This window comes from Cobetia sp. 29-18-1 (assembly GCF_029846405.1).
In the GTDB taxonomy this organism is placed as follows: Bacteria; Pseudomonadota; Gammaproteobacteria; order Pseudomonadales; family Halomonadaceae; genus Cobetia; species Cobetia amphilecti.
This window is the reverse complement of record NZ_JARWKS010000017.1, coordinates 57,672-100,416: the sequence shown is the minus strand read 5'-3', so window position 1 is coordinate 100,416 and position 42,745 is coordinate 57,672. Positions and strand designations below refer to the sequence as shown.

38 protein-coding genes (1 of these 38 running past the window's edge) are annotated in these 42,745 nt (G+C 62.1%); 26 read left to right on the top strand and 12 right to left on the bottom strand.

What is annotated here, in order from left to right:
• Positions 1–113 precede the first annotated feature (113 nt).
• Complete coding sequence (locus QD208_RS13635) at positions 114–287, bottom strand: DUF2970 domain-containing protein (RefSeq protein ID WP_082388754.1); 174 nt, start codon at positions 285–287, stop codon at positions 114–116.
• Positions 288–542: 255 nt separating this feature from the next.
• Here QD208_RS13635 and QD208_RS13630 point away from each other — a divergent pair, with 255 nt between their 5' ends.
• Positions 543–902 carry a hypothetical protein gene (locus QD208_RS13630; protein ID WP_043337261.1) on the top strand — a complete coding sequence of 120 codons (360 nt, stop codon included), beginning with the start codon at positions 543–545 and terminating at the stop codon, positions 900–902.
• Positions 903–1,253: 351 nt separating this feature from the next.
• Here QD208_RS13630 and QD208_RS13625 read toward each other — a convergent pair whose 3' ends face one another.
• Positions 1,254–1,553 carry a hypothetical protein gene (locus QD208_RS13625; protein WP_043337259.1) on the bottom strand — a complete coding sequence of 100 codons (300 nt, stop codon included), beginning with the start codon at positions 1,551–1,553 and terminating at the stop codon, positions 1,254–1,256.
• 461 nt (positions 1,554–2,014) lie between these two features.
• On the opposite strand from QD208_RS13625, the gene QD208_RS13620 reads away from it, so the two are divergent.
• The 10 genes from QD208_RS13620 (at position 2,015) to QD208_RS13575 (ending at position 16,761) form a co-directional block, all read left to right on the top strand.
• Positions 2,015–4,477, top strand: coding sequence for a cache domain-containing protein (locus QD208_RS13620; protein WP_156961954.1), 2,463 nt, complete (start codon positions 2,015–2,017; stop codon positions 4,475–4,477).
• Between the two features lie 350 nt (positions 4,478–4,827).
• The gene (locus tag QD208_RS13615) at positions 4,828–5,625 is read left to right on the top strand and encodes a FadR/GntR family transcriptional regulator (RefSeq protein ID WP_279837126.1); all 798 of its coding nucleotides are present in this window, start codon (positions 4,828–4,830) and stop codon (positions 5,623–5,625) included.
• 97 nt (positions 5,626–5,722) lie between these two features.
• Positions 5,723–6,871, top strand: a complete 1,149-nt coding sequence (gene dgoD, locus QD208_RS13610) for a galactonate dehydratase (RefSeq protein WP_054556643.1) — start codon at positions 5,723–5,725, stop codon at positions 6,869–6,871.
• A gap of 96 nt (positions 6,872–6,967) precedes the next feature.
• A complete protein-coding gene (locus tag QD208_RS13605) occupies positions 6,968–7,765 on the top strand; it encodes an SDR family oxidoreductase (protein ID WP_176677133.1) in 798 nt (265 codons plus the stop codon).
• Positions 7,762–8,781, top strand: a complete 1,020-nt coding sequence (locus QD208_RS13600; protein ID WP_279837125.1) for a 2-dehydro-3-deoxygalactonokinase — start codon at positions 7,762–7,764, stop codon at positions 8,779–8,781. Before QD208_RS13605 ends, QD208_RS13600 begins: the two co-directional genes overlap by 4 nt.
• Positions 8,782–8,866: 85 nt before the next feature.
• Entirely contained in the window at positions 8,867–9,481 is a 615-nt protein-coding gene (locus tag QD208_RS13595) for a 2-dehydro-3-deoxy-6-phosphogalactonate aldolase (RefSeq protein WP_279837124.1), read from the top strand.
• A 104-nt stretch (positions 9,482–9,585) separates the two neighbouring features.
• Positions 9,586–10,527, top strand: a complete 942-nt coding sequence (locus QD208_RS13590; RefSeq protein ID WP_279837123.1) for an SMP-30/gluconolactonase/LRE family protein — start codon at positions 9,586–9,588, stop codon at positions 10,525–10,527.
• A gap of 45 nt (positions 10,528–10,572) precedes the next feature.
• Entirely contained in the window at positions 10,573–12,795 is a 2,223-nt protein-coding gene (locus tag QD208_RS13585; RefSeq protein WP_279837122.1) for an alpha-galactosidase, read from the top strand.
• A gap of 70 nt (positions 12,796–12,865) precedes the next feature.
• Positions 12,866–14,854: a beta-galactosidase gene (locus QD208_RS13580; RefSeq protein WP_279837121.1), complete on the top strand. Its 1,989-nt coding sequence runs from the start codon at positions 12,866–12,868 to the stop codon at positions 14,852–14,854.
• 518 nt (positions 14,855–15,372) lie between these two features.
• Positions 15,373–16,761: a GntP family permease gene (locus QD208_RS13575; RefSeq protein ID WP_279837120.1), complete on the top strand. Its 1,389-nt coding sequence runs from the start codon at positions 15,373–15,375 to the stop codon at positions 16,759–16,761.
• A 132-nt stretch (positions 16,762–16,893) separates the two neighbouring features.
• Here QD208_RS13575 and QD208_RS13570 read toward each other — a convergent pair whose 3' ends face one another.
• The 7 genes from QD208_RS13570 to QD208_RS13540 form a co-directional block, all read right to left on the bottom strand.
• Positions 16,894–17,217 carry a hypothetical protein gene (locus tag QD208_RS13570; protein ID WP_279837119.1) on the bottom strand — a complete coding sequence of 108 codons (324 nt, stop codon included), beginning with the start codon at positions 17,215–17,217 and terminating at the stop codon, positions 16,894–16,896.
• Positions 17,218–17,356: 139 nt separating this feature from the next.
• The gene (locus QD208_RS13565; RefSeq protein ID WP_279837118.1) at positions 17,357–19,567 is read right to left on the bottom strand and encodes an FUSC family protein; all 2,211 of its coding nucleotides are present in this window, start codon (positions 19,565–19,567) and stop codon (positions 17,357–17,359) included.
• Positions 19,568–19,570: 3 nt separating this feature from the next.
• A complete protein-coding gene (locus tag QD208_RS13560) occupies positions 19,571–20,536 on the bottom strand; it encodes an efflux RND transporter periplasmic adaptor subunit (RefSeq protein WP_279837117.1) in 966 nt (321 codons plus the stop codon).
• A 114-nt stretch (positions 20,537–20,650) separates the two neighbouring features.
• Positions 20,651–20,893, bottom strand: a complete 243-nt coding sequence (locus QD208_RS13555) for a DUF1656 domain-containing protein (protein WP_279837116.1) — start codon at positions 20,891–20,893, stop codon at positions 20,651–20,653.
• Positions 20,894–21,293: 400 nt separating this feature from the next.
• A complete protein-coding gene (locus tag QD208_RS13550) occupies positions 21,294–22,589 on the bottom strand; it encodes a TRAP transporter large permease (RefSeq protein WP_131432069.1) in 1,296 nt (431 codons plus the stop codon).
• Positions 22,579–23,085 (bottom strand): TRAP transporter small permease, encoded by a 507-nt coding sequence (locus QD208_RS13545; protein ID WP_279837115.1) that lies wholly within the window; start codon positions 23,083–23,085, stop codon positions 22,579–22,581. The genes QD208_RS13550 and QD208_RS13545 overlap by 11 nt, the downstream gene beginning before the upstream one ends.
• 232 nt (positions 23,086–23,317) lie before the next feature.
• A complete protein-coding gene (locus QD208_RS13540; protein ID WP_107336536.1) occupies positions 23,318–24,307 on the bottom strand; it encodes a DctP family TRAP transporter solute-binding subunit in 990 nt (329 codons plus the stop codon).
• 763 nt (positions 24,308–25,070) lie between these two features.
• Between QD208_RS13540 and QD208_RS13535 the strand changes: the two genes are divergently transcribed.
• A complete protein-coding gene (locus QD208_RS13535) occupies positions 25,071–26,672 on the top strand; it encodes an MFS transporter (RefSeq protein ID WP_279837114.1) in 1,602 nt (533 codons plus the stop codon).
• 173 nt (positions 26,673–26,845) lie between these two features.
• Here the strand turns inward: QD208_RS13535 and QD208_RS13530 are convergent, their stop codons facing one another.
• On the bottom strand, positions 26,846–27,604 hold the full coding sequence (locus QD208_RS13530; RefSeq protein WP_192838825.1) for an RNA polymerase sigma factor FliA: 759 nt from the start codon (positions 27,602–27,604) through the stop codon (positions 26,846–26,848).
• A gap of 459 nt (positions 27,605–28,063) precedes the next feature.
• Between QD208_RS13530 and QD208_RS13525 the strand changes: the two genes are divergently transcribed.
• Positions 28,064–29,221 (top strand): FliC/FljB family flagellin, encoded by a 1,158-nt coding sequence (locus tag QD208_RS13525; RefSeq protein ID WP_279837113.1) that lies wholly within the window; start codon positions 28,064–28,066, stop codon positions 29,219–29,221.
• Positions 29,222–29,431: 210 nt separating this feature from the next.
• Here QD208_RS13525 and fliE read toward each other — a convergent pair whose 3' ends face one another.
• Entirely contained in the window at positions 29,432–29,794 is a 363-nt protein-coding gene (gene fliE / locus QD208_RS13520) for a flagellar hook-basal body complex protein FliE (RefSeq protein WP_279837112.1), read from the bottom strand.
• A gap of 269 nt (positions 29,795–30,063) precedes the next feature.
• On the opposite strand from fliE, the gene fliF reads away from it, so the two are divergent.
• The 13 genes from fliF (at position 30,064) to fliR (ending at position 41,910) form a co-directional block, all read left to right on the top strand.
• Positions 30,064–31,842: a flagellar basal-body MS-ring/collar protein FliF gene (fliF, locus tag QD208_RS13515; protein WP_279837110.1), complete on the top strand. Its 1,779-nt coding sequence runs from the start codon at positions 30,064–30,066 to the stop codon at positions 31,840–31,842.
• On the top strand, positions 31,835–32,833 hold the full coding sequence (fliG, locus tag QD208_RS13510; protein ID WP_279837109.1) for a flagellar motor switch protein FliG: 999 nt from the start codon (positions 31,835–31,837) through the stop codon (positions 32,831–32,833). Before fliF ends, fliG begins: the two co-directional genes overlap by 8 nt.
• A gap of 8 nt (positions 32,834–32,841) precedes the next feature.
• Positions 32,842–33,747 (top strand): FliH/SctL family protein, encoded by a 906-nt coding sequence (locus tag QD208_RS13505; RefSeq protein ID WP_279837107.1) that lies wholly within the window; start codon positions 32,842–32,844, stop codon positions 33,745–33,747.
• Positions 33,748–33,757: 10 nt separating this feature from the next.
• The gene (gene fliI, locus QD208_RS13500; RefSeq protein ID WP_107334754.1) at positions 33,758–35,116 is read left to right on the top strand and encodes a flagellar protein export ATPase FliI; all 1,359 of its coding nucleotides are present in this window, start codon (positions 33,758–33,760) and stop codon (positions 35,114–35,116) included.
• 40 nt (positions 35,117–35,156) lie between these two features.
• A complete protein-coding gene (fliJ, locus tag QD208_RS13495) occupies positions 35,157–35,606 on the top strand; it encodes a flagellar export protein FliJ (RefSeq protein WP_153635812.1) in 450 nt (149 codons plus the stop codon).
• 26 nt (positions 35,607–35,632) lie between these two features.
• The gene (locus QD208_RS13490; protein ID WP_279837106.1) at positions 35,633–37,081 is read left to right on the top strand and encodes a flagellar hook-length control protein FliK; all 1,449 of its coding nucleotides are present in this window, start codon (positions 35,633–35,635) and stop codon (positions 37,079–37,081) included.
• Between the two features lie 178 nt (positions 37,082–37,259).
• Entirely contained in the window at positions 37,260–37,748 is a 489-nt protein-coding gene (gene fliL / locus QD208_RS13485) for a flagellar basal body-associated protein FliL (protein WP_279837105.1), read from the top strand.
• Positions 37,749–37,754: 6 nt separating this feature from the next.
• The gene (fliM, locus tag QD208_RS13480) at positions 37,755–38,771 is read left to right on the top strand and encodes a flagellar motor switch protein FliM (RefSeq protein WP_279837104.1); all 1,017 of its coding nucleotides are present in this window, start codon (positions 37,755–37,757) and stop codon (positions 38,769–38,771) included.
• Positions 38,764–39,234: a flagellar motor switch protein FliN gene (gene fliN, locus QD208_RS13475; RefSeq protein ID WP_107334750.1), complete on the top strand. Its 471-nt coding sequence runs from the start codon at positions 38,764–38,766 to the stop codon at positions 39,232–39,234. The genes fliM and fliN overlap by 8 nt, the downstream gene beginning before the upstream one ends.
• A 13-nt stretch (positions 39,235–39,247) precedes the next feature.
• Positions 39,248–39,871, top strand: coding sequence for a flagellar biosynthetic protein FliO (gene fliO / locus QD208_RS13470; RefSeq protein ID WP_279837103.1), 624 nt, complete (start codon positions 39,248–39,250; stop codon positions 39,869–39,871).
• Positions 39,868–40,665 (top strand): flagellar type III secretion system pore protein FliP, encoded by a 798-nt coding sequence (gene fliP, locus QD208_RS13465; RefSeq protein ID WP_279837102.1) that lies wholly within the window; start codon positions 39,868–39,870, stop codon positions 40,663–40,665. The genes fliO and fliP overlap by 4 nt, the downstream gene beginning before the upstream one ends.
• A gap of 117 nt (positions 40,666–40,782) precedes the next feature.
• Positions 40,783–41,052, top strand: a complete 270-nt coding sequence (gene fliQ, locus QD208_RS13460; RefSeq protein WP_054556620.1) for a flagellar biosynthesis protein FliQ — start codon at positions 40,783–40,785, stop codon at positions 41,050–41,052.
• A 60-nt stretch (positions 41,053–41,112) separates the two neighbouring features.
• Entirely contained in the window at positions 41,113–41,910 is a 798-nt protein-coding gene (fliR, locus tag QD208_RS13455; protein ID WP_279837101.1) for a flagellar biosynthetic protein FliR, read from the top strand.
• Between the two features lie 120 nt (positions 41,911–42,030).
• Here the strand turns inward: fliR and flgL are convergent, their stop codons facing one another.
• Positions 42,031–42,745, bottom strand: partial view of a flagellar hook-associated protein FlgL gene (flgL, locus tag QD208_RS13450; protein ID WP_279837100.1) — the 3' portion only. 545 nt of this gene lie beyond the right edge of the window; 715 of the gene's 1,260 nt are visible here — the last part of the coding sequence; its start codon lies beyond the right edge, outside the window; the stop codon is at positions 42,031–42,033.

The window sequence follows — 42,745 nt, the reverse complement described above, 5'->3', positions numbered from 1 at the left end:
TGCATCGAGCGTTTTGAGTTCCCAAAGTGTCAACCTATTTCAGGACTAGACACTGATGTTTCGTATCTGAAGAATCTTGTCTAACGTTTTGTCTCTGCCGCCTGAGCGGCTCATCAGCCGGCGACAACCGTGGACAGCAGCGCCATCCCTCCTACCAGCAGTGCGGCCATCACCAATCCCACCACCAGAAAGTCCAGCGCATGGCCGTGCTCGAAATCACGCTTGCGATTGGCCTCCTTCTGGACACCAAAGAATGCTGCCAGTACGGATTTGACTTCATTGATCATGATCGCCTCCTCGTCGGTGACCTCACGCAATTCATCATCTGGGCACAGGGTTGTCTGAGGACAGCACAGGATGCTCGCGCGCATTCCAGCAGAGGGAGCTATGCTCAACTCAGCTCAGGCTGCGAAGCCTGTGCTACTAGACACCAGCCACTATCACTATTGGTCACAATAACGCCAAACACCAGCTACCCCGCAGGTATTTCCCCCAAGGTGTGCACTCATCAGCTATCAGATACCATGAGACAGGAGTCCAGAATGCCAGTCGCCAATCAACCGATGCAGCCTTTCGCTGCCATGTTCAGCACCCCACTGCCCTGGATGAATCGACCAGACGACCTCGTGCATCCCCTCGCCCCCTTGATACGTTGTCAGCAGGTATGGTGGACCCTGAGCCTCAAGGCATATGAGCAGGAAATCGAGTTTATTCGCATGTGGCAGACCAAGAGCATGGAAATGGGCCAGTGCCTGCTATCGACCGGGTTCGTTGACCCTCTCGAGTCGAAGGAGTGCCTGACGGAGATCGTCAGTGATGTGCAGGAACATACCGTCAAGCGCCTGCAACGCCTGCAAGGCCTGACAGATGAATTGAAGGAAGCCATCTGGGAGGAGATCTAAGTCCAAACCCGAGGCCGAGGGCCGGTGGGAGCGTTGTCGAATGGCGCTTGGCATCAAACAGGCAAGCGTTTTCGTCGCTAAGCCGGTAAGCCGGTAAGCCAATAAAAAGACGTCAGAAAATCTATTGGTCTAGATAATCCATTAGTTCCAAATGAGCCAAGCGAGAAACGCACAACGCCCAGCCTTCAGGAAGAAGTGCTGGGCGTTGTTCTTGCAGGCTTACACGCTTGCAGGCCTGATCAGACCATCGCGACACGCAGAGTTATATCTGCATAGCTCAGGTCATAGCTCAAGTGATAGTTCAGGGCTTGCTCAAGGCGGAGTGCAAGAGACGTCAGCCAAGACTAAGGCTTACGCTGAATCCTCTGACTCCGCGTCTCCCTTGAAGGCCTCAAGCTCACGCAGCCATGTCTGGGCGGCCTCGCGATCGAGATCGAATTCCGCGATCAGGCTCTCGAGCCGCGCCACGAACTCCGCTTCACGCTGCTGGGCGCGCGCGTCGTCGGCGCCGTGGTTCGACTCAGCGGCGGGCGCAGGCTGAGAAGTGCGATCCAGCGCATTCAGCTCTTCCGCCAACGCCTTTTCGAGCTCATCAAAGAGAGCACGCTGCTTGCGAGCACTGGCAATGATCTTTTCATCATGTCGGTTCATGCACGATTTTCCACTTTTGATCTTGTCGACAACAAGAAGACAACGCTATGAGTTCACTGCAGGACGATGAGCGACAATTTGACTTGCAGCTTATGCACGACACCTTCAACACTCGACCGGCGCGCCTCAAATCAAGATGTTAGCGAGCCTCTTCTGGACAGCCATAGACAAATGACAGATATCTTCTTGAAAGCCATACAGAAAACTAGCTTCATCATGCCCCTTTCAACGCCTGCTCGCAAGACATCGCGCGATACGCAAAGCGCGCAAGTGCCCTGAACTGGGGCTTCGCGGAGTGTTGAGCGCCTTCGCTTGGCATTTGGACGGCAACACCGTAGCGTTGGCTGAATTAGATCGAGGCTTGAAACGACATCTACAGGGCCTTGCGCTAGCCGCTATGCTCGAAACAGTGCCATCATCGCTCTTACCAGCACCACCGCATCACTCATGGATGACGTGACTTGATAATCAAGGATAGTGATCTCTCTCGACATGGGCCAGATACCGGCCCGCCCGATCTTCGCTCCCCGGACAGACAGCGTCCGTTCGGCAAACCCTTGCGCCTGTGGCTGGGGTTGGCCGCACTCTCCTTCATCTCGCTGGGCGGCCTGCTGGCATTTCAGGAATCGCAGAGTCGCGAGCAGAACATTCTGCAGGCCCAGGCCACACAGATGCTGGTCGCCAAGGAGCGGCGTCATCAGGCAAGTCTGATGGTAGAGCAGACACTGGGCATGATCGCCTCTCGACATCGCGATTACGAGCATCGCTTGCAACGCCTTCTCATCACCACCATGCGATCCCCGTCGCTGGGCATTAGCCATCTGAGTGGGCGCGATCGCTCCTTTGTCAGCACCGAACTGTTGCGCCAGTTCCCGGACCTGCGCATCAACCCGGACTGGATCGAGATCGCGCAGCTACCCACCACACTACCCCCTGACTGGTGGAATCAGGAGCTGAATCAGCGCCTCAACGCGGGCATGCGCAAGGCACAATTCCTTCGCGGTAGGGATGCAGGACTGGTGTTTGCCGTGCCTCTGGGGCAAGAGGAAGACAGCCCCGGCGCCGTGCGCCTTGATCGTCGACAGCAGCCGGCCCCTTGGGCGCTGGTGCATATTGACCCAAAGATGGTGGCCTTTCTGGTCGCCAATGAGCTGAGACAGTCTCTGCACGCGAGTATAGAGCGCGAGGAAAGCCGCTATGTCTGGATCAATGAGATATTGGATCCGGCCGGCGGTGAGGGTTATGCACGCCGCTTGATCCATCCTCTGCTGCCCGACACCGAAGGCAAATTGCTGTCGACCGAGTACCAGGACAGCAGTGGCCGCTTCCCGTATCGCACTGAGCTCGAGGGTGTCTTGAAAGGTAGTGGCATCTACTTCGATTACCGCTTCCCCAAGCGCCCCGGCGCCGAGCAGGTCGACAAGACCGCCTACGCCGCCCTGTATCCCCCCTTCCAATGGATCATCGCCAGTGGTGTCTATCTCGATGACATCAGTGAAGCCGCCTTCGAGGCGCACGAAGACTTGATGCAGAAGAAGCACGCGCTGGAGCGTTGGCACTTCCTGATCACGCTGGTGGTGACCTTGATGCTCTGCCTGGCCTTTGGCTATGCCTTCCTACGCCAGTATCGCGAGCGACAGCTCCAGATGCGTCAGCGCATGAATCAACTGGAGCATGAGCTTGAGCAGCGCGGCGAAGACAGGCTCGGGTCGGTAATGCGAATGATCCGCGAGGAACGCTGCCCCGAGCGCTCAGGAGAAGACTTGCTGGCCGCCAACCTTGTCAGCGCCATCGCGACCCGACTCGGGATGGACCGCCAGGAAATCGCCACGCTGGAACGCGTTGCCATGTTGCATGATATCGGCAAGCTGGCACTGCCCGACTCACTGCTGCGGCCACGCGATGAACTCCATTTCGATCAGTATCACTTGCTGCGACGCCATGTCGAGATCGGTGCACGCATGATGGAAGATGCCCTGATGGCGCCCGCCGAAGCTGACCTGTTACGTGCTAGCCAGCAGCACATGGTGAATGCCTCACGCAGGAGGGCGCCTTTGAACACCACCGCTGATACGTCTACTCAACCTTCTCAATTCTCACAACCCTCTTCGAGTTTCCCGTCTTCGGGAAGCACAAAAGACGAGCAAGCCTCGGCTGATGTTGCAGTAACGTCGCTTGCCGAGACGAGCCTCGCTGCCAGCACTCTGGCGCTGGTCGTGCAGATCATCGAGCTGGTGCGTCACACTAGTGTCAGTGAGGCCCAGGCGCTGTGCGATATCGAACATCGTCATGGTCATATACCGCCAGAATTGCTGCAGGTGGCGCGTGAAGTGCTGACGGAGCAACCGATACCGCCGGCGCCCACCCTGCATCGACTCTGCCCGCAGCAGGTAGAACGTGACCCGAATCGGTGGCGCGACAGCCAAAGTGGCTGCTTCACCCGCGCACTACTGGATGCCGCTCTCGAAGCGCTGGCCCGTGAGTGTCAGGATGCCATGGGGCAGCACATCACGCTGTGTCATCTTCGCCTGAGCCGGAAGGGAGGAGCGCGACGCGATCCTGGCGACAGGCAACTTGCGCCACTCGATGCCCAGCTTGGCCCGCACCTGAATGCCTGCTTCTATCCGTTACGTGTCTTCCACGTCAGCGAGGGCAACTTCATCGTGATGGGGCACCAATGTCGGGATATCTCGCCTGCGCAGAAAGTGACTCGCCGCCCTGAAGGCAATCAGCCACTGTTCGAGGCGCCAGCCAATGGCACTGCCTCACCGCCCACCGCCGATTCCCTGGCATCGCTGCTGTCATCGCTGGAGGACACCGCGACGCTCGAGGTCACGCTGCTCGATCTCTCGTGTGCCCAGACACTCAAGGAATGGCAATTGACCCTCAATGGCCACCTGGCTCGCTACCCGCCATCGGCTTGATCCGGTCATGGCGCCAGACTTCTCTTTATGCCCCACTTCCCTATGACCCGCTTTGCATGTGACCCGACTTCCCAGCGTGACAGGGGCCAGACACCGCGTCTGGCCCCGCTCGTTGTGGGCGCACTGCTTGTGATACCCGCCTTCTTGTCACCTCAAGCCTTGTTAGCTACGTCGAGCGATCTTGCGCGCGACCAAAGTTGAAGTGTTTGCGCCTTGTTGAAATGTCGGACATTTATTAATGTGTGTTCAGACATTTATCCTGATGCTCGGAACCTCATGCATCAGCGCCACGCTCGAAGACGGTGCGATGCAGTGACTCTCTTGACCATCCCCTCATGACAGGCATCTCAATGACCGACTCTCTGGCGTCAGCCTCGTTCGCCACTGACAGCGCCTCAGCTGACGACGCGATCCCACGCAGCATGGAGGCCATCGCCACCTGCATGGCGCGGGAAATTCTCGCGGGTAGCTTCGACCCCGGTGACAGTTTTCCGCGTGAGCTCGATATCTGCCAGCGCTTCGACGCCAGCCGCAACCGTGTTCGCAATGCCTTGGCACAGTTAGTGAGTGCCGGGCTGCTGGAGCGCACCGCCGGGCGTGGCACCATCGTGCGCGAGATGAGCGAATGGCAGCTGCTGGACCCACTGATGAGCCATTGGGTCAGTGGTCTCGACGGCATCAATCCGGACCTGATGCGTGAGATCTACGCCTTTCGCCTGTCCGTCGAGCCCTATGTCAGTGCGCTGGCCGCGATGAAGGCCAATGCCCAGGACCTTGCGCGCCTGGAGCGCGCCTTCGAAGGCATGGTCAATACCGCCAATGACAGCTCGCGCGAGGCGCATGCCGAGCACGATGTCGCTTTCCACGAAGCCATCTACCACGCCACGCACAATCTGGTGTGGACACAGCTTGGCAGTTTGCTGCGCCCTTCCATCAGCCAACTGATCCACAGTACCCAGCAGTCCGCGCAGCAGCATGATCACAGCCATCATCGCGCCAGCCTCGATCGTCACCGTGCGGTGATGGAGGCCATTCGCCTGCGCCAGCCCGAGATGGCACGCACCTGTGCCGAGCGGGTACTGGAGACCGCAGCCCGCGATCTCGGCTTCTCACCGGCCCACCCGCAGCTGGGGCACCGCCGCTTCTGATCCTGATCGGGCGTCAGCTGATGACGACCGATTCCACGACTCGCTTCGCCTGGCGCTGACCCTCATTCAACCTCCCATTCTCAACAAGGATGCATCCGTGAAAATCACCCGACTCAAGACCTGGCAAGTTCCGCCGCGCTGGCTGTTCCTCAAGATCGAGACCGATGAAGGCTGCTATGGCTGGGGCGAGCCGGTCATCGAGGGCCGCGCCGCGACGGTCGAGGCCGCCGTGCACGAGCTGTCCGATTATCTGGTCGGTCAGGACCCGCGCAATATCGAGCACCTGTGGAACGTGATGTACCGCGCGGGCTTCTACCGTGGCGGCCCGATCCTGATGTCTGCCATCGCCGGCATCGATCAGGCGCTGTGGGACCTGAAGGGCCGTGATCTGGGAGTGCCCGTGCACCAGCTGCTCGGCGGCCCGGTGCGCGACAAGATGCGCATGTACGCCTGGACCGGCGGCGACCGCCCGTCAGATGTCGGCGCAGGCGCCAAGGCACTGGTCGATCAGGGCTTCACCGCCTTCAAGATGAATGGCACGCCGGAGATGCAGATCGTCGATTCGCACAAGAAGATCGATGACGCCGTGGCACGTGTCGCCGAGGCTCGTGATGCGGTCGGTCCGGATGTCGGCATCGGCATCGACTTCCATGGTCGCGTGCATCGCCCGATGGCCAAGGCGTTGCTGCGTGAGCTGGAGCAGTTCCACCCGATGTTCATCGAGGAGCCGGTCGCGCCTGAGCACCTGCCGTCCCTCAAGCACATCGCCGAAGGCATCGCGACGCCCATCGCCACCGGCGAGCGCCTGCACACCCGCTTCCAGTTCCGCGATCTGCTGGCGGACGGCATGGTCGACATCATCCAGCCGGATCTCTCCCACTGTGGCGGCATCAGCGAAGGCTTGAAGATCGCCACCCTGGCCTCGGCCTACGATGTGGCGCTGGCCCCGCACTGCCCGCTCGGCCCGCTGACGCTGGCGGCCTCGCTGCAACTGGACGCGGTGTGTCACAACGCCTTCATCCAGGAACAGAGCATGGGAATCCACTACAACAAGGACAACGACGTACTGGATTACCTGGTCGACAAGGATGCGCTGGCGATCAAGGACGGCTTCTGCGCCATTCCGCAGGGCCCTGGGCTGGGCGTCGAGATCGACGAAGCCTTCGTCGAGGAGCGTGCCAAGGTCGGCCATCGCTGGCGCAACCCGCTGTGGACCCACGAAGACGGCTCCGTCGCCGAGTGGTAATGCTGAGCAAACCGCAACGAACACATTGACAACACAGATGCCATGCCAGGACAGGCCTTCCGCCTAAGGCCTGTCACGCTGCAGGAAGGATTCGACATGACTCGTACCGCATCATCCACGCCTGAACGCCCCGCCTTCGCCGACTTTCGCTACCCGGACCTCGAAGGTGCCAGCGTCTTCATCACCGGCGGTGGCTCCGGCATCGGCGCCGCACTGACCGAAGGCTTCCTCGCCCAGGGCGCCAAGGTCGCCTTCGTCGGCCTGTCCGATGCCAGCGAATTCTGTGACGCCATGGAAGCTCGCTACGCCAATCGTCCGTTGTTCATCCCCTGCAACATCCAGGATATCGAGGCGCTGCAGGCGGCCGTCGCTCAGGCGCGTGAGGCCCATGGCCTGATCAACGTGCTGGTCAACAACGCCGCGCGTGACACCCGTCATACGCTGGATGAGTGGACGGTGGAACAGTGGGATGAATCCATCGCCACCAACCTGCGCCCGCAATTCTTCACCGCCCAGGCTGTCGCCCCCGACATGCGCGCGCTGGGTGGCGGCGCCATCATCAATCTGTCCTCCAATAGCTACATGCTGGGACTGGGCGGCTACCCGACCTACGTTACCGCCAAGGCCGGCATCATGGGCATGACCAAGGCGCTGGCGCGCGAGCTGGGCCCGGACGCCATTCGCGTCAACTGCCTGATTCCAGGCTGGGTGATGACGGAGCGTCAGCGCGAGCTGTGGGTCAACGACAAGGACTTGAACGAGTGCATTGATCAGCAATGTCTGAAAGAGGCCATTCCGGTCGAGGACATGATCAATCCGTGCCTGTTCCTGGCCTCCAGCGCCTCGCGCATGATGACCGGCCAGCCGATGGTGGTAGACGGAGGCCGAGTGTGAGCGCCGTCAGCGTCACGCCGGCCTGGATCGCCGTCGACTGGGGCTCCAGCAATCTGCGCGCCTGGGCCGTCACTGGCGACGATGAGGTCATCGCCCAGTCCAGCAGTGCCCGCGGCATGCTGGGACTGGCGGCGGATGAGTTCGAGGATGTGCTGCGCGTGCTGATCAATGACTGGCTGCCCGACGATGCGACGGCTCCCATGCCGGTGCTGATCTGTGGCATGGCTGGTGCGCGTCAGGGCTGGCAGGAGGCGGCTTACCTGCCGTTGCCCACGGAGAAGACGCCTTCCCGTGATGTGCTGGGGGCACTCTCCGAGCAGCTCACCCATGTCTCAACCCGCGACAGCCGCCTTGCCGTCGCCATCGTGCCGGGCCTCTGTCAGCAGCAGCCTGCCTTTGACGTCATGCGTGGCGAGGAGACCCAGCTGGCGGGCCTGGTCGCGGCCCAGCCAGACTACAGCGGTGCGGTGTGTCTGCCCGGCACCCACGCCAAGTGGGCACATCTCGCCAGTGGCGCCATCACCGGCTTCAGCACCTTCATGAGCGGCGAACTCTTCAAGCTGCTGAGTCAGGATTCGGTGCTCAAGCACTCCGTCGCCGCGGGGGATCTCAGCGACGCCGCACAGCGCGATGCCTATCTGGAGGGCATCGATACGGCGCTTGCCGCCCCGGGGCGCACCACCGCCCAGCTATTCGGCATTCGTGCCCGCGATCTGCTCGATACGAGTCTGCCTCAGGGTGACGCTCGCAAGACGGTACTCGGCGCACGCCTGTCAGGCCTGGTGCTGGGGCTTGAGCTGGCGGGCGCCACTGCGGAGCTTTCAGATCACGCCACCATCACCCTGATCGGCGATGCCGTGCTGTGCCAGCGCTATCAGGTCGCGCTGGAACATCTGGGCTATCAGGTCACCACCGCAGCCAACGCCGACATGATTCTGGCGGGGCTCGGACGCATTCAGCGTGCACGATCACCCGCGCAGGTGTCGTCAGCGGCCTGCACATCTGTGAGTCATTGATTCAGTCATGCAGTGGCGCTGTATACCAGCGCCACTGTGATCCACGCCATTGCGCCATCAAACAGCCCCTTTTCTGGAGATCGCCATGAGCCTGCCTCTGGTCGCCATACTGCGCGGTGTGACACCGCAAGACATCATCGCCATCGCCGACGAGATCATCGCCGCCGGCATCACCCGCATCGAAGTCCCGCTCAACTCCCCTCAACCTCTGGAGAGCATCGCCGCGCTGGTCGAGCACTGCGAGCGCGCGCACGGCGGCAAGATCCTGATCGGCGCCGGCACCGTGCTGACCCCACAGCAGGTACGCGATGTACACGCCGCCGGCGGTCGTCTGATCGTCTCACCCAATGCCGATGTCGACGTCATCCGCGAAAGCCGCCGGCTGGAGATGATCTCGCTGCCCGGCATCGTCACCCCGACGGAAGCCTTCGCCGCCCTCGCCGCCGGTGCCTCAGGTCTCAAGCTGTTCCCGGCGACTCAGGTCGGCATCGTCAACATGAAGGCCATGCTGGCCGTGCTGCCCAAGGACACCGAGCTTTATGCCGTCGGCGGCATCGGCAGTGACAACTTCGCCGAATGGCGCGCGGCGGGTGTCCACGGCGCCGGCCTCGGCACGGCCATCTACACGCCTGGCATGAGCGCCGCCGAAGTGGGCGAACGCGCCCGCACGCTGGTCGCAGCATGGCAGGCAGCAGACTGACAGCCACACACGGATGGCGACAAGCCACGTCGCTGCAAGAGCGATGAGAGCGCGCCAATAGCCCATGGGTATAAGCGACCACGGATATCGCAAAGGAGCAGCAGATGACGTCATCACCATGCCTCGGCACTGCCAGGCGCCTCGTCGCCAGTGGCTGCGAGCTAGGCGAAGGGCCGGGCTGGACGCCCGCGACCAAGGCCCTGCCTGCGCGAGTGCGCTGGCTGAACATTCTCGCCGGCGAGCTGCATCATGCCGTCGTGGACGGCAGTGATCACGTTGTAACTCAGCTTGCGCGCCGCACTTCCTACGCAGCCGTTACCCAAGACGGCGATTATCTGCTGGTCGCAGAGGGGATGCTCTCGCGCTTCAATCCTGAGACCGGCACCGTAGAGAATTTCATGCCCTTCGAGGCGGACACGACGCCGGCCACGCGCAGCAATGACGCGCGGGTCGATCGTCACGGCAGTCTGTGGCTCTCGAGCATGGGCTGCAACGCCGAGACCGGCGCCGGCAGCCTCTATCGGCTGCATCGCGGTGAGCTGACCTGCGTGCTCGAGGGGCTGACCATTCCCAATGCGCTGTGCTTCTCGCCGGATGGCCGCCTCGCCTATTTCACCGACACCGTCACCGGTCAGGTGATGCGCTGGCAGCTGGACGCCGATGGCTGGCCACTCAAGTCAGCAGGTGAAGGGTCGGCAGGTGAATACAACGCTCCTGAAGTCTGGGCCGACCTGCGGGATGCCGGCGGTGGCCCGGATGGCGCCGTGATCGATGCCGATGGCCACATGTGGATCGCGCTCTGGGGGGCCGGCCGCGTCGCCAGGCTGGACCACGACGGCAAGGAAATCGCCCATGTGGCGCTGCCGGTCAGCCAGCCTTCGTGCCCGCTGTTCGGTGGTGAGGGGCTGAGCACGCTGTATATCACCACGGCGCATGAAGGCATGGACGCGCCGGATCATGTGGCGGGTGATGGCGACCTCTTCGCGCTGGACCTGTCAGCACATGGCTTCAAGGGACTGGCAGAGCCACCGCTGGCACTGGGCTGACAACTGCCATTCCGTCTCTGATCTCTCTTTATTTCTGGACCTCTCATGATGACCGCAGACGCCCCATCTTCCCGACCTTCGGCTGCGCCTGACGCGGCCTGGTCAAGCGAACAGCAGTGGTTGAGCCTGAGTGCCGATGGCATCCAGCTGCAGCTGGATCTCGCCGATGGCCTGCTCAAGCTGGCCCATTTCGGGCGCATCGCGCCCATCAATCCGGATCAGCACCGTCTGATGAGCGCTGCCGCCACTCCCCAGGCAAGTCTCGATCAGCTGCCGCCCAACACCCTATTCAATGATGCCGGACTCGGTTTTGCCGGCTATCCCGCGCTGATCGGTGACCGCGAAGGCCGCGACTGGCTGACGGCGATGCGTCTGAGCGATGTGACCTGCTCGACGGATGCCACCGGCGCCCACGCTCGCCTGACGCTTCGCGACAGCCAGAGTGAGCTGGAAGTGCTGCTTGCGCTGACCGTCACCCGCGAGGGCGTATTGCGTCAGCAGACGACCCTGACCAATCAGTCATCAGCGCCCTACCGGCTCGAATGGCTGGCGGCTACCTGCCTGCCGCTGCCGGTCCGCTTCGAGGAATGCCTGAGTTTCGGTGGCCGCTGGGTACAGGAATTCACCGAGACGCGTCATCGCCTCAGCGAAGGCACCTTCACGCTCGAGAACCGTCGCGGCCGCAGCTCGCATCAACGCGTGCCGACGCTGATCACCGGTACGCAAGGCTTCAGCGAGCAGCAGGGCGAAGTCATCACCGCGCATCTGGCGTGGAGCGGCAACCATCGCGCCCTGATCGAGCGTCAATTCGATGGCAGTACCCAATTGCAGATGGGCGCCCTGCTGCTGCCCGGCGAGCAGATGCTGGCCGCCGGCGACAGCGTGACCACCCCGGAAGTGGTAATGGCCTGGTCGGATACGGGCATCAATGGTGCCAGCCAGCGCATGCATCGCACCCTGCGCGCGCGCCTTGACTGGCCGGTGGCTGACAAGCCGCGCCCAGTACACGTCAACACCTGGGAAGCACTCTATTTCGATCACGACGCGACGCGTCTCGAGGAGTTGGTCGTTGCCGCCGGTGAGGTGGGTGCCGAGCGTTTCGTGCTCGATGATGGCTGGTTCGTCGGCCGGGATGGCGAGCGCGCCGCCTTGGGCGACTGGTATCTGGATGCCGGCAAGTACCCGCAGGGACTGGGGCCGTTGATCGAGTCCGTACAGGCGCACGGCATGGAATTCGGCCTGTGGGTCGAGCCCGAGATGGTCAATCCCGACAGCGATCTCTTCCGCACCCATCCGGACTGGATTCTCGGGCTGGAGGGGCGTGAGCAGCCGCTGGGGCGTTATCAATGCGTGCTGGACCTGACCCGCCGCGAGGTCTGTGACTACCTGTTTGCGCGCCTCGATGCGCTGCTCAGCGAATACCCGATCAAGTATCTGAAATGGGACATGAATCGCGACCTGACCCATGCGGGCGGCCAGTCGGAAGAAGGACGCGGCAAACCTGCCGCCCATGCTCAGGTCAGCGCGCTCTACTCTCTGCTGGCCCGCCTGCGTCAGACGCATCCCAGCGTCGAGATCGAGAGCTGCGCCTCGGGTGGCGCGCGCACCGATCACGGCATTCTGCGGCACACCCATCGCGTCTGGACGTCTGACTGCAACGACCCCCACGAGCGCACGCACATCCAGCGCGGGGCCAGTCGCGTACTGCCGCCGGAGCTTCTGGGCGCCCATATCGGGCCGCAACACGCTCACACCACCTCGCGACGCACGACGCTCGCCTTCCGTGCCTCCACGGCGCTGTTCGGTCACCTGGGGCTGGAGCTGGATGTCAGCCAGCTCGATCAGGCGGAGCGCAGTGAGCTGGGCGGCTGGATAGCGCGTTACAAGGCGCTGCGTGGCCTGCTGCACACCGGTGTCAGCTGGCGTCTGGATTGCCTGGATGACAATCAGCATGCCCACGGCGTGGTCAGTCAGGATGGCCAGCAGGCCCTTTTCAGCATCAACCAGCTGTCCATGCCACGCCACGCCGTGCCCGCCGCCCAGCCGCTGACCGGCCTGCAAGCCGACACGGCCTACCGGCTTGAGCTGCTGGAACTGCCGGAGCGCCCGGAGCGACGCATGAAGCAGCTGCCCGCCTGGATCAGCCGACAACAGGCTGGTGAGCCGGTCGTCGTCTCCGGTGAGTACCTGATGCGTGAAGGCCTTGCCCTGCCGGTGCTGGACCCCGACCAGGCGATCCTGATTCATCTTCAGGCGGTGCCAGCATGACCCGTGCTGCGCAGGCCGTGATTGCCTACGCTGCGCTCGCTTCCCATTCTCAGCTTCAAGGATGAAACCCATGCAGCTCGGTGTCTGTTACTACCCGGAACACTGGCCACGTGATCGCTGGCCGCAGGATGCTCGCGACATGATGGAAGCCGGCATTCGTGTCGTGCGTATCGGTGAATTCGCCTGGAGTCGCCTGGAACCCAGCGCGGGCGATCTGCGCTTCGAGTGGCTGGATGAGGCCGTCGAGGTCCTGGCGGCGGCCGGTCTCAAGATCGTGATGGGCACGCCCACGGCGACACCGCCCAAGTGGCTGGTGGATGCCCACCCGGAAATTCTGGCCGTCGATGAGAATGGCGATACGCGTGGCTATGGCTCGCGCCGTCATTACTGCTTCTCTTCACCGACGTTTCGTACCCTGAGCGAGCGCATCGTGCGCCTGATGGGCGAGCGCTACGCACACCATCCCGCGATCATCGCCTGGCAGACCGACAACGAGTACGGCTGTCATGACACCATCCTCAGCTACTCCGCGGCCGCCCGCGCCCGCTTCCCAGCATGGCTCGAGGCGCGCTATGGCACGGTCGAGGCCCTCAATCAGGCCTGGGGCACGGTGTTCTGGAGCATGGAAGTCAGCGAGTTCTCCCAGGTCGAGGCGCCCGTCGGCACCGTGACCGAACCGCACCCGGCCATCGTGCTCGATTATCGACGCTTCTGCTCCGACATGGTGGTCGAATACAACCGCCTGCAGGTGGAGACCCTGCGTGCCGCGGGTGTCAGCGGCGATATCGTGCACAACTTCATGGGCCTGTTCACCGAATTCGATCACTTCGACGTCGCTCGGGACCTGGATATCGCCAGCTGGGACAGCTACCCGCTGGGCTTTCTGGAGCGCGGTGCCCACGACGACGCCACCAAGGCCCATTATCGCCAGCAAGGTCATCCGGACTTTGCCGGCTTTCATCACGACCTCTACCGCGCCATGTGCAAGGGCCGCTGGTGGGTGATGGAGCAGCAGCCCGGCCCGGTCAACTGGGCGATCAGCAACGCCGCGCCCTTGCCCGGTATGGTGCGACTGTGGAGCCACGAAGCCTTCGCGCATGGCGCCGAAGTCGTCTCCTACTTCCGCTGGCGTCAGGCACCCTTCGCCCAGGAGCAGATGCACGCTGGCCTGCTGCGACCGGATGGCTCGCCCGCCTCGGCCTGGCCGGAGCTTTTGCAGGTGCGCGATGAGCTGGCGACACTCGCGGAGCATGACACGACGCCTGCCCAGCAGGCGCCCGTCGCCCTGATGTTCGATTACGCCTCCATCTGGGCCTGTCAGATCCAACCCCACGCCGAGAATTTCAACCCGCTCGAGCTGTACCTGAGCTGGTACAGCGCGCTGCGGCGACTCGGGCTTGATGTCGATATCGTCTCACCGCGCGATGCGCTCAGTGGCTATCCGCTGATCGTACTTCCCTGTCAGGTGATCGCCGATGAGGCACTGGCGGCGCGTCTGAGCGCGGCGCGCGATTCAGGCAGTCGCGTGGTGATCGGCGCACGCTCCGGCTCGCGTACGCCGGAGTTTCAGATTCCCATGGAGCTGGCACCCGGCGCGCTCAGCGAGCTGACGGGCGTCACGGTTGATCGAGTCGATGGCCTGCGCCCGGGCGCCGAGCCGGTCGTCACACTGAGCAACGGTGCACGCGGTCATGCCCTGCGCTGGCGAGACCTGCTCGATCATCAGCGCACCAGTGCACAGGTGGTAACGCGCTTCGAGAATGGCGAACCCGCCATCCTGCATCATCACGGCGTCAGCTATCTGACCGCCTGGTTGAGTGAAGACAGCCTGGTGGCGATTCTGCAGGCGGAGTGTCAGGCCTGCGGCATCACCACGCATGCCCTGCCCGACGGCGTGCGCCTGCGGCGGCGCGGGCCGCTGAGCTTCGCTTTCAACTATTCGCCTGAGCCACGCTGGCTACCCGAAGGCCTCGTCAATGACAGCGGGATGCTGTCCGGTAGCCGGGTGCTGGCACCCGCTGACGTCTGTATCTGGATCAGTGACGAAAAACGCCCCTGAGTGCGGTGGCTCCTGCCCACTCATTCAACGCGAAAATCGACTTTGCTTGAAAGCAGGACATCTCTCGGATTTCGCGACCGGCAGACTGTTCGATCACTTATCGCGGCGCCTTCGGGCGCCGCTTTTTTGGGTCGCTATTCTGGGTATCCATGTCACCTGCCCTGGCTTTATGACTGACTACTCCAGCGTGCTGACACAGCCCCTGCTTACCGGATGACTGTTATTGCAGTATTGTCCTAACAGAATAAATGTAAGATAACGGTATATTTTATTGTGTAACGATCTCTCTATTCACTGCGCAAGGCCAGAGAGTTTGGCCGGTTCAGCGCTCGTAGACTGCACAGTGCTGCCACTTAAGGCGCATTGTTCTCATGTCAGACAATCTCTAATGTGCTGGATGTCTCTGTATATAAGCCAATAAATAGCAAAAACAACAGGCCACGCACCTGTAAACAGGACAACCGTCGTCAATGGCAGACGACCCACGACTACGATAACGCCAACGACGAGATACCCCCATGAGTATTATTGCCATTCTGATATCGCTCGGGCTGCTGATGTTCCTGGCCTACCGCGGTATCACCGTTCTCTTGCTTGCCCCTCTGATGGCCGCCCTCGCCGTCGTCCTGTCAGGAGATGCAGCCGCCCTGCTGCCCAGTTACACCGTGACCTTCATGAGTCAGCTGGGCGGCTATCTGGCCAAGTTCTTCCCGCTGTTCATCCTCGGTGCTCTATTCGGACAACTGATGGCCGATTCCGGGGCCGCGCATGCCATCTCCGAAGGCCTGGTCAAACGCCTGGGGACACGCCATGTGATCCTGACCGTGGTACTGGCCTGTGCACTGCTCACCTATGGGGGCGTCTCGCTGTTCGTGGTCGCCTTCGCCGTCTATCCGATTGGTGCCCAGCTCTTCCAGCGTACTGGCACGCCCAAACGACTGCTGCCCGCGGCCATCGCTCTCGGCTCCTTCACCTTCACCATGACGGCTCTCCCCGGCACGCCTGCCATCCAAAACGCCATCCCGATCCCCTACTTCCAGACCAACAGCTTCGCGGCGCCAGGGTTGGGCATCATCGCGGGGCTGATGATGCTGGGGCTGGGTACCTGGTGGCTGAAAGGGCGTGCCAGCAAGGCTCAGGCACAAGGAGAAGGCTACGGGATCCACAAGGACGAAGCGCTGGAGGAATCCCCGGCACCCGCCGCACAGATGGGCATGATCACGGCTCTGATTCCGCTGGTGATGGTGATCGGCCTGAATGCTCTGCTGACCTATCTCGTCTTTCCGCGCATCGATTTCTCCTACCTGAGCGAGGCCTTCCCGGAGCTTGATCCGGCGGGTGCCACCGGCATGTGGTCGATCCTGATCGCGCTGGCCTTCGCCTCCACCTGGCTGGCCATTTCACGCTGGAAGCAGTGGGCCGACCTGAAGACCACCGTCAACAATGGCTGCTTCGGTGCCATGCTGCCGGTCTTCAATACCGCATCAGAGGTGGGGTATGGCGCGGTGATCGCCAGTCTGGCGGGTTTCGCGATGGTCAAGGAGGCGGTGCTCGGTCTGTATCCGGCCAACCCGCTGATCTCGGAAGCGGTGGCAGTCAATGTGCTGGCCGGTATCACCGGCTCGTCATCCGGCGGCATGAGCATCGCGCTGTCGACTCTGGGCGAAACCTACCGCGAGATGGCCGTCAATGCCGGCATCGACCTGGAACTAATGCACCGCGTGGCGGCGCTGGCGGCGGGCAGCATGGACACCTTGCCGCATTCTGGAGCGGTCATCACCCTGCTGGCGATCTGCAAGCTGACTCACCGCCAGTCCTACGGCCAGATGTTCATGATGACGGTCGCCTTCCCGATGCTGGCCCTGATTGCCGTCGTGATCCTGGGCAGCCTGGTCGGCAGTTTCTGAGCCGTAACAGCTTTAGAACCGTGTAAGCTACTGGCCATAAGCGGAGCAAAGTGACACCAATACAATGACAAGAAGGCCACCCATTCGGGTGGCCTTCTTGTTGAGCAATCACGCCAGCAATGCGCTGACACCTCAGTAGACGTGGTGAGCCCGCTTCGGGTTCAGCGTCTCATGACGTGCACGCGTCTTTATCCAGAGCGTCAGGTCATCGCGGTCGGTGCCTGGGTTCTCGGCGACCCACTCGACGATACGCGAGGCGATGAATTCGGCATGAAACTCATCATCGAACTGCAGCAGCATGAGGTCCTCGCCCGCCTGAGAGATGCGCAACAATACCTCGCTGGTCGGCAGTACATAGAGATTCAACTCATGCAGATATTGCGTCGTGAAGGTCACGCGCCGGAAACGCTCGGGAACTTTGCGCCCACTGCTGCTGATATCGTTCATGAAAGCCATGACTCTCTCCTACAGTAAGGCGCTAATACATTTCGCTCATTTTCGAGCTGACCTAGTTATCATAGCGCAGAAGATATGTTGCGGCTTGGTCTATAAGAACATTTTGTTGGAATCTTCAAGAGACTCTCTTAACGCAATATCAGCTGTGTCGTTGGCGTAGTGCATCACTTTGCAAGGTTAGCTCAACACGTGTCAGCCAGCCCGCCAGCAGCGACTGCTTATGCCGACTCATGGTGTGATGTTGCTCGATCACTTCGCATAATCGGTCGCCGGCCGCACACATCCTGGTGGGGCTCTCTCCTCGGGCACAGCGCTGATAGTCATCCGCCAGCGCATGGATCAATTCGCGTAAGGCGTGTAGTACCGGGCGTGGCACATCGTTGCCCAATTCCCGCCGCACAAAGCCTATGCCGCGCCCGATATCCATCCCTGTCAGCCCCAGCGTCAGTAGCGGCATGCCAACCACTGGCTGCTGCGTATCATCGGGCTGACCACTTGCCTTCTCGCCACTGCGGCGCGCTTCCTGCTCACGACTGCGAGTCTGTTCATGCCGCGCGAGGCGCAGCAGCCTGTCTCCCATGCGTCCACCGAACCAGCTGTCCAGGCGCTCGGTAGAGCGCTCCGCCAGCTCGCGAATATCACTCGCTGTGGCGCGAATCAGCTGGCGCTTGTCCCAACCAGCACCGGGTACGGGGATCAGGCGGAAACCGATGATGGTCACGATCAAGCCAATCCCGGCCGCCAGACTCCGATTGAGGGTATAGGCGACATCGAAGGTCATGCCGTTGTCCGGCATCACCAACAGAATGTTGAAGACCACGAAGGGCAAGGCGATCCCCGCCAGGGCTGGTACGACAGACCCCATCAGGCCGAGGAACAGAGGAATACTGAAGATGGTCACAAAGGGCACGAAGTGCTGGGCGTGACTGAGCATGACATTGCCGAACAGCAATACGCTCGGGACCGCCAGCAGCAAGCCCTTGAGCACCATCGGAATGATCGGCGCCGGATCACCACGGCTGACGAAGATGCCCGAGAACAAAGTCCCTAGCAGCATGGCCACCGCCCCGTTGTCCCACGCCGTCGCAAGCCAGAAGATAGCCGTGGCGCTGAAGATGGTCATCGCGCGGATCGCATCGATGGCGGCGCGTCCGTGATCGCGGTGCCAACTCATGCTTGGCTGACGCAGCTGATGACGGCCGGGATGATTGATGACCTCACGTGCCTGCAGGATGACCAGCGCATGCCCCAGCACCTCACGCAGACTGAACAGCAATCTGGCTTCAAGCGCGGTGATGCTTCGCTGACCGCGTGACAGGCGCAGACATTCCCCGCGCAGCTCCTTGAGCGTCTTGCGAGCCTGGGCCGTGCCCTGATTGTCGGCCATGCTTTGAAAAGCCGCGCCCAGACGTTGCATCAGGTCCTGGGTCGGCTGACTGAAACGCTCGGCTTCCTCTCTCTGTACCTGGTTCAACTCGTTGGGCTGTGCGCTTGTCCCACCGTCATCGTTCTGTGATGGCACAAAGAACTCGGGATGACGCAGCTGGTGCAGGGCCTTGAGTGTCGCGTAGAGACGCATGCTGCGCCGTGTCAGCAAGTGAACACCGCGAATACGTCCCTTGCCTTGGGGGCCTTCATAACGCGCCGAGTGAGCATCGATCTCGAGATTGTTGAGCGCATCCAACCCGGTCATCATCTGCTCGAGCATCGCCATGCGTTCCTGATGCTGATCCTTTTGCCGTCCAGTGGTCTTGCCTCCCTCTAACGGCATCGAGAACGCCAGCGCCATATAGCGGAAGGTGGCATTCACCGCTGTGTCCGCCAGCTGGCCGAGATGATCCCGTACCCGTATCGGCCATAGCAGCGCACTCACTACGACGGCACACAGCGCCCCGAGACTCAGCTCGCTGAGACGTGCCAGCGCCACCGAGAAGAAGTCATCCGGTGCCGAGGACGTCAGCACCACGATGATCATGCAAGCCACCGCCGCCATCACACAGCCGTAGGACAGATTGTTGTGCGTCAGCGAGGCGCCATAGATACATAGCCCGATCCACAGCGTGACCGAGCCCAGCGCCAATTCGGGCACCTGGGCAAAGCAACCCATGATCACCACGGCCACACAGGTACCGACGAAGGTACCCGTGACCTGACAGATGCCCTTCTCGACCACCATGCCCGACATCGGACGTGTCTGCAGAAATGCCGCCGAGATCAGCGCCCAATAGGGGCGATCGAGATCGAAGAAGAAGGCCGCGTAGAGGGCCAGTGCCATCGCCAGCACACCCTTGGTGGCGAACTTGAGCGCGAACGGCGAAGGCCTGAGGAAGGCGGCCAGAGCGGGAGTCATGGATCAGTGCTTCCCGTCTGCGTCTTGGACGGCCTGATCTGACTTGGCAGGTTCTGCCTTGGCCTGCGTCGCCTCATCATTGCCATCTTCAGCAGTGATCAGCCTGACACTCGCCGTCATGCCGGCGGCAAGATTGACACCTGATGCACGTACCGCCTCGATATCATCGAATTCCACCCGCACCGGAATGCGCTGCGCCAGACGCACCCAACTGAAGGTGGCGCTGACTTGAGGCAACTGCTGGGCATTGGTCGCGGTATTGTCATCAGCGATGCCCTGACCAATCCCCACAACACGCCCCTTGAAGTCTTTATTGCCGCTCATCAGCGTGATCTGGACCGGATCGCCCGGACGCACATGCTGCAGCTTGGTCTCCTGGAAGTAGGCACTCAGGTAAAAGGAGTCCGCCTTGATCAATGCCATGACTGGTGTCCCAGCAGTGACGTAATTGCCCTGACTGAGATGCATATTGAGGATACTGCCGGCGGCGGGTGCCACCAGACGCGTGCGATCGAGATCCAGCTGCGCGGATTGCACTGCGGCTTCGGCCTGTTGCACATCTGCGCGGGCGACCTCGGCTTCCAGGCGCGCACTGTCGCGCTCTTCTTCGCTGATGGCACGATTGGTCAAGCGACCACGACGATTGGATTCGTGCTCCTTCAGGCTCAGGGTCGCCTTGGCACTGGCGAGACTGGCCTTGGCCTTGGCGAGCGCCGCCTCATAGCGCGCACGATCCACCTGAAGAATGACATCCCCTTCCTTGACCCGCGTGGTATCCGCCACGTTCAGCTCACGCACCCAGCCGGAGACATCCGGGCTCAACGTGATCACCTCGGCGCGCACCCGGGCATCACGTGTCCAGGGGCTGTACATGTAGGTATTCCATAGCCATACCGCGCACCAGGCTGCAGCCGCCACCAGACATAGAGTGATGATCCATTTGACGGCTTTCTGTCGCAGGTTGCGCATGCGGTTTCCTTGGGGATAGAGGGGCTGGAGGAAATTGAAGGAAATGGGTGCCACGAAAGGGTTCGCGGGGAAATCAGGGTGACGAATGGCGAGACGCTGGAGGAATGATGTACGTCAGGTCACGAGGGCGACCACCGCCGCCAGACAGATGACAAACAGCGAGATATCGAACCAGGCCTCGAACCAGAGCTCGTGATTGGCCAGCAGACGATGCAGCAGCGTGCGTATGAGACCCGCCGCCAGCAAGGCGACCAGCGCATAGACCAGCATCGGGCTGATCAGGAATTCCCCGACCACCATTTCATGCAGCGCATTGAAGCCAGACGCAGCATCATTGCCCGTAGCGATTTCCTTCATCGAGAAGTCCTTAGCTAATATGCGAGATCTTGAGTCTCAGCTGTCATGCGTGCAATCAGCGTTCAACGATGGTGGCAGCCTGTCATGCATTCAAGGTCCGCCGTGAACTGTTCCACTGAACGAACTTTGACGGCAGCGTCATCGCTGAGAATATATGCAGGCTAACATTTTTCGACGACGTGCACCGTTGCGTGAGAAGAATCACCCCATTCCTTGCACAGCGCGCTACCAGAATTCGCACTCCATTTGGCTGAGCGCTAACCGGCACAAACGGCATGGATACCGGGCACTCAGGGGGTAGCAGTGGTCAAGGTGGCCAGAGACGCAAAACGGCTTACCCAGAAGGCAAGCCGTTTCATTTCGCACAGTGAAGACATCTAGTGATGATCGTGAGGGTCTACTACACCGCGTAGCCGAGCACGCGTGGCAGCCACAAGGCGAGCTCAGGGAACAGCATCACCACCGCCAACGCCGCCAGCATCGCCACCACGAAGACCATCGCCCACCCGACTGTCTTCTCGAGTCGAACCCCGGCCACGCTACTGGTCACCATCAGATTGACTGCCACTGGCGGGGTGAACTGCCCGATCGCGATGTTCATCGCCAGCAGGATGCCGAACCATACCGGATGCCAGCCGAAGTGCTGCATCACCGGAATCAGCACCGGCATCAGGATCAGGTAGATGGAGACCGCATCCAGCAGCATCCCGGCAATCAGCACCGCCACCATCACCAGAATCAGCAGCGTCGTTCCGCTATCCGACAACGTGATCAGCCATTCGGCCAGATGTCGGAAGGTGCCCAGCATGGTGCCCGCCCAGGCAAATATGCCCGCCAGCGCGATGATCAGCATCACCACACCGGAAATGACGGCCGCCTCCCTGAGCAGCTCCCACACCTGAGAGAGCTTGAGCTCGCGGGTGATGAAGAGCCCGACACACAGCCCATAGGCGGCCGCGACCACCGCCGCTTCCGTGGGCGTGAAGAGGCCTGAGCGCAGTCCGCCGAGGATGATCACCGGCGCCAGCAGGGCCGGGATCGCTGAGCGGAACGCCGGACCCAGCGCGATACGCTCGACCTGAGTCGGGTCTTCCCAGCGATAGCGACGCGAGAGGAACCAGGCCGGCAGCAGCAAGGCCACGCCGACCAGCAGCCCCGGAATCAGGCCCGCGGCAAACAGCGCACGCAGATCCACCCCCGGTACCACGATGGAGTAAAGGATCAGTGCGATGGACGGCGGGATCAGGATCGCCGTGGAGGCCGAGGCCGCAATCAGCGTCGCCGAGAATGCCTTGGGATAGCCCGCCCGCGTCATGCTGGGAATCATCACCATCGCCACCGCGGCGGCATCCGCCGGGCCGGAACCACTCATGCCCCCCATGATCAGACACACCAGCACTGCCACCAGCGCGAGGCCCCCGTGACGCGGGCCGATCAGCGCCTGAGCGAAGCGCACTAGCCGCGCCGCCACCCCGGCACGCTCGAACACCAGCCCGGTCAGGATGAACAGCGGAATGGCGATCAACGGATACTTGGCGATGCTGTTGTAGGTATTGGTACCGAGGGTGGCCAGCATGCTAACCGGCAGCCCCGCGACGATACCCACCGCCCCCGACAGCCCCAGCGCGAAGGCCACCGGCACGCCGAGTATCAACAGGGCGGCAAAGCTTGCGAGCAACCAGAGATCAGGACTCATGATCAGACTCCTTGTGCTCTGACGACGCATTCTGTCCGGGCCCCTGACCAGGCCCTTGCCTAAGACGCTCAACACACTGCTGAAGCTGACGCCAGGCCATCGCCAGCGCCAATATCGGCAGCCAGATCACGTACCACCAGTTGGGCAGACCCAGTCCCGGTGACAGCGAGTCCCACTGATACTCCTCCAGCGCGAAGGTCCCCCCGAACCACACCACCAGTCCCAGTACGACCAGCACCGCCAGGGTCTGCACTATCACGACCAGTCGCCACAGCGGCAACGGCAGCACGTCTTCCAGCAGCGCGATACGAATATGTGCCTGACGGAGAATCGCCACCGAGGAGCCCGCCAGCGTCAACAACACCAGCAGGAAGACCGAGAATTCCTCGGTAAAGGCAAAGGAAGCATCGGTGGCATAGCGCACCACCACATTGGCCAGACTGATGATACCGATCAGTCCCAGCGCCAACGCCGCCAGCCAGGATTCCGGCCGCACGCGTGGCGTTGGCCTGTCTGCGGGAGAAGGCGCTCCGATGGCGGCGTCTTGCAAGGTTTGCGGTGATGCTTGTTGAGACGGTTGTTGCGACTTTTGCGACATGACACGCGATCCACACGAACGCCGAGGCTGTCAGGCCCCGGCGTGGTTCTTCACTCAATAACGCGCACAGACCGCATTATTCCCGATGTCATCTGCTCTGTGAGCAGCGGCGATGGTGGCCTTGGCCGACTCAGCGCGAGGCCTCGACCTCGGCACGTGCCGTCTCGACCAGCGCCTCGCCGATCTTCGGTGTCCAGCTGGCGTAGACCGACTGGGTGGCATCACGGAAAGTCTGCATCGCATCCTCATCGAGCTTGACGACATTCACGCCGCGCGCCTCGATGTCCGCCAGCCGTTGAGCATTGCCCTCACGACTCATGGCGATCTCCCAAGCGCCCGCTTCCTTGGCCGTCTCGGTCAGCAGAGTGCGCTCCTGTTCACTGAGCGACTTCCACACGCGCTGGTTGGCGGCGAAGATCAGCGGGTCCGCCATATAGTGCCAGAGTGTCAGGTGGGTCTGACCGACCTGATCGATGCGCGCGACATCGAACACCGACAGCGGGTTCTCCTGGCCATCCACCGCGCCGGTGGTCAGTGCCGGCTTGGCATCCGCCCAGCTCATCTGGGTCGGGTTGGCGCCCAGCGCCGTGAAGGTGTCCTGGAACAGCGGCGAGCCCACCACACGAATCTTCAGGCCCTTCAAGTCATCCGGCGAGGTGATCGATTTAGAGGAGTTGGACACTTCACGGAAGCCGTTCTCGCCCCACGCCAGCGGCTTGATGCCCTTGGACTCGATGGCGGCGAAGACCTGCTTGCCCGACTCGCCCTGGGTCAGCGCATCGATGGCGGCGTGGTCCGGCATCAGGAATGGCAGCGAGAACAGATTGAGCTCCGGCACCTGGGGCGACCAGTTGATGGTCGAGCCCACCGCGAGATCGATCAGCCCCTGACGCATGGCCGAGAACTCCTTGGTCTGGTCCCCCGCCACCAGCTGGGCATTCGGATAGACGCGCAGAGTGAGCTCGCCACCGGAGCGCTCCTCTACCAGCTCCGCCCACTTCTCGGCCGCCTGCCCCCACGGGAAGGCATCCGACAGCACGGTGGAGACGGACAGCTCACGCGCCTCGGCATCACTCGCCATCAGCGGTGACAGCAGAGCCAGGCCAAGCACGCCGGCCATCAGGGCAGAGCGGCCCGTGGCAGCGGCACGCGGGCGCGCGGTATGGCTTTGAGAAAGAGATGGAGAATGATCCAGAGAAGAAGCCGCAGATTGATCCGCAGAGCGGTGACGCAGATGACGAGAGGCGGAGCCAGCGTTAGCGTGTGCAGCGGTCAGGGTCATGAATAACCTCTTGATTATGATGTTGTTGAGTGTGTCCAAAGGCAGATTCGCATCTACTTTGGTCGCTGACCATTCGACCATGCGACAGATCGGCGCTTTTTCGACGCTCACATGCTATCTCGCTGCATTACCGATTACTGTATATTCATCCACCCCTTGGGTTTTCCGAGACCTCTTGCGTACGAAACGCTCGACCATGTGGTGTCATCAGCGTGCGTTGCCAAGGAGTGTACCCAGCGATGCAAGAGGGCCAACCCTCGCGCAAGCCCCGCCAACAGGGAGTTTGACGATATTGCCCTTTGCAAGATGCCGTGCTTTTACAGCGCCAGCGTGTCCCGAGTCCGTGTCGGGTCATGATTTCATGAGGCACTGTATATTTATCCACCCCATTACATCCTTGAGACAAATTTCACGATATGTCGCCTTTCATCCACGCAATGGCGTACCACGGGTCGCAGACTCCGGATTCGGTCGGTAGACTGAGCGCCGTTCCCGCAAGGACCGACCACGACTGACCAACATCACGCACGCAAGTGTCGTACCTGACATCTCGTCGGCACCGCTTCCACGGTCCCGACCCTGACCGATGAGGCCCCCTTCCATGCCGAACCCCCAGCAGGAAGCCATACCCACTCCCACCTTCGAGACCGAGCCGCTCGACACCTCGCGCAAACGACTGCAGCCGACCAGCAGTCTCGGCGCAGCGGTCGTTCTGTGGTCGCTGCTGCTGGGAATGGGGATGCTGATGCTGGCCAACGGACTGCAGGGCAGTCTGTTGGGGATTCGCGCCTCCTCGGAAGGTTTCAGCAACACGATGACGGGCATCATCATGTCGGCGTACTTCGCCGGCTTCCTGTTGGGCTCGACGCTTGCGCCACGCAAGCTGCGCCGGGTCGGTCATGTGCGCACCTTCGCGGCGCTGGCTTCCATTACCTCGGTGTGCATCCTGATCCACGCACTCTATGTGGTGCCCGAGGTGTGGATCGCCATGCGCTTCATCACCGGCTTCGCCTTCGCCGGCCTCTACGTGGTCGCAGAGAGCTGGCTCAACAGCCAGGCGACCAACCAGATGCGTGGCCGTCTGCTGGCCATCTACATGGTGATCACTTATCTCGGTATGGGTGGCGGCCAACTGCTGCTCAACGTCGCCAATCCGAATACCTATCTGCTGTTCATCCTGGTGTCGGTGATCATGTCGCTGGCGCTGGTGCCAATGCTGCTGTCCGCCTCACCGCAACCAGAAGGCGCGCAGCCGGAGGCGATGGGGATCGTTCGTCTGCTGCGCCTGGCTCCGCTGGGCACCTTGGGCGGCTTCGCCACCGGTATCGCCAACGGCACCGTCTTCGGCATGGGCGCGGTGTATGCCGACCGCGCCGGCCTGCCGGTGCAGGAAGTCTCCTGGTTCATGGGCGCCTTCATTCTGGGTGCTGCCCTGTTGCAATGGCCGCTGGGCAAGCTCTCCGACAAGCTGTCGGCCAAGAAGGTGATTCTGGTCTGCAGTCTCGGGGCAATCGCGCTATCCATCGGCGGCGTGCCATTCAGTGGTGGCAGCATGCTGACCATGGCGCTGCTGGGTGCGGGCCTCGGCGGGTTGATCCTGACCCAGTACTCGCTGTTCCTGGCGGCGGCCAACAACCTGCTGACCACGCCACAGATCATCTCCGCCAGCGGCACGCTAGTGCTGATGCATGGCGCGGGCGCGATTCTGGGCCCGCTCACCGCGGGTCTGCTGATGGAGCGCTTCGGGGCCGTCGGCTTCCTCTATACCCTGACCGCCATTCACGTGCTGATCGTGATTCTGGCCGCCAGTGTCACCAGCAAGCCGCGCCAGGAACTGGATGCCGAGGAAGGCGATCACCCCGGCCACTATGTGGTGGCGCCCTCCACCACCAGTCCGCTGAGTGCCGCCTGGGTCGAGGAAGCCATCACCGAGCCGGAAACCGGTCAGCTGGAATTCGACTTCGATGCCGAACCTGAGCCGGAGTTGAGCGAGGAAGAACTTGCTGCCCAGCAACAGGAAGCCGCCTCTGAAACAGAAGAAGGCGTCGTGCAGCAGGTCGACAACGAGGAAGGCGTCATGAACGACCGCGTCACCGGCATGGAAGACGACTGGCATCTGGATGGCCATATCGACGAACAGGCCCAGCACCTCAGCGAAGAGGAACGCCGCGTCAAGTCGGAACCGGAGCGCGAGAGCTACTGATCACGTCTGACGACATGCTCGAGTGATAGACAAGAACACCGCCTCTCAGGGCGGTGTTCTTGTTTGGGGCGGGCGAAACTGAGACAGGAGAGACGAGGGCAGGCGTAACAGCAAGACGGTACAGCGAGAGGATAAAGTTCGGGGAAACGAAGAAGGCTCACAACGATAGAGGCTCAGCGACGACGCTTGCCCGCCCGTGCCACCAGATGCGGTGCCAGCACACCCTGCAGCCGACGCACGGCCTGGGAATGCAGCTGCGAGACACGCGATTCAGTGACATCGAGTACCGCGCCGATCTCCTTGAGGTTGAGCTTCTCCTGATAATAGAGCGCCATCAACAGCTTCTCGCGCTCCGGCAGCCGCGCGATGGCCTCATTCAAGGCCCGCCGCGTATCGGCCTCTTCCAGGGCGTCATGCGGCAAGGCAAACGGCGTGGCGAAAGGCGTCGCTTCAGGCGAGGCATAACCGCCCGCCAGCCCGCCTTCCTCATCCATCATCTCGTCCAGCGACATCACCATGCCGTTGTTGGTGTCCAGCAGCAGGCGTCGGTAATCTTCCAGCTCAAGCCCCATGGCAGCGGCGATCTGGGTCTCCTCGGGGGGATAGCCCAGACTCTGCTCAAGCTGCTGGATCACGCTCTCAAGCTCGCGACCGGCCCGGCGCACACTGCGCGGCAACCAGTCACGCGAGCGCAGCTCATCGAGCATCGCGCCGCGGATGCGCTGACTGGCATAGGTGGCAAAGCTGGCACCGTGGCCCTGCTCATAGCGGCCCACGCATTCACACAGCCCCAGCATGCCAGCCTGAATCAGATCCTCGAGATCGACACTCGCTGGCAAGCGCACCTGCAGCTGCAGCGCGATGCGGCGCACCAGCGGCTGATACTCGGTGTAGATATCCTGCTGGGCCATGCGCCCATTGGCGGTATACATCGGCGTCCTGGTCCTCGCTTGCATCCCTCGGGGTCGTTTGACTCAGGTCGTGCCCCTATCCTCGGGACTCCTGTTCCCAGCGTATTGTCGCGCCCCCACCACAAACCATTCGCTCGAATAGCTACCCTCAGTGACGGCTTTCCTGCCTTACGTCGCCATTGGGCTTCGGGGTGGCGGAGATACAGGCACACAGGAAGAAACAGTGAGGGAAGACGAGACACGCACAACGCCCACCAGCCGGTCGACAGAATGTCGCGAGAGTGGAGCGAGGATGTCACGAGGAGCGCCCGCAAGGAGAGCGCGCAAGGAAAGCCAGCGGAACAGCCAAAATGAGAAAGGGCAAAAGGCCGCAAAAAATTTCTAAAGTTCTGCCGCGCCGCGACGATAACTGAAGCAACGGCACAGGAGTCGTTACTGGCGACACGCCATCTATCTCCCCATTACGACAGGAAGTGACACATGGCTTCAGTGATCAATACCAACACCCTTTCCATGGTGACTCAGCAGAATCTGAGTAAGTCCCAGAACGACCTGAACACCTCCATGGAACGTCTGTCCTCCGGCCTGCGCATCAACAGCGCCAAGGACGACGCCGCCGGCCAGGCCATCGCCAACCGCATGGACGCTCAAATCACAGGCCTGTCCCAGGCACAGCGCAACGCGAATGATGGTATTTCCATTGCTCAGACGGCTGAAGGTGCTCTCAACCAAGTCAATGATAATTTACAACGCATTCGCGAGCTCACTGTTCAAGCTCAGAACGGCACAAACTCTGCTTCGGATATTGATTCAATTCAACAAGAAGTAAATCTTCGCCTCGAAGAGATTAATCGTATTTCAGAAGAAACTGATTTCAATGGAAGTAAAATATTATCTGGAACTGACGTAAAAAATATTGGGATACAAGTTGGCTCAGAAGATAATCAACAAATAAATATCGAAATGCAGTCTAACCTTGGATGGAACAAGTATGACGCAGAAGGCACAGTTCCCACAGAACAAGTCAATAATGAAGACCGCAAAGTAGAAGCTTTAGGCTTTGACGTCCTTTCGAAAACATCTGCAACTATAAGTGCTACTGGCATCGATACTCTGAAGAGTGATAACACAGGCGCTGGTAAAGGTAAGGAGCTCACAGCACCGGAAGTAGTTTCTTATACGAATAGTGATGGCAACACAGCTTATGCACTCAAAGGAGGCACTACTGAATCGGCCTATAATGTAACATTTGACACAGACGGCAACGCTACTATAGGCGAAGAGCTATCCTGGACAGATAAAGAAGCAGCCGATTCGAGCTCCGCTACCATTTCAGAAAGTGATAGTTTAACATTAACAGTTTCTAGCAATGCTCTTGAAACACTAGATAATGCCTTAGAAGCAGTTGACACCCAACGCTCTGCTCTCGGTGCCGTACAGAACCGTTTCGATTCTGCCATCACCAACCTGGCGACGACTGAAACCAATTTGGCCTCTGCCCAGTCGCGTATTCAGGATGCCGATTACGCAGAAGAAGTCTCCAGCATGACCACTGCACAGATTCTGCAGCAGGCGGGGACTTCCATGCTGACCCAGGCCAACCAGGTGCCGCAGAACGTGCTGTCACTGCTGGGCTGATTTCTGGCTCGCGTGCTGCATAGGCCTGTCACTCAGCAGAGTGGCAGGCCCGTCGCTGGCAGAGGATAGTGGCCTTGTTGATATTACTCCTTTTAGCTAACAGCGCTCTTGCATTTAAACCTCCGCCAGCGACAACCAGCAGCACCAGCGGCAAACAAAAAAGGGCAGACGCATCGCGTCTGCCCTTTTTCATTGGAATGCGGGTTTTAATCACACCGCCATATTCATGATTTCCTTGTAGGCGCTGAGCAACTTGTTGCGTACCTGCACGGTCATCTCGAATTCCAGCGAGGCCTTCTGGCCTGCCACCATGACCTGATCGAGGCTGACATCCGGGCTGCCCAGCTCTAAGGCCTTGGCCTGGCCTGCCGCGACCTGCTGTGACTGGCTGACGCGCGCCAGCGAATCCTTGAGCATGCCGGCAAAGCCTTGTGCATCAGTGCCACTGGCCTCTGACACTGCGCCCGCCGACTGAGTGTTGCTCCCGGCCGCCTGCGCCGCCATCTGATCAAGCTGCTGCAGACTGCCCGTCATCGCGGATGACATCGCCGCGCCGACTGCCTCAATCGTCATCCCGCCTCTCCTTTCTCAACGCGCGCCATTCGTCTGCCGCTTTCAGTGGAGCACAGACTATCAGTCAGTCGAGCGGCTGAAGGTAACTAATACCCCTGTTTTGCGACGCTATTCGTCTGATTGGATATGCGCTCAGCTTCGATAATGGCCAGCCTACGCAAGAAGGCGCTGCGAAACGCGACATTGTTGATCCATCGTTTTCATGTTTCGCCCTGCTTGCTGGAATCACCCGCTGCGAGTTCAGACCACGGCGCTTATCGGACATCTGCATGAGTACACCCAGCCAGACAGCGCCCCAGTCGGGCACCTCGACGACACCAGAATCATCGGACAAGCCAGCCAACCCCTTGTTGGCGCGCCTGGCGGCATTGCCACGCCTGCCGCTCATCATGGCGGCCGCCTTCAGCGTGGCTGTCATCGTCGCGTTGTTGCTGTGGGGCGCTGGCACCCAGTGGAGTGTGCTCTATCGCGACCTGCCCGCCAGCGAAGGCGGCGAGATCGTCGCGCAGCTGGAGCAGACCGGCGTGCCCTATCGGCTGAGCAATGAAGGCGCCACCGTCGAGGTCCCCAAGGAGGATGTCTATCGTCTGCGTCTGGCACTTGCCCAGCAGGGTCTGCCCAGTCAGGGCGGTTCCGGCTTCGAGCTGATGGATACCCAGGCCTTCGGCATCAGCCAGTTCACCGAACACGTCAATTACCAGCGCGCCCTGTCCGGCGAGCTGTCGCGCACCATCGCCAGTCTCGAGCCGGTGTCCAGCGCACGCGTGCACCTGGCACTGCCGGAAGATTCCGTCTTCGTGCGCGAGCGTCGTCCAGCGACGGCGTCCGTTGTGGTCGAACTCAAGGGCGGCCAACAGCTCAAGGCACGTCAGATCCAGGCCATCCAGCATCTGGTGGCCGGCAGCGTGCAGGGCCTGGCAAGCGAAGATATTACCGTCGTCGATCAGGATGGTAATCCCCTATCGCGGCCGGCAGGCGATGCGCTCAACCTCGATGGCAGCGCGCTGGAATATGCCCAGGCACTGGAGCGCAGCTATCAATCGCGCATCAATGCTCTGCTGACGCCACTGGTGGGACGCGACAACTTCCGCGCCGAGGTCAGCGCCCAGCTCGATTTCTCCCACGCCGAAGAGACCGAAGAGCACTACACGCCCAATCAGCAGCCGGGCAGCGCAGCAGTGCGCAGTGAACAGCTCAACAACACCGGCGCCGGCGAGATGCTCGGCATCGGCGGCGTGCCAGGCGCCCTCTCCAACACGCCCCCGGGAATTGCCGCTTCGCCCATCAATGCCGATGACGCGGCGAATACTGACGGCACCACACAGACTGACGACGCGACCAGCGGCCTGAGTAACTATCAGCGCAGCAGCACCATCAACTATGAAGTCAACAAGCGCGTGCGCCACACCCGTGCGCGCCTGGGTCGCCTCGACAATCTCTCGGTGGCGGTGGTGATCAATCACCGTCGCATCATGGACAGTGACGGCAACCCGACCAGCGAACCGCTGGCAGACGACCAGCTGGCACAGATCGATTCGCTGGTGCGCGAGGCGATGGGTTTCAATGCCGAGCGTGGCGACAGCCTCAGCGTGATCAATGCGCCCTTCATGACCGCCGAACAGCAGAACGCCGGCCCGCCGCAGCAGTGGTGGGAGAAGTGGCTGAACAATCCCGAGATGCAGGCGCTGGCCATCGAGCTTGGCCGCTACCTGATCATCGGCTTCATCGCCTGGCTGCTGTATCGCAAGTTGCTGCGCCCGCTCTTGCAGCCGCTGCTGCGTCCGCAGGAAGCCTACCAGACCATCGGTCAGCCGCCCGGCACACCGACAGCCGGCAGCGCAGCGGGTGGTATCGGCGGCATGGAGTCAGGCCTGACGACGGCCAATGGCGAGCTGGGCAGCATGATGGCGAGTCAGACAGCCCCGGCCAGTGGCCCGCGCACGCCAACCACCTATCAGCAGAACCTAAAGGATGCACGTGACATGGCCCGCGATGACCCGCGCATGGTCGCCATGATCCTCAAGAACTGGATGAGTCACCATGAGTAAGACACTGACCAACATGGAACGCAGCGCGGCCCTGATCATGAGCCTCGACGAGGACACCGCCGCAGAAGTCTTCAAGTTTCTGTCGACTCAGGAAATCCAACGGCTCAGCTCGACGATGACCAACATGCCGCAGGTCACCCAGGAGCAGATGGCGAAGACGCTGGAGGAATTCCACGCCGACAGCGAGCAGTTCAGCGCCGTCAATCTGCTGTCCACCGACCACATCCGCTCGGTGCTGGTGAAGGCGCTGGGTCAGGAGCGCGCCAGCTCGCTGCTCGAAGACATCTACGAGAGCTCCGGTCAGAACAATGGCATCGAGACGCTGAACCTGATGGAACCGCCGCTAGTGGCCGAGATGATCCGCGACGAACACCCGCAGATCATCGCCACCATCATGGTGCATCTGGAGCGCCATCAGGCCTCGCAGATTCTCGAGCACTTCTCCGACACCCTGCGCAACGATGTGCTGCTGCGTATCGCCACCTTCAGTGGCGTGCAGCCGGCGGCCCTGCAGGAACTGACCGAAGTGCTGAGCAACATGCTCAGTGGCCAGAATCTCAAGCGCAGCAAGATGGGCGGCATTCGTACCGCGGCCGAGATACTCAACCTGATGCCGGGACAGCAGGAAGAGCAGGTCCTCGAGGCGGTGCGCAACCACGACGAGAGTCTGGCGCAGCAGATCATCGACGAGATGTTCGTGTTCGAGAACCTGGTCGGGCTCGAGGACCGCTCCATCCAGCTGCTGCTCAAGGAAATCGACAACGAGACGCTGGTCACGGCGCTCAAGGGCTCCCCCGAGGCGATCATCCAGAAATTCCTGCAGAACATGTCGCAGCGTGCTGCCGAGATGCTGCGTGATGACATGGAGGCGCGTGGCCCGGTGCGTGTCAGCCAGGTCGAGGCCGAGCAAAAGAGCATCCTGCAGACGGTGCGTCGACTGGCCGACAGCGGCGAGATCGTGATCAACAGCGGTGGCGAGGACTATGTCTAATGAGGACCATGTCCAGTTCTGATCCGCATCATGACGCGTCTGGCCCGTGGGCCAAGCGCGACGTGGCAGGCAGCGATGACATGCATCAGTGGCAGCCGCTGGAACTCGACGCGCTGGATGGCAAGTCCGCATCGCCCCAGTCGGGTGGCGGCTTTCAAGCCGGCATGCCGCACACTGCGGCGCCGGATGTCGGCCTGATTCGGCGCATGGCACAACGTGCCCGCTCGACCTTCGAGCAGGAGACGCTACAGCAGCAACAGGCGGCACGTGACGAGGGCTATGCCGCGGGCGAGAAAGCCGGTTATGAAGCGGGTCTGGCACGTGCAAGGCAGGAAGCCGCCGAGCAGGCGGCGCGTCAGGCCGAGGCCGCCCAGCAGGCGCTCGAACAACAGGCTGCCCAGCTGGCACCGTTGATCGAGAACCTGCAGCAATCGCTGGCGTGCCTGGATGAGCAGATCAGCGATGAGCTGGCGGCACTGGCCATCAGCGTCGGACAGCATCTGGCCCGTGAGGCATTTCGTGCCCACCCGGAGCACATCATCGACAGCGTGCGCAGCCTGCTGGCGGCGGATCCGCCGCTGATCGGCCGTCCGCGTCTTTACCTGAATCCAGACGATCTGCCGCGCGTCGAGCAGGCGATGGGCGAACAGCTCGCCAAGCTGGGCTGGCAATGTCTGCCGGACGCCAGCCTGAGCCTCGGCGGATGTCGCGCCGAAGCCGACAGCGGCTGTCACGATGCCAGCCTCGAGAGTCGCCTGGAGATGCTGTCACGCCAGCTGCGCCATCGCGGCAGCGCCGACGGCAGCCTGCATGGCAAGGACGAGGCCAGCGGCTCGCGCATCGTGCAGCGCCAGTCGTCAGAACATGCACAGCCAGAGCAGGCACGCACCGAGCTGGCAGGAGATCGCACATGAGTGACACGCCATGAGCACCTCTTCCGCACAGCAATGGCGCAGCGCGCTGGGCGCCATTCGTGAGCGCGTCGAGAGCCTCGAGCCCCAACGCAGCAATGGCCGCCTGGTGCGCGCGACCGGCCTGGTGCTGGAAGCGGTCGGCCTGCGGCTGCCGGTGGGTGCCAGCTGTCTGGTCGAGCTGGGCGCGAACCTGCCGCCGGCCGAGGCCGAGGTGGTCGGCTTCGCCGATCAGACCCTCTACCTGATGCCCATCGACCCGCTCAGCGGCGTCGCACCGGGCGCACGGGTGTTCCCCCTCGGGCATGGCAATGTCGGCGAGCGACGCTATCCGGTCGGCGAAGCGCTGCTCGGGCGAGTCGTCGACGGCGTGGGCCGTCCGCTGGATGGCCTCGGCCCGCTGGAAGATGTCGAACATGCGCCGCTGGAGAGCCGCCCGCTCAACCCGCTGGAGCGCGCGCCCATCGACACGCCGCTGGATGTGGGCATTCGTGCCATCAACGCCTTGCTGAGCGTCGGCCGAGGCCAGCGCATGGGGCTGTTCGCCGGCTCTGGCGTCGGCAAGAGTGTGCTGCTGGGCATGATGGCGCGCTTCACCGATGCCGATGTGATCGTGGTCGGCCTGATCGGCGAGCGTGGGCGCGAGGTGCAGGAATTCATCGAGAACATTCTCGGCGAACAAGGCCTCAAGCGCGCCGTGGTCGTGGCCACGCCAGCCGACATGACGCCGCTGCATCGCCTCAAGGGCGCCAGCTACGCGACGCGCATCGCCGAGTCCCTGCGTGACAAGGGCCAGAATGTGCTGCTGATCATGGATTCGCTGACCCGTTACGCGATGGCCCAGCGCGAGATCGCCCTGGCCATCGGTGAGCCACCGGCCACCAAGGGCTATCCGCCCTCGGTCTTCGCCAAGCTGCCGGCGCTGGTGGAACGCACCGGCAACGGCCGGCGTGGCGGCGGGTCGATCACCGCCTTCTATACCGTGCTGACCGAAGGCGATGACCAGCAGGACCCCATCGCCGACAGTGCCCGCGCGATTCTGGATGGGCATATCGTGCTGTCGCGGCGCATCGCGGAAAGTGGCCACTACCCGGCCATCGATATCGAAGCCTCGATCAGCCGCGCCATGTCGGCGGTGGCGCCGGAGCGGCAACTCACCCGCGCCCGTCGCTTCAAGCAGTTCTATTCCAGTTATCAGCGCAATCAGGACCTGATCGCCATCGGCGCCTATCAGCCCGGCAACGACAAGGTGCTCGACGCCGCGGTGCGCCTGCACGAGCCGATGGGACGTTTCCTGCAACAAGGCACTACACAGCACGCAAGTCTTGCCGATAGTACGAACATGCTCGAACAATTGCTGGCCCAGCCATGATGGCCACCTTCACCTGTCATTGATCGGGAACTCTCACTGAATGGCCATCTCATCGTCACGCTTCGACACCCTGACCCAGCTGAGCGAGCGCCGGCGTGATGGCGCTGCGCGCCAGCTCACCAGTCAGCGTCAGCGTCAGGAAACCGCCGCCCAGCAGCTGGTCACCCTCGAGCAATACCGTCTCGACTACTGCCAGCAGATGCAGGCACGCCTGACTCAGGGGCTGGACCCGGCCAGCTGGCACAACTATCAGGCCTTCATCGCCTCGCTGGACAAGGCGATTGCCCAGTGTCGCGCGCGGGTAGCTCAGGAACAGACCCAGACGCACCATCAGCATCAGCGGCTGGTGAAGGAACAGCAGACCCACGCGGCCTGGCAGGGCCTGGCGGATCGCGCCAGCCTGAGCGCCGCGTTGCAGGCGCGCACCGCCGAGCAACGTCAGAGTGATGAACAAGCCACCCAGGCCTGGTTACGCCGTGCCAATGGCTGAAGACGGCCAGTCGGAGGAGTGACACCATGACAGACACTGCACGCATCTCGATGTTGTCGGCCACCTCGCCAACCAAAGCGCCGACCAGCACCAAGGCCTCCTCTGAGGAGGCTCGCTCGCGCGACGACATCAGCTCAGCTTCCTCAGAGAGCGCCTTCGAGGCACATCTGTCACGCGCCCAGCGTGAGGATCGCCAGCAGGACAGGCAAGCGGTGCAGGTGCAGACGCAAGCGCAAGACGCACAGCAGCAGCGTATCGAGCATCGCGAGGCCGCCGAAGACAAGCATGCCCAGCACCTCGAGCAGGCTCAGGCAGCGTCGTCAGAGACATCGCCCACTCCGGACCCCGCCGCTGCCGCCCTCCAGAATGGCAACCTCCCGCCTGCCCAGCCCTCATCGGCAAGCCAGACAACAGGACAGCCATCAGCGCAGCCACTCGAGGCCTCACGACTGGATAGCAGCGTCGAGCGCGGCATCTCGCGCATGCAACAGCTGCAGCAACTCACGCAAGGCGGTCAAGACGCTTCTGGCGGCGGCGATGAAGCGCTGAACACGACGGCGGGAACGGTAACGCTCGCTGGCGCACAGGCGCTCTCTACCTCGGGCAGCACGACGCTGCAAGGTGACTGGATCGCCGCGCTGCGCAATCCTGCGGCGGCGGGACTGGATGGCGCGATTACGGATCAGTCGCCCAGCAACAGGACCTCCGCGACAGCGGCAGGCAGCCTGAGCGCGGATGCGCCCTCCTCGCTGACGGATGGCGCGCTGGGCCCGCTGACCGAGGAGGCCATTGAAGGCATCACCGCCAAGGCCGACAGCGCCCTGCTTGATGCGAATTCTTCACGTAGCGGTGGCGATCAGTCCCAGCTCTCGGGTGCGTCATCTGCTGGCGTGTCAGCCGGCGCGTCGAGTTCGACCGCCGCAGGCAGCACCGCCATGCTCAATGGCTCGGGCAATCCAGCAGCCAATCCAGCGGGCATGGCATCACAGGCGGGAGCCTTGATCCCCGCAAGCGTCGGCACTCAGGCCTGGCAACAGGCACTCGGCGAGCAGGTGGTACGCATGCAGCTGAGCAAGTCGCCACAGGCCGAGATCGCGCTCAATCCGGCCAACCTGGGCAAGCTGACCATTCGCCTCAACATCGGCGAACAGGGCACCAGTGCGCACTTCGTCGCGGGCCACCAACAGGTGCGCTCGGCTGTCGAGTCATCCTTGAGCGAGCTGCGTCAGGCGCTGGAATCCCGGGGGCACGAGCTGACGGCGATCAGCTTCAGTGCTCAGGACGACACACCGGACGGGGCGCCGGACAACTCGGCCAATCAGGGTCAGTTCGCCCAGCACCTAGAGGGTCAGCCGGCGAGTGATGCCAGCACAAGCGCTGACGCCATGGAGGGAAGCCTCGCCGCGGGCAATCTCACAAGCAATCTTGCAAGTGCATCCCAGGCAGCCTGGGGACGGCGTGAATGGCAGGCATGACGGGCCTGGTGCTTGCCAGGTGCTTGTGTCAGCGGCTCCCGTCAGGTAGCTGTCAGATGAGCCCGCCTGGCGCGTCATCATTCAAGTAAGCGCTCGCACGTGGCGTTATTCCGCCGTTCGATAACCACGCCTTCGGTCATACTGGCCCCGCTACCGACTCCAGGGACACCGCACCACGATGTCAACGATTATCACCACCCCCGCCAGTCAGCGTCGCTCCTGGCTGCTGATCGGGGTCATCAGCCTGATGAGTGCCGTGATCGCGGCGCTAGTGGCCGTCTATTTCGCACTGCCGATGCTCAGTGATCAGAAGGCCGCACAGGACGCCGAGCCGGAAGTCGTGGTCGTGCCACCGCCGGTCTTCATGCCGCTTGCACCCCTCACGGTCAACCTGGAAAGCCCGCGCGGCAATCGCCTGCTCTATATCGGCATCACGCTCAAGATGGCCGATCAGGAGGCGGTGGCGCGCGTGGAAGAACTCAAGCCCGAACTCAAGAGCCGTCTGCTGCTGTTGCTGTCGGGCCAGAGCCCGGATGAGCTGATCACCCAGGCCGGCAAGCAGACACTGCAGAGCACCCTGACCGAGGCGCTTTCGCGCCCCTACAGTGAAGGCGGCCAGCCACTGGCCATCTCCGGCGTGCTGTACAACGACTTCATCGTGCAATAACTGGCCATGGCTCAAGACGATCTGCTGTCACAGGACGAAATCGATGCTCTGCTCTCCGGCGTGAACGGTGACAGCGGTGCAACGGCTGACGCCTCGAGCACGCCCGGCGAAGCGCGCATTCGCCCCTTCGACCCGGCGAGCCAGCACCGCATCATCCGGGATCGCCTGCATGCCCTGGATATCATCAACTCGCGCTTCAGCCGCCAGTTCCGCATGGGGCTGTTCAACCTGATCCGCTGCGGCGCCGATATCACCGCCGGGCCGGTGCAGTTCCTGAGCTACAACGAATTTTCTCGCAACGTGCCGGTGCCGACCAACATCAACCTGTTCACCATGAAGCCGCTGCGCGGTACCTCGATGCTGGTGTTTCCGCCCAGTCTCGTGTTCATGGTGGTCGACAGCCTGTTCGGTGGTGATGGCCGCTTCGTGACCAAGTCAGAGGGTCGCGAATTCACACGCACCGAACAACGCGTCATCCAGCGCCTGATGCAGCTGGCCTTGAATGCCTACCGCGACGCCTGGTCGGCGGTCTATGCCGTGGAAACCGACTATCTGCGCAGCGAGATGCAGGTGAAGTTCGCCAATATCACCAGCTCTCCCAACGAGATCGTGGTGTGCACCAGCTTCCATCTGGAGGTCGGCAATCACAGCAGCGACTTCCAGATCTGCCTGCCCTACTCGATGATCGAGCCGCACCGCGAGCTGCTCTCGAGCCCGCTGCAGGAAACCAGCGCCGAAGGCGACAGCCGCTGGGGCGAGCGCCTGCGCAAGGAAGTGCGCGCCACCGATGTCGAGCTGCACGCCGACTTTGCCAGCATCACCACCACGCTAGGCGCCTTGGCCGAACTTGCCGTGGGCGATGTGCTGCCCATCGAGAAGCCCGAGCGCGTCAACGCCTACGTCAACAATGTGCCGGTGCTCGAAGCCGGTTTCGGTCGCGCCAATGGCCACCGCGCCCTGCGCGTGACCCGCATCATCAATCATCCGATCAACACTGCCAGCGAGGACAGCGGCGATGAGTGAGCCCAATTCGCCAGACGCGCCCGCGCCCAAGGCCACCCCGAATTCCCCGACATCCGGCACTGACGACCCCTGGGCCGATGCGATGACCGAGCAGATGGGCGACGAGTGGGCCAAGGCGCTGGAAGAACAGCAGAGCGAGGCTGCCCCCCAGGGCGGCGATATCTTCGAGCCCCTCGATGGCAGCGGTGGCGGCGCACGTCCGCGCGAGCTGGACATGATCATGGACATCCCGGTCAAGATGACCGTGGAGCTGGGGCGCACGCGGCTGACCATCAAGCAGCTGCTGGAGCTGTCTCAGGGCTCGGTGATCGAGCTGGATGGCCTGGCCGGTGAGCCGATGGACATCCTGATCAACGGCTACCTGATCGCCCAGGGCGAGGTGGTCGTGGTCGAGGACAAGTACGGTATCCGCATCACGGAAATCATCACCCCCAATGAGCGGGTACAGAAGCTCAACCGCTAAGGCTGTTCCTGTCATGACCTCCGATGCCCCTGACGGCGCGATCTTGCTGCCGGATGCCAGCCACAATACCAACACCAGCGCCAGCACTCAGGCGCCGTCACCGGCCTTTCTCGGTAGCGACGCAAACCTGAATGCCGATACAGGCCACAGCTCACCGCTGGGCGCGGCCAGCCTGGTCAATACCGGGCTGGCGCTAGCCGGCGTGATCGGCGTGATCCTGCTGCTGGCATGGCTGATAAAGACACTCGGTGGAGCCCAGACACTGCGCGGCAATCGCATTGCCCTGCGCCCGCTGGCGCGTCTGGCGCTGGGTCACAAACAGAGCCTGGTGGTAGTAGCAGTGGGCAACCAGCAATTGCTGCTGGGCGTCGGGCCGGCAGGCATCACCTCCCTCGGTGAGCTGACGGCCGAGAATGGCGGCCTGGTACCCGCAGACGATGGCAGCACTCCGAACAACGCATCGCTGACCTCGCCCACCTCCGCAACCGGCGGGAGCGGTGACGCGGCCGGCTTTGCCGAGTTGCTGCGCGATCGTCTCGCCAGACGCTCGCCGGCTGCCACGTCCGCCACGATGTCCTCTGAAGCGCCCAAGCGTGACACTCCAGACAAGACAGATGATGCGGAGCCTCGCTCATGACGGGCCTGGTGAGGTTGTCGCCGGGCATGAGAGCAAGAGGACTGAAGACAAGAGAGCTGCTGACAGGGCTGTTGGTCGCATTGTTGACATGCCTGCTGACGAGCCAATCGGCACACGCCGATGTGCTCAGCGGCCTGACCAGCCAGCCACTGCCGGACGGCGGCGAGTCCTGGTCGCTGAATATCCAGACACTGATCCTGCTCAGTGGCCTCGCCCTGCTGCCGGCAGCCTTGCTGATGATGAGTGCCTTCACGCGCATCATCATCGTGCTCGGCCTGCTGCGTACCGCGCTGGGCACCGCGTCTGCACCGCCCAATCAGGTGCTGGTCGGCATCGCGCTGTTTCTGACCTTCTTCGTGATGTCGCCGGTGCTGGAGCGCATCTACGACGAGGCCTGGCAACCCTATGACAGCCAGGCCATCAGCCTGCAGGATGCCATCGAACGCGGCGGCGATCCGCTGCGCGAATTCATGCTCGGTCAGGTGCGTGAGCCGGATATCGCCCTGTTCGCGCGCCTGGCCAAGGTCGAGGAAATCCAGACCCCGCAGGACGTGCCGTGGCGCGTACTGCTTCCGGCCTTCGTCACCAGCGAGCTGAAGACGGCCTTCCAGATCGGCTTCAGTCTGTTCGTGCCCTTCCTGATCATCGATCTGGTGGTGGCGAGCGTACTGATGGCACTGGGGATGATGATGGTGCCACCCGCCACCATCTCGCTGCCCTTCAAGTTGATGCTGTTCGTGATGGTCGATGGCTGGCAGCTGCTGCTGGGGTCGCTGGCCGAGAGCTTCTACTGAGCCAGCCCCTGACGTCACGCAGGCGCCGAGCTTTCTAGTCGTGACGCGCAACCGTGCCGCGCAACCGTGCACTGTCAGCCTCGACACCTCCCATCTGCCCATCGAGAACGCGCCGCCATGACCCCTGAAGTCATCACCAGCCTGGCATCGCATGCCATGTACATCACCCTGTTGGTGGCAAGCCCGCTGCTGGCCAGCGCCCTGTTCATCGGCCTGATCGTCAGCCTGTTCCAGGCCGCGACCCAGATCAACGAGATGACCCTGTCCTTCATCCCCAAGATTCTCGGCGTGTTCGGCACCCTGGTACTGGCCGGCCCCTGGTTGCTGGAGACGCTGATGGACTTCACGCGCAGCGTCTTCACCGGCTTCCCGCACCTGATCGGATGAGCGACGCCTGCATGAGCATCGCCAACAGACCTGACGCAAGCCCGGCGGGAGGACACCCTCTTGCCGAATGACCTGCTGTCCCCCGAGCACCTCCAGGCCCTGCTGCTGAGCGTGATGTGGCCCTTCGCGCGCCTGTCCGGTTTCATGATCAGCGCGCCGCTGTTCGGTCACCGCAGCCTGCCCACGTCAGTGCGCCTGTTGATGGCCTTTGGCCTGGCGCTGATCATCGCGCCGCTGGTCGAGAGCCCGCCCCCGGTGGACGTGCTCGGCCCGGCCGCCGTCTGGCAGCTGGCATTGCAGATGGGCGTCGGCCTGGCACTGGGACTGGTGATGCGCATCACCTTCGCCATCGTCGAGGCGGCCGGGGAATTCATCGGCTTGCAGATGGGGCTGGCCTTCGCCAGCTTCTTCTCGGCCGACACCGGCACCAACACCCAGGTGCTGTCGCGTCTGCTGGGCATGCTGGCCATGCTGCTGTTTCTGGCCTTCAATGGCCATCTGCTGGTGCTGGAAATCCTGGTCACCCACTTCCACGAGATTCCCCTCGACCTGCGCCGCATGGGGCCCGTCGGGCTCGAGAATCTGTTGCTGTGGAGTGCCAGCCTGTTCAGTGCCGGCCTGCTGCTGGCCTTGCCGCTGGTCGCCTCGCTGCTGGCGATCAACCTCGCAATGGGCGTACTCAACCGCTCGGCACCGCAGCTGTCAGTGTTCTCGATCGGCTTCCCGCTAACCCTGCTGCTGGGCATCGCGATGCTGTGGCTGATGATGCCGGGCATGACGGACTGGCTGTCGCTGTTGTTCCGTCAGGCGCTGGGCGCCTTCCAGGCCGTGCATGAAGGCCTGGGCACGATGCCATGACACGCAAGCACTGATCTGAAAAGCAACCACCAAGACGCAAGAGCCGCACCGAATGCCATCGCGAGAGCGAGTATCCAGTGCGGCTTTTTCATCATTCCTCGAGCGCGGTCACGCCATCACTCAGCGCAGATAGTCGAACAGCGACATGCCCGAGATATCCGAGAACGCCTGCTGAGAGGCCTGCAGCCCCACCTGGGTCAGCGAGTAGTCGGAGATCGCCTCGTTGTAGTCCAGATCGATCAGGTCCGAGCGTGTCGAGGCATAGTTGAGCTCGCGGTCATCCCCGATGATATCCAGCGAATCCAGCTCGTTGAGCTTGGTGCCGACATCGGCGCGCACCGTCAGTACATTGTCGAGACTGTTGCTGAACTGGCGACTGGCGGTCGAGATGGCGTTGTTGAAGGCGGCCTGGTCGGCCTCGCTCTCGATCGGCGTGCTCAGCGCAGTGATCAGGCCATCCAGATTGGCGAACAGATCGGCGCTGGCCTCACCCTCCTCGACCACCAGCTGCGTTGCCTTGCCTTCTGCCTGTGCCTCAGCGACCTGTTGCTCATCACCGGACAGCGTCATCGACAGGCCATTGAACGCAAGCGTCATGCCATCGCTGTACGCCATGGGCGATGGCAGCGGGTTGCCTTCGCCATCCAGGACCTGGAGATCATTGCCATCGGCATCGGTGCCGCTGATCGTGACGCCAGCGGCATCGATGCTGACGCTGTAGGCCGCGCCATCGACCCGCGCCGCGGCGTCAATGACTTCCGGTCCCTTGAAGGTGATCGGCAGTGACGACTCGCTATCGCTGGTCTGGCGGGCCAGCTGCTGATTGCCCGATGCC

Coding starts and splice junctions, on each gene's coding strand:
- QD208_RS13635 (WP_082388754.1), bottom strand. CDS start 287: ATGATCAATGAAGTCAAATCCGTACTGGCAGCATTCTTTGGTGTCCAG.
- QD208_RS13630 (WP_043337261.1), top strand. CDS start 543: ATGCCAGTCGCCAATCAACCGATGCAGCCTTTCGCTGCCATGTTCAGC.
- QD208_RS13625 (WP_043337259.1), bottom strand. CDS start 1,553: ATGAACCGACATGATGAAAAGATCATTGCCAGTGCTCGCAAGCAGCGT.
- QD208_RS13615 (WP_279837126.1), top strand. CDS start 4,828: ATGACCGACTCTCTGGCGTCAGCCTCGTTCGCCACTGACAGCGCCTCA.
- QD208_RS13605 (WP_176677133.1), top strand. CDS start 6,968: ATGACTCGTACCGCATCATCCACGCCTGAACGCCCCGCCTTCGCCGAC.
- QD208_RS13595 (WP_279837124.1), top strand. CDS start 8,867: ATGAGCCTGCCTCTGGTCGCCATACTGCGCGGTGTGACACCGCAAGAC.
- QD208_RS13590 (WP_279837123.1), top strand. CDS start 9,586: ATGACGTCATCACCATGCCTCGGCACTGCCAGGCGCCTCGTCGCCAGT.
- QD208_RS13585 (WP_279837122.1), top strand. CDS start 10,573: ATGATGACCGCAGACGCCCCATCTTCCCGACCTTCGGCTGCGCCTGAC.
- QD208_RS13580 (WP_279837121.1), top strand. CDS start 12,866: ATGCAGCTCGGTGTCTGTTACTACCCGGAACACTGGCCACGTGATCGC.
- QD208_RS13575 (WP_279837120.1), top strand. CDS start 15,373: ATGAGTATTATTGCCATTCTGATATCGCTCGGGCTGCTGATGTTCCTG.
- QD208_RS13570 (WP_279837119.1), bottom strand. CDS start 17,217: ATGGCTTTCATGAACGATATCAGCAGCAGTGGGCGCAAAGTTCCCGAG.
- QD208_RS13565 (WP_279837118.1), bottom strand. CDS start 19,567: ATGACTCCCGCTCTGGCCGCCTTCCTCAGGCCTTCGCCGTTCGCGCTC.
- QD208_RS13560 (WP_279837117.1), bottom strand. CDS start 20,536: ATGCGCAACCTGCGACAGAAAGCCGTCAAATGGATCATCACTCTATGT.
- QD208_RS13555 (WP_279837116.1), bottom strand. CDS start 20,893: ATGAAGGAAATCGCTACGGGCAATGATGCTGCGTCTGGCTTCAATGCG.
- QD208_RS13550 (WP_131432069.1), bottom strand. CDS start 22,589: ATGAGTCCTGATCTCTGGTTGCTCGCAAGCTTTGCCGCCCTGTTGATA.
- QD208_RS13540 (WP_107336536.1), bottom strand. CDS start 24,307: ATGGCCGGCGTGCTTGGCCTGGCTCTGCTGTCACCGCTGATGGCGAGT.
- QD208_RS13535 (WP_279837114.1), top strand. CDS start 25,071: ATGCCGAACCCCCAGCAGGAAGCCATACCCACTCCCACCTTCGAGACC.
- QD208_RS13530 (WP_192838825.1), bottom strand. CDS start 27,604: ATGTATACCGCCAATGGGCGCATGGCCCAGCAGGATATCTACACCGAG.
- QD208_RS13525 (WP_279837113.1), top strand. CDS start 28,064: ATGGCTTCAGTGATCAATACCAACACCCTTTCCATGGTGACTCAGCAG.
- fliE (WP_279837112.1), bottom strand. CDS start 29,794: ATGACGATTGAGGCAGTCGGCGCGGCGATGTCATCCGCGATGACGGGC.
- fliF (WP_279837110.1), top strand. CDS start 30,064: ATGAGTACACCCAGCCAGACAGCGCCCCAGTCGGGCACCTCGACGACA.
- fliG (WP_279837109.1), top strand. CDS start 31,835: ATGAGTAAGACACTGACCAACATGGAACGCAGCGCGGCCCTGATCATG.
- QD208_RS13505 (WP_279837107.1), top strand. CDS start 32,842: ATGTCCAGTTCTGATCCGCATCATGACGCGTCTGGCCCGTGGGCCAAG.
- fliI (WP_107334754.1), top strand. CDS start 33,758: ATGAGCACCTCTTCCGCACAGCAATGGCGCAGCGCGCTGGGCGCCATT.
- fliJ (WP_153635812.1), top strand. CDS start 35,157: ATGGCCATCTCATCGTCACGCTTCGACACCCTGACCCAGCTGAGCGAG.
- QD208_RS13490 (WP_279837106.1), top strand. CDS start 35,633: ATGACAGACACTGCACGCATCTCGATGTTGTCGGCCACCTCGCCAACC.
- fliL (WP_279837105.1), top strand. CDS start 37,260: ATGTCAACGATTATCACCACCCCCGCCAGTCAGCGTCGCTCCTGGCTG.
- fliM (WP_279837104.1), top strand. CDS start 37,755: ATGGCTCAAGACGATCTGCTGTCACAGGACGAAATCGATGCTCTGCTC.
- fliN (WP_107334750.1), top strand. CDS start 38,764: ATGAGTGAGCCCAATTCGCCAGACGCGCCCGCGCCCAAGGCCACCCCG.
- fliO (WP_279837103.1), top strand. CDS start 39,248: ATGACCTCCGATGCCCCTGACGGCGCGATCTTGCTGCCGGATGCCAGC.
- fliP (WP_279837102.1), top strand. CDS start 39,868: ATGACGGGCCTGGTGAGGTTGTCGCCGGGCATGAGAGCAAGAGGACTG.
- fliQ (WP_054556620.1), top strand. CDS start 40,783: ATGACCCCTGAAGTCATCACCAGCCTGGCATCGCATGCCATGTACATC.